Here is a 57671-nt window from a genome sequence, read left to right on the forward strand (position 1 = left end):
ATGCCTCCCGGTACAAATCGCCGAGCCGTTGGGGATGCGGCGAGAGCATTTGCACACGAGACTTTCGGCGATGGGCGGCCATACGTCTTCGCGGTACACGATGATGAAGCACATCCTCATGTACACCTAAGTATCCATATACGTGGTCCTGACGGACAGCGTCTCAATCCGCGCAAACAGGATTTGCATCAGTGGCGAGAATCCTTCGCGCGGCAATTGCGAGAAAATGGCGTCGACGCGAACGCGACACCCAGAATAGTGCGCGGCCAAACTCAACGCTTTCCGAAACAAGCCGCTATTTGGATGGCAGCACAAGGCATTCCTCTCCGCTTTTACTCGCCAGTGATCAACGAAGAGACACGTCGGGTTCTATGGGAGGCACATCTCGACACCTTAAGCACCTGGCACGAAATCGCACACGCACTAGCCCATTCCAACGTCCCCGAGGATCGAGCAATGGCAATCGACATAACAAATTTTGTGTCACGCATGCCCATCCGAGCGTTGAGTCCCGTGCACACCCCGCAACATCGCTGCCCGGCGCCACAGCGCGACCATTCAGTCAATCGGGCGCACGCGGCATACAGCCCGGGTTTGCAATCAAATGAGCATTGCCCGCCATCGTTCGACATGGACATCTAATTGAGCTCGAGCGGTGCACGCCGGATATCGCGGCGCTGGTGACGCCGTCGTCGCGCACCAAATGGTGCAAGCGAATAGTCGATCGTAGTCGCCGGTGCTCGCGTCGATCTCTATGAAGTCGATCGAGCGGCCGGCGAGCACGGCGATTTGCGCGCATGCGTCTGCGGGCAACCCGTCGTGCGCGATGATCCATTGCGCGAGTTGCGCATGCGGCATGGCCTGGCCCGACAGCACCCGCGCAAGACGCTTAAAGCTATCGCCAGTCTTCGCTCTTGCTAGGGCCTCCCGCACGAGCACGCCCCAGCTCTCCACGGATCGTGGCGGGTGCGCACCTCTCGTGCGCGGTTGCATATCGTCTGGCACCCGGAGTGTCTCCATCGTCACGCGCGGCGGCGCTGATGAAACGGAGGATGGGAAGCCAGCTGTGCTGCCGACGCTTTCAGATCGCGGCTACCGTCGTCGCGCGTGGGCTCATTCCATCACGGACGGCGCGGAATCCGCGTCGGTGAAGCGCGGCCTGGCGCTCTGCATGTCGCGCGTATTCTTCTGCACGGTCACAGCACCGAACAGCGCGAGCACGAATGACATCGCGTAGAAGCCCTTCTCGCCCAGTTGCAGCGTCGCATTGAAGAGGCCGACGACCAGCAGCGCGATCGCAAGCAACAGCGCGACCCAGCTGATCCCGTAGTAGATGTCGGTGACGGGAATGGCTTCCGCGCTATCCCGCACGCTCTGCTGCAGCGAGATCGCCGCATACAGACCGAACGCGAGCACGGTGAAGTAGCCGCTCTTCTCGTTGAGCAGCACGCCGGCGTTCACATGTCCGATCAGGAATGCCGCGAAACCGGCGATCAGTGCGGCCCACGACGACGCGACGAATGCGTACGACGGCTGCTGGATAGTGGTCCGGTTCATTGCATTTGCCCTCTCTTGCTTGTCGTGTCTTGTTCGGAATCGCGTTCGTTGGAATACGTTTCGCGCGTGGTAGCCGCTTTGCCGCACCACGCGACGATCGCACTGCTGGTCTTACGTGCCGCGCTGTGCGCGCCGCCAGCGCCCCGGCGTCGTGCCGAGCACCGCACGAAACGCCTTGCCGAATGCCGCCTCGGACTGATAGCCAACCGCCTGCCCGATCTCCGCCTGGCCGCGCTGCGTGTCCTGCAGCAGCGCGCATGCATGCATCATCCGAATCTGCGCGACGAACGCGCCGACGCTCATCCCGGCCTTCTCGCGGAAATGCCGCGCATAGGTCGCGCGCGACATCGCGGATGCCGCGCCGAGCGATTCGACCGTCCACGCTTGCGCCGGCGCCTGCAGCACTGCCTGGACCGACGGGCCGAGCCGCGCATCGGCAGCCAGCGCGAGCCAGCCGGCCGGCACGCGCGCATCGCGGCCGTACGCACGCAACGCGTAGGCGAGCAATGCCTGCCCCAGCGCATTCACGATCGCGCGCGCACCCGGCTGCGCGCTCGATGCCTCGGCACGCAGCACGCTCGTCAGCAGTTGCAGCGACGCGGGCCCCGACGCCGCGCGCAGCCCGACATGCAGCACGCGCGGTAACGTACGCATCAGCAATTCACCGGCGCCGCGCGCATAAATGAAGCGCCCGCAAAGCAGGTCGACGCTCGCATCGGCCGGATCCGCGGGATCGCGATTCGACTTGACCGGCAGCACCTCACCGCCGGCCACGCCCGGCTCGCGCAGCGACGCGACCGGCGGCCGCGCGCCGCCACCCCCGACATCGGACAAATCGTGCGCGTCGCCCGCCGGCAGCAGCACGAAGTCGCCGTCGGCCAGCCGCAGCGTGCGCCCGTCGGCCGTGCGCAGCCGGCACGTTCCGGACAGCAGCAGGTGAAACGCCGCCTCGCCGGGCGGCAACGGATCGTGCGGCATCGCGAACGGGCCGTCGAGCAGGCAGCGCACATCGAGCTCGACATGGCTGCGGCCCAGCGACAACAGTTGACTCAATGCGTCCATGAGACGTTTGCGCTAAAAATTGACACTCTAGCGTATCGAAACCCTCAGCGCGAACGCTCAGAATAAGTCCTGCATCGCCCGAGATCGCGGCATCCGCCGCCTGATCCACCTCTTCTCGAAAGGACGCATCATGCTGAACTGGAACGAATACCGGAAGGAACTCTCGACGCGCATCGGCGACATCGCGAAGCTCTCGCCCGACACGCTGGCCGGCTACAAGGCGCTGTCCGGCGCCGGCGCCAAGACAGGCCATCTCGACGCGAAGACGCGCGAACTGATCGCGCTCGCAGTGGCCGTCACGACGCGCTGCGACGGCTGTATCGCAGTGCACACGGCCGAAGCCACGAAGCATGGCGCAACCAAGGAGGAAGTGGCCGAGGCGCTCGGCGTCGCGATCGCGCTGAATGCGGGCGCGGCGCTCGTCTATTCGGCCCGCGTGATGGACGCGCTCGGCGAGTGACGCGCACCTGAAGGGTGCGGCGCCCGCCGCATCCTTCGCGGACGATCGCCGGCGCAGCCGGCCAGCCGGCGGACGCGCCGCGGTCGCATACGCCGGCGCCGCGAAGTCGGCTACCATGCGCGAGAAGATTCATCGCGAAGGAGCGCTCCATGTGCCGCTGGCTCGCCTATACGGGTAATCCGATCCATCTCGAGACCGTCCTGTTTCGCGCGAAGCATTCGCTGATCGACCAGAGCCTGCATTCGGAGCTGGGCGCCACGACCACCAACGGCGACGGGTTCGGCATCGGCTGGTACGGCCGCCCCGAGGAACTGCCGTTCCGCTATCGCTCCGTGCATCCCGCATGGAACGACCGCAACCTACGCGAAGCCGCGCGCGCGATCCGCTCGCGGATGTTCATCGCACATATCCGCGCAGCAACCGACACGCCCGTCCAGGAAACCAACTGCCATCCGTTCCGCCACGGCCGCTGGCTGTTCGCGCACAACGGGCTGATTCGCGATTTCCACAAGCTGCGCCGCGACCTGACGATGAAGGTCGACCCGGCACTGTTCCCGACGATCGAAGGGACGACCGACTCCGAGCTGATGTTCCGTCTCGCGCTGACCTTCGGCCTGGAGCAGACGCCGCTGCCGGCGCTCGAGCGGATGGTCGGCATGGTCGAGGAAACCGCCGCGCGATACCGCGTAGCCGAGCCGCTCAACATGACGATCTGCGCGACGGACGGTGAGCGGATCATCGCGGTGCGCTACTCGAGCGAACGGCAATCGCGCTCGCTGTTCCACAGCACGTCGTTCAAGCATCTGCACGAACTCTATCCGCACAATCCGCGCATCGCGGAAGCGGGCGACGACGCGTTCATGGTCGTGTCGGAGCCGCTCGTCGACTTGCGCGGCGCATGGGAGGAAGTGCCGGAAAGCATGGCGATCGTCGCGCAGGGGGCGGATGTGCAGCAGCGGCCGTTCAATCCGCGGCATAAGTAGGTTGAAGCTGCGTTTCAACTCCTGCCGCCACGGCGAAATGTGTCCGAATCAAACCGGATTTAGCGAATAAACTGACAGGCGTGCCAACGACCACGGCACCACCAGCCGTGACGGCAAAGCAAAGACACGGCAATACTAAATCACGATATAAAACGAGTGATTCGCACCGACTGAATCGAGCATGGTATAGTTACCGCCGATTTCAAGTATCGCAAAAACCATCACCGCATTCGACATCAACTCCCGCTTGCCGTTTCTTTGCTGCGGTTCGCGCAAATGTTTGCGCGAGATTGCATGTCTGATGAATTCCCCGCAAGAGCACGGGAAATCGTGATACCCCGTACGCAACCGGCACCGGCCGGGTCCCGCGTTATAGAGAATTAATAGTCTTTCAACGCAGACTGTCCGGTTGGCACATGCGTCGCCCCCGAGGAATATCCTAGAATATGCGTGCAATCCAGCCCGCCAGGTCCGCCAGGCTCGCACGATTTCTTGATATTCTTCAACGCGCGTCAACCGAGGGCAGCGCGCGAACGAGAACAAGGCAGGATTCACTGCCATTAACGTAATGAGAGAGGCTACATGATATTGGTTACAGGTGGCGCCGGCTTTATCGGTGCCAACTTTGTGCTTGACTGGCTGCGTCAATCGGACGAATCGGTTCTGAACGTCGACAAATTGACCTATGCGGGCAATCTCGGAACGCTAAAATCGCTGCACGGAAACCCGAAGCACGTGTTCGCGCACGCCGATATCTGCGACCGTGCAGCACTCGACGCGCTGTTCGCGGAATACAAGCCTCGGGCGGTCCTGCATTTCGCTGCGGAAAGCCACGTCGATCGCTCGATTCACGGGCCGGCGGATTTTGTTCAGACCAATGTCGTCGGGACATTTACGCTGCTCGAAGCCGCACGCCAGTACTGGAATACGCTGCCGGAGGCGGACAAGGCCGCATTCCGTTTTCTGCACGTTTCCACGGACGAAGTATTCGGTTCGCTGTCGCCTACCGATCCGCAATTCTCCGAAACGACTCCGTACGCACCGAACAGCCCCTATTCGGCGACCAAGGCCGGTTCCGATCATCTCGTGCGCGCGTATCAGCATACGTACGGCCTGCCGACGCTGACCACGAACTGCTCGAACAACTATGGCCAGTACCAGTTCCCCGAGAAGCTCATTCCGCTGATGATCGCCAACGCGCTCGCCGGCAAGCCGCTGCCCGTGTATGGCGATGGCCAGAACGTACGAGACTGGCTGTATGTCGGCGACCACTGCAGTGCGATCCGCGAGGTGCTCGCGCGCGGCCAGACCGGCGAAACGTACAACATCGGCGGGTGGAACGAGAAAACGAATCTCGAGGTCGTGCACACGCTGTGCGACCTGCTGGACGAACTGCGACCGAAATCGGCGGGCTCGTACCGCGACCAGATCACTTACGTGACCGACCGGCCGGGCCATGACCGACGCTACGCGATCGATGCGCGCAAGCTCGAGCGCGAACTCGGCTGGAAGCCCGCCGAAACGTTCGAAACCGGTCTCGCGAAAACGGTGCGCTGGTATCTCGACCATCAGGAATGGGTCGACGAAGTCGCTTCGGGCGAGTACCGCAAGTGGGTCGCAACGAACTACGCGCACCGCGCGTAAGGGGAACGGACATGGCGCGCAAGGGCATCATTCTCGCCGGCGGTTCCGGCACACGGCTCTATCCGATCACGCATTCGGTCTCGAAGCAGTTGCTTCCTGTCTACGACAAGCCGATGATCTATTACCCGCTGTCGACGCTGATGGTAGCGGGCATTCGCGACGTGCTGATCATCTCGACGCCGCAGGACACCCCGCGCTTCGAAGCCATGCTCGGCGACGGTAGCCAGTGGGGGATGAACATCCGGTATGCGGTGCAGCCGTCACCGGACGGTCTTGCGCAGGCGTTCGTCATCGGCCGCGAATTCGTGGGCAACGACCCGTCGGCGCTTATCCTCGGCGACAACATCTTCTATGGTCACGACCTGGCCAAGCAGCTCGAGCACGCAGACGCGCAGGACGCGGGCGCAACGGTGTTCGCCTATCACGTACACGATCCGGAGCGTTACGGCGTCGTCGAGTTCGACCAGCACTTCCGTGCCGTATCGATCGAAGAGAAGCCGGCCAAGCCGCGTTCGCACTACGCCGTGACCGGCCTCTACTTCTACGACAACCGCGTGTGCGACATCGCAGCCGACATCGAGCCGTCGCCGCGCGGCGAACTCGAAATCACCGACGTCAATTCCCGCTATCTCGCCGACGGCGCGTTGAACGTCGAGATCATGGGCCGCGGCTATGCATGGCTCGACACCGGCACCCACGATTCGCTGATCGAGGCCGCCAGCTTCATCGCGACGCTGCAGAAGCGGCAAGGTCTGGTCGTCGCCTGCCCCGAGGAGATCGCGTACCGCAGGCACTGGATCGATGCCGAACAGGTACAGAAGCTCGCGCAGCCGCTGTCGAAAAACGGCTACGGCAAATATTTGCTGAACATTCTTACGGATCAGGTTGCATGGCCATCACGGTAACTGCTACGGCGCTCCCCGAAGTCAAGATCGTCGAGCCGAAAGTATTCGGCGACGCGCGTGGCTATTTCTACGAGAGCTTCAACGGGCGCGAATTCGCGGCGCTCGTCGAGGCCGACGTCGAGTTCGTCCAGGACAACCACTCGCGTTCCGCGAAGGGTGTGCTGCGCGGGCTCCACTACCAGATCGAGCACGCGCAGGGCAAGCTCGTGCGCGTGGTCGAAGGCGAGGTGTTCGACGTCGCAGTCGACATCCGGCGCAGTTCGCCGAATTTCGGCAAATGGGTCGGTGTGACGCTGTCGGCCGACAACCATCGCCAGCTGTGGGTGCCGCCCGGCTTCGCGCACGGCTTCGTGGTGCTGTCGGAGTCCGCACAATTCCTCTACAAAACCACCGACTACTGGTTCCCGGAGCACGAGCGCAGCCTGCTGTGGAACGATCCGGAGATCGGCATCGAATGGCCGCTTGACGGCGAACCGCTGCTGGCCGCGAAAGACGCGGCGGGCAAGCGGCTCGCCGAAGCCGAGTGCTTCCAGTGAGGGCCGCCGTGCAAACGCCCGAACCGCGAACCATCCTGCTCACCGGAATCAACGGCCAGGTGGGATTCGAGCTGGCGCGCACGCTGCAAGGGCTCGGTAACGTGGTCGCGCTCGACCGCAACCGGCTCGACCTGTCGCGCCTCGACCAGGTGCGCGAGGTCGTGCGTGAAGTGAAGCCCGACCTGATCGTGAATCCGGCCGCGTACACGGCGGTGGATCAGGCGCAGACCGACGTCGCGCTTGCCACGCGCCTGAACGCCGAGGCGCCCGCGGTGCTGGCCGAAGAGGCGAAGCGCATCGGCGCGGCGCTGATTCACTACTCGACCGATTACGTCTTTGCCGGGACGAAGGACGGCCCGTACGTCGAGGACGATCCCGTCGATCCGCAAAACGTCTATGGCAAGACCAAGCTCGCGGGCGAACAGGCGATCGCGGCCGCCGGCTGCGCGCATCTGATCTTCCGCACGAGCTGGGTGTACGGCGCGCGCGGCAAGAACTTTCTGCTGACGATGCTGCGCCTGGGCGCCGAGCGCGACGAACTGAAGATCGTCGCGGACCAGATCGGTGCGCCGACTTGGTCGAACACGATCGCAACGCTGACCGCCCATGTCGTCGCACAGGCCGCCGCCGCCGGCGCGGCCGGTCGGGAAGCATGGTGGAACGCGCATTCAGGCATCTATCACCTGTGCGCGGCGGGTTCGACTTCGTGGCACGGCTTCGCCGAGGCGATTTTCCGTCTCTCGAATCTACCAAGGAAGCCTGCGGTCATGCCGATTCCCGCCAGCGCCTATCCGACACCCGCCAGCCGCCCGGCCAATTCGCGGATGTCGAACGAGAAACTGGCCGAGCACTTCGGCGTGCGCGCGCCGCATTGGGAAGCTGCGCTCGAGCTGTGCATGAACGGGATGTAACGCCAGCCGCCGCCGTGCTTCCAGAAGCGCGGCGGCAATCTTATTCCCGCCGTCATGCAACCGGCGGCCTGAAGGCGGTTAAAACATACTAGTTCTTGTCAAGCCATTACCCCTTCTTTCCTGCTGAACACCGCCTCGAAATACGCGGACCCGTGCGGTACTTTAAATCCTCATACATGATTCCGATACACCGAAAAATACTTCGGAGCAAGAGATGAAAACGCCCGTTTGCAGTATCACCGCCATCTCGGAAAAGCAAATATTACTGGCGTAACATTGCCTTCATCCCGTCGAGCACGTCTGCGCCCCACTTGCAGACAATCAGTAAGGTTGTGAGCAAAACATAACGTCCTGCGAATCAGTGTCGGCAAACGGAAACCCGGTCTGTCAAGGTCGCGCACCGGACCAGGATTCGCGGACAATAAGAGCGAATTTACGTTTCAGCCAGCTTTCGGGATAAAATCGCGGGTCGCGCCCATGTCCCAAGGCTGGCGGACACGGCAATTCCTACTCCCATACGCGTACATCCGGGCCATCTAGCAATTCCACGCATTAACAGGGAAACACACAGTCAGCCAGTCACAAAGAAAAGAAGCTCATGAGCAAACGCGTCGCTTTAGTCGGATTGGCATTTCGATTTCCGGGAACAGATAGTCGTCACTACTGGAGCGATCTGCTCAACGGCAAGGACTGCGTGACCGAAGTCGAGGCTGCCAGATGGTCAAAGGATGCGTACCTGCATCCGGCCAAGGAACATCCGGGCACCGCGTACACATTCGCTGCCGGTTCGATCGGCGATGTCTCGGGCTTCGACGCCGACTTCTTCGGGATCTCGCCGCGCGAAGCCGCGCTGATGGATCCTCAGCAACGGCTGTTGCTGGAACTCTGCTGGGAAAGCATCGAAAACGCCGGCGTCAAACCGTCGTCGCTGCGCGGCAGCGATTGCGGCGTCTTCGTCGGCATCGCCAGCGCCGACTACTCGTACCGGATGGCCGACGATCTCGCCACGGTCGACGCGTCGATGGCGACCGGCAACACCGCCAGCATCGCCGCCAACCGCCTGTCTTACGTCTTCGACCTGCGCGGCCCGAGCCTCGCCATCGATACCGCGTGCTCGTCGGCGATGGTGGCGTTTCACCTCGCGTGCCGCGCGATCGTCAACGGCGAAATCAGTCACGCGATCGCGGGCGGCGTCAGCCTGCACCTGCATCCTTATGGTTTCATCACCTTCTCGAAGGCATCGATGCTGTCGCCGAACGGGCGCTGCAAGGTCTTCGACGCGTCGGGCGACGGTTACGTGCGCTCGGAAGGCGGCGGCCTGTTCCTGCTGAAGGACTACGACCAGGCGGTGGCCGATGGCGATCGGATCCTCGCCGTCGTGGCGGGTACCGCGGTCAACACCGACGGCCGCAAGTCAGGCCTCACCGTGCCGAGCGTCGACGCGCAGACCGCGCTGATGCGCCGGGCCTACGAAGAGGCGGGCATTCCGCCTGAAGCCATCGATTACCTGGAAGCGCACGGCACCGGAACGCCGGTGGGCGATCCGATCGAAACCCGTGCGATCGGGCAGGCGCTCGGCCAGCAACGCCCCACCGACGCGCCGTTGCCGATCGGTTCGGTCAAGAGCAACCTTGGCCACCTCGAAGCAGCATCGGGCGTCGCTGGGCTGGTCAAGGCCATCTACAGCCTGCGGCATCGCGTGGTGCCGGCCACGATCGGCATCCAGGAATTCAACCCGAACATCCGCTTCGACGACTGGAACATCGCGGTCGTGACCAAGCCGCATCCGCTGCGCGAGACCGGCACGCTGACCATCGGCGTGAACTCGTTCGGTTTCGGCGGCGCGAACGCGCACGTGATCCTGCAGACGCCGACGCAAACCGGCCGTGCTGCCCATGCGCTGCCGAACCCGCCGGCCGCCGTGCCGATGATCGTGAGCGGCCGCAGCGCGGAAGCACTGCAGGCCAATGCCCGCAAGCTCGCCGACACGCTGCGCGGCCCGTGGGCGCCGGCGCTGTACGACGTCGCCTATGAAGCCGCGCTGCGCCGCGACTGGCACGACAAGCGTGCTGTCGTATTCGGCGCCGACAACGACAGCGTAGCGGAACTGCTCGACCAGATCGGCGCGGACGAAGCATCAAACCCGGCCGTACACAACGGTGTGGCCGTGCGGGACGCGCAGGGCCCGGTATTCGTCTATTCCGGCAACGGTTCGCAATGGGCCGGCATGGGCGGCAAGCTGCTCACGCATCCCGTGTTCGCCGAGTCGGTGGCCGAGATCGACCGCCTGTTCACCGGGCTCGCCGGCTGGTCACTCAAGGAGCTGTTCGAGCGCGAAGCACAGGGCGGTGTCTACGAGCGCACCGAAGTCGCGCAACCCGCCCTCTTCGCCATCCAGGTCGGCATCACACGCATGCTCGCGGCGCAAGGCGTGCAGCCTGCCGCCGTCACCGGCCACAGCGTCGGCGAAGTCGCTGCCGCCTGGACGTGCGGTGCGCTCACGCTGGCCGATGCGATCACGGTGATCTACCACCGCAGCCAGCAGCAAGGGCGCACGAAGGGCCAGGGACGCATGGCGGCAGTCGGCATGGACGGCCTCGCCGCCGCCGCGCTGCTGGACGAACTCGGCCTTCGGCACACGCTGTGCGTCGCCGGCTACAACAGCATCAAGGGCGCGACGCTCGCGGGCGCCGTGGACGCACTGGAACAGGTCGGCCACGTGCTGGCCGAGCGGCGCGTCTTCTACAAGCAGCTCGATCTCGATTACGCGTTCCACAGCAGCGCAATGGATCCGATCGAAGCCCCCCTCAAACAGGCGCTCGCGCATATCCGTCCGCAACGCGGCAACGTGCCGTTCTTCTCGACCGTGGCCGGCTCGCTGCTCGACGGCGCGGCGCTCGACGCCGATTACTGGTGGCGCAACATCCGCGTGCCGGTACGCTTCGAGCAGGCACTCGACAGCCTCGTCGCGCAAGGCAGCAACGTGCTGATCGAAGTCGGCCCCGCGCCGGTGCTGCGCAGCTACGTCAACGAGATGCTCAAGCATCACGGCAAGACCGGGCACTGCATCCCGACCGGCCGTCGCAACGACGACGCGCCAGAGCGCGTGCAAGCCGCCGTTGCCCAGACTCTCATCAGCGGCGCGCCGGTCGACTGGGCCCACTTCTTCCCGACCGGTGCGGCACGCACCGAACTGCCGTCGTACGCATGGCAGCGCGAGCGCTACTGGCACCCCGTCACGACCGAATCGCTGAACCAGCTCGGACGCCGCCGCGTGCATCGGCTGCTCGGCTACAAGATGAGCCAGCAGACGCAGCCGGCGTGGGAAAACCAGCTCGATACGCAGCTCGAGCCGTGGCTGGCCGATCACGTCGTCGGCCACGCGACCGTGTTCCCGGGCTCCGGCTTCGCGGAAATCGCGCTCGCCGCCGCGCTGCAATGGCACCCCGGCGACAACGCGGACATCGAGGAGCTCGAAATTCATGCGCCGCTGCTGCTGTCCGCCGCCCCGAGCAAGATCACGCGACTGTCGCTCGACGACAGCGACGGCCGCTTCCGGCTGCGCAGCAAGCAGGTCGGCGGCACCGACCCGTGGACCGTACACGCGAGCGGCCGCCTGCTGTCGGGCGCGAATCGGCAGCAGCTGGCCGAAACCGCGCCCGCGCTGCCCGCGCGCGAGCCCGACTTCACGGGCGCGACGCACCTCGCGCTGACGCGCGCGGCCGAACTGGACTACGGCCCGGCCTTCCAGGCGGTGTCGCACGGCTGGCTCGAATCGCCGCGCGACGTGGTGGCCGTGCTGCACGCGCCGCAAGCGCTCGCCGAGAGCCTGCCGCACAGCCTGCTGCACCCGGCGCTGCTCGACTGCACATTCCAGCTCATCATCGAGATGCTGAAGGACGATCCGTCGCTCGGCCAGGGTGTCGCGTTCGTGCCGACCCGCATCGGCCGGCTGCGCTGGCGCGCGGGTCTCGGCACGCCGCATCGGGTGCGTGCGCGCCTGTTGAAGCGCGCGCCGCATTCGCTCACCGCCGAGTTCGCGCTGTTCGACGAACAAGGACAGCAGATCGCGGCCATCAGCGAAGCGCGCTTCCGTAGCGTGCGGCTGTCGAAGGCGCAAGCCGAGCCGCTCGCGTTCCTCGACTACGCCGCGATTCCGAGCCCGCATCCGCAAAGCCCGCAACAGGCGAGCCCCGCGCTGCGACGCAATGCGCTGCAGCCTGCGCTGCGCGCGATGGTCCGCGCCATCGTGACGGACGGCCTGCTCGAACGCTATGCGCAGGAAGTCGATCCGCTGCTGGAAACGCTGTGCGACCGCTACGCCACCGAGGCACTGCTGACGTTGTCGACGAATGGCAACCTCGACGCGAGCGCGCTCACCGCCTGTCGCGATGCCGCACCGCATGCGGCACCGCTGCTCGACTGGCTGCTCGGCCGCAACGCGCGCCGACTTCCCGATTCGCAGGACTGGCAGATCGACGCGTCGCAGGATGACGGCGCAAGCACGGCCGACATCTGGAACAGCCTGCTGCGCGAATACCCCGACTACTTCACGCTGGTGCACGCGACCGGCCGCATCGGCCTGCACCTGCCGGCGTTGCTGAGCGGCGAAACCGAGTGGGCGAACATCTGCCCGCGCGACATCTCGCCCGTCGAACTGGCGCACTACGTGCTCGGCGACACGGCAACCCGGCGGCTGTCCGACACGCTGGGCGCCCATCTCGAGAAAGCACTGCTTGCCCGCGCGCCCGACCAGCGCATCGGCATTCTGGAAATCGGCGCCGGCGCATCGCGCGTCGCAGCCGACCTGTGCCGCCGCCTGGATTTCGCCGTCGCCGACTTCGGCTACGCAAGCACCGAGGACGCCGCGCTCGAACAGGCGGAACGCCTGCGCGAGCACTGCCCCGAGCTGTCGGTCCAGCGGATCGACCCAAGCGCGGCGAGCACGAGCCGCGACGCCGACCTGATCATCTTCCATTGCGACTTCGGCAGCCTGGAAGCCGCGCAGCAGGCGCTGCAATATGGCGCGAACCGCCTGAAGCCCGGCGGCACGCTGCTGCTGTGGGGCACGCAACCCGCCGCGTGGATGGACTTCATCTTCGGCGGCAACGCCGCTTGGTGGACCAAGCGCGCCGACGGCACGTCCGGCACCCCGCAACGCACCGCGGCCTACTGGCAAACCGAACTGGCCCAGTTCGGCCTCGACTGCGACGAACCGTTGGAACTCGCGCCGGAAAGCGCGTCCGGCCCCTATCTGCTCGCTGCCGGCCTGCCGGTAGAAGCGCCCGCCGTCGCGCAGCCGCAGCTGCCGCAAGGCGGCTGGCTGATTCTCGCCGACGCGCACACGGCAGGCGAATCCGGCGCCGCACGCAAGCTGGCCGACTATCTGTCGAACCGCCGCCGCTTGCCGGTGCGCGTGGAGACGGACGTCGCGCCCGAACAGCTGGATGCGCTGCTCCAGCGCGCACAAGCCGAGCTCGGCGACATCCGCGGCATTGTGCATCTTGCTGGCCTCGCCTGCGGCGCCAACCTGGACACCGGCGATCCGCAACGCCTGCTGCTGGCTCAGGTGCAGCGCTGCTCGCTGGCCGCCGGGCTCGCGTCGGCCAGCGAGCGCGCCGGCCTGAAGACCACGCTGTGGCTGCTGACCGCCGGCGCCGCGCCGTTCCTGCCTGCCGCGCATACCGACGGATATGCGACGCTGAACGACGCTTCGCTGTGGCTCTACGGCCGCACGATGATCAACGAGGCCGCCGGCTTCGACGTGCGTCTCGTCGACCTGCCGCAGGCCGCCCCGTTGCCACTGGAAGCGCTCGCACGCGAACTGCTGTGGCCGGACGGCGAACAGGAAGTGGCGCTGGGTGCGTCAGGCGAGCGTTACGCGCCACGCCTGCGCAAGAACCCACGCCCGCATCCCGAAGCGCCGGCGATGCCCGCATCCGCCACGGACACCGCGCTGCGCCTCGGCTTCGAGGTACCGGGCCAGCTGCGCAACCTGCGCTGGGAAGCCCATACGCTGCCCGACATGCGCGAGGACGAGCTGCAAATCCGCGTCGAGGCCACCGGCCTGAATTTCCGTGACGTGATGTACACGCTCGGCCTGTTGTCCGACGAAGCGATCGAAAACGGCTTTGCCGGCCCGACGCTGGGCCTCGAGTTCTCCGGCGTCGTCGAGCGCGTGGGCCGCAAGGTCACCGGATACAAGCCGGGCGACGCCGTGGTCGGCTTCGGGCCGGCCAGCTTCGGCAACGTCGTCGTGACGCAGTCGAGCGCGCTGTCGCACATTCCGCGCAGCCTGTCGTTCGAGGCCGCGGCCACCATCCCGAGCACGTTCTTCACCGTCTACTACGCGTTCCATCACCTGGCCCGGCTCGAGCCCGGCGAACGCGTGCTGATCCATGGCGCCGCCGGCGGTGTCGGCATCGCGGCCATCCAGTTCGCACAATGGATCGGCGCGGAGATTCACGCGAGCGCCGGCTCGGACGAAAAACGCGATTTCCTGCGCCTGATGGGCGTGAAGCACATCTACGATTCGCGCTCGCTCGACTTCGCCGACGAAATCCTCGCGGCCACCCATGGCGAAGGCGTCGACGTCGTGCTCAATTCGCTCGCGGGCGAAGCCATCAACCGCAACCTGCGCGCGCTGAAGCCGTTCGGCCGGTTCCTGGAACTCGGCAAACGCGACTTCTACGAGAACACGCGCATCGGGTTGCGCCCGTTCCGGAACAACATCAGCTACTTCGGCATCGACGCCGACCAGTTGATGTCGAAGCGACCCGACCTGACCCGGCGCCTGTACGGCGAGATGATGGCGCTGTTCGAGGAAGGCGTGCTGCGCCCGCTGCCGTATCACGCGTTCGACGCGAACGACATCGTCGATGCGTTCCGCCACATGCAGCAGGCGCGCCAGATCGGCAAGATCGTCATCACCTATCGTCGCGGCTTGCACGCCAGCGCCCCGGCGCAAGCGGCCGTGGCCGACGGCGAACTGCAGTTGCGCGGCGACGCCAGCTACCTCGTCACCGGCGGCCTCTCCGGGTTCGGCCTGCGCACCGCGCAATGGCTCGCCGACAAGGGCGCACGCCATCTGGTGCTCGTGAGCCGCAGCGGCCCGGCGTCGGAAGAGGCTCAGGAAGCGATCGCCGCGCTGCGCGAACGCGGCGTCGCCGTGCATGCCGCGCCGTGCGACGTGACCGACCGCGCGGCGCTCGCCGCACTGCTCGCGCACGTGGATGCGCAGATGCCGCCGCTGCGCGGGATCGTGCATGCCGCGATGGTCATCGACGACGGTCTCGTGCGTGGCGCAACCGCCGCACAGATCGAACGCGTGATGGCGCCCAAAATCATCGGCGCGCTGCACCTCGACGAGCTGACCCGCGCGCTGCCGCTGGACTTTTTCGTGTTCCATTCGTCGGGCACCACGCTGTTCGGCAACCCCGGCCAATCGAACTATGTGGCCGCAAACGGCTGGCTCGAAGCGCTCGCCCGCCACCGGCGCGCGCGCGGCCTGCCCGCCACGAGCCCGCGCTGGGGCGCGATTGCCGATGCGGGCTTCCTCGCGCGCAACCAGAAGGTCAAGGACGCGCTGCAAAACCGCATGGGCGGCAGCGCGCTTCCCGCCGCGACGGCACTCGACGCACTGGAGGACATGTTGCTCGCCAACACCGGCGACCTCGGCGTGCTCGAACTCGACTGGCGCTCGCTCGCCCGCTTCCTGCCCAGCGCGCAGACGCCCAAGTTCGCGTGGGTGGCGCGCGATGCGGCCACCTCGCACCAGGACGAAGACGGCAGCGACGACGTCGCCGAATTGCTGGCCACGCTGAACGACGAGGAACTTCACCCGGCGGTGGTCGACATGATCAAGCACGAGGTGAGCGAGATCCTGCGCGTGCCGGCCGACAAGATCGACCCCGACCGCTCCGTCTACGACATGGGGCTTGACTCGCTGATGGGCGTGGAACTGGTGGTGGCGCTCGAAAGCCGTTTCGGCGTCCGGCTGCCGGTCATGGCGCTATCCGAGAGCCCTACCCTGACCAAGCTGGCGACGCGACTGATCGAGGTGCTGCGCGGCGACGAGCCGGCCGAGCCCGACACCGTCGCCCAGCAGGTGGCCCACGTGGTGGCCCAGCACACCGAGGATGTTTCCAGCGAAGCGATTGCCGAATTCACCGACGAAATCAAGGCCGCACAAGAAGCGGGCCACAAGCCGCAACGCATGATCCGATAGGCGCGACGACATGAGCAAGACCAAGACCACTGGCCTGCCGGGCCTGACCTCGGCCCTGAAGAACAAGCTCATCCAGCAGGCACTCGAACGCAAGCTGCGCGAAGCCGGGCGCGACCAGCCCGCGGCCTCGCCCGTCGCGGGCCGGAAAAAGGCTTCGTCCGTGCCGGAAGCGTACACGCGCTTCGACCAGTATCCGGGCTACCGCCAGTTGCGCATCATGAACGACGGCGCCGTCCGGCTCGGCGTGCGCAGCCCGTTCTTCAAGCTGCACGAAGGCACTGCCGGCGCGCAGACCGACATCGCCGGCAACACGTACATCAATTACGCCAGCTACAACTACCTCGACATGTCGGGAGATCCGGTTGTCTCGCAGGCCGCCAAGGACGCGATCGACCGGTACGGCACGTCCGTGTCGGCAAGCCGCCTGGTATCGGGCGAACGCCCGATCCACCGCGAGCTCGAACGCGCGCTCGCCGATCTGTACGGCGTCGACGACGCCATCACGTTCGTGAGCGGCCATGCGGCCAACGTGACCACGATCGGCTATCTGTTCGGACCGCGCGATCTGGTGATCCACGACGAGCTGATCCACAACAGCGTGCTGCAGGGGATCCAGCTTTCCGGCGCGAAGCGCTTTTCGTTCGCGCACAACGACGCCGATGCGCTCGAACGGTTGTTGACAGAACAGCGGCACCATTTCGAGCGCGTGCTGATCGTGCTCGAAGGCATCTACAGCATGGACGGCGACTACCCCGACCTGCCGCGCTTTGTCGACATCAAACGCCGCCATCGGGCTTTCCTGATGGTGGACGAAGCACATTCGATGGGCGTGATGGGCAAGACGGGGCGCGGGATTCGCGAGCACTTCGGCCTCGCCGGCGATGCCGTCGATATCTGGATGGGCACGCTCAGCAAATCGCTGGCCGGCTGTGGCGGCTATATCGCCGGTGAAACCGCGCTCGTCGAGCACCTGAAGTTTCTGGCGCCCGGGTTCCTGTACAGCGTGGGGATGCCGCCGCCGGTGGCCGCGGCTTCGCTCGCGGCGCTGCGGCGCATGCTGGAGTTGCCGGAACGCGTGGCGACGTTGCAGGCACGCGGGCAGTATTTTCTTGCGCAGGCCAAGGCCGCGGGGATCGATACGGGAAGCAGCGCGGGGATTGCCGTGATTCCCGCGATTCTCGGGAGTTCGCTGCGGGCGACCAAATGGTCGGACGCGCTCTTCGAGCAAGGGATCAATGTGCAGCCCATTCTTTATCCAGCCGTTCCGGAGCAGTCGGCGCGGCTGCGGTTCTTCATCGCTTGTACGCATAGTGAAGCGCAGATCGACAGGACGGTTGAGGCGATGAAGGTGTTGCTCGAAAAACGGTAGTCGCAGTACGTTCGGGGTCGAGGGCCACTCTTGTTCAAATTCAATAAACGATAACTCATGAAAATCGCTATCGCCGGCACCGGCTATGTAGGGCTTTCCAACGGGATTTTGCTCGCCCAGCACCACGAAGTCGTCGCGTTGGACATCGTTCCCGAGAAAGTGGAGATGCTCAATCGCAAGCAGTCTCCGATCATCGATGCCGAGATCGAAGACTATCTCGTGAACAAGCGTCTAAACTTCCGCGCGACACTCGACAAGCACGATGCGTATGAAGGGGCGGACTACGTCATCATCGCTACGCCGACGGACTACGATCCGGAGACCAACTATTTCAACACGCGCTCGATCGAAGCTGTGATCAACGACGTCAAGGCGATCAATCCGAAGGCCGTGATGGTGATCAAGTCGACCGTGCCGGTCGGGTATACCGAGAAGGTTCGACGGGAGCTGGATTGCGATCGCGTGATCTTCTCGCCTGAATTCCTGCGCGAAGGCCGCGCGCTGCACGATAACCTGCATCCGTCGCGTATCATCGTCGGCGAACAATCTGAACGCGCCCGCGTGTTCGCCGAATTGCTGCAGGAAGGTGCGATCAAGAAGGATATCCCGGTTCTTTTCGCCGATTCGACCGAAGCCGAGGCGATTAAACTCTTCGCCAATACGTATCTCGCGATGCGTGTATCCTACTTCAACGAGCTCGATACGTACGCAGTGACGCACGGCCTGGATACACGCCAGATCATCGACGGCGTGTGTCTCGATCCACGGATCGGCGATCATTACAACAATCCGTCGTTCGGTTATGGCGGATATTGCCTGCCCAAGGATACAAAGCAGCTTCTCGCTAACTACAAGGCGGTGCCTCAGAACCTAATCCAGGCGATCGTTGCGTCCAACACCACACGCAAGGATTTCATCGCCGAAGACGTGCTGCGGCGCAAGCCCAAGGTCGTCGGGATCTATCGGCTGATCATGAAGAGCGGCTCGGACAACTTCCGGGCGTCAAGTATTCAGGGGGTGATGAAGCGGATCAAGGCGAAGGGGGTCGAGGTAATCGTGTATGAACCGGCGCTGAAGGAGTCGCGGTTCTTTCATTCGAGGGTAGTAGAGGATATCGAGGCGTTCAAGAAGGAATCGGATGTGATCATCAGCAATCGGATTGCCGACGCGTTGGAAGATGTTGCAGAAAAGGTTTATACGCGGGATCTGTTTAGCAACGATTAAACCGCCGTAGTATTCGATCAGACTAGGCCTGCGGGGTAAAGCGCGTGCTCAAATCGTCCCCCGCAGGTTGACTTAAAAAAGCGACACCTCCTTGAGTCCTGACACTCCCGATACAAAGTCTCTTCCCCTACTACTCAACCATACTCAATAGCATTAGGACGCATGCTTCGCGAGCCATAGTGCAACGCCCAGTATGGTCTCCTGGTCGTCCTCGCTCCCAACCCGATTCGCGTAAAAAGCATTCGCCTTCGGGTCGTAATTTTCGACAATCCATGCTTTCGGGAGCGCGCCATTCTTATGCAGAAATTCCACGGTACGTTTTGTATCATCCAGGAAATTATCGCCGGAGCTTGCGGGAGAAACGATAAAGGTTGAATGCAGTCCAGCCTCATTTGCCCAGCTCAACTCGTCGACAATAAATTGCCGGTAAGCGGATGGTTGCCCCCAAAAAAATTGCGGTGGCGAATCCGTAGTTATAGCTCCACCATATTTAGCTCCATCCCTCATATTATCCCAACTTGACGAAGAGAACGGCGCTGTCTTATATTGTCCGTGATTCGGAGAGAAAATAGGCGCAATTGTCTCCAGACCACATGCCTGACCTGCCTTTACGAAGCGCCGCCACAAATCCAGGTGCTGTGGATTGAAACCATTCACGTGAGAATGTCTGGCACGAACACCGGCGTCTATGAATTTCGTTCGATATGCATCACGAAACCAAGATTCCGGTGTGTTGACCATGCCAAGTTCAACATCCATCGGCTGATCTGCAAACGCTGCAAGAATGGCCTCGTTTTCCTCCGGAGGCGTTCTAGTCCATATATAGCCATGAATATAAAGACCAGTCCGACATATCTTTCTGAAATTTTTACTGTTCATCGGGTTCGCCAGGGAATCGAACCCGACCACCCCTCCAACGTAAACAGCAGATTCATGTGTCGAACAGGATTTGGACAGCGCTGGCCCTGCCCATGGAATCAATGTCGCTGACGCACTAATCTTCAAGAAATTTCGACGACTTGTTTTCATTTCACCCCCATCCACGCTTCATCACAAATATCGCCCGAAATCAACCAAATGGCTATCCAAGCATATCCATTTTCCATCTTCGAAGATATTTCAGCCAGATAGGCAACGCAACCTCATTACATGAAGGCACAGAATAGCATGCGCCAAGAGTCATTTCACATTCTTCTCTCAAATCTCTCGCGAGATTCAATAGTGCAGCCATTCCTGACCGTTGCAACTAGTCTTACAGGCCGATCACTCTCAACCCGATGGCCCCTCCAAGCGCGGAACAACCCAGCAAATTGGAACTGACCACAATTGTCAGAGCGTTGAAATTGGCTCCCGCGTATGACGGGAGCTTGGTTTCCCTTGCATTAATACGACATGAGGGACTTTTCCTCGCTAGCATTGAACATTCGACTAGTTGCCGATCACTCTACCGCTACCCAATTTCATCTTTTTGACGATATATACGTTTCGCGCGCGCACGATCGTGACCTCCACGCTCCATCTACACTCGAGTGCTAGCGACTTTCAAACACGGCTAGAACGTTACCATTCTCAGCCAATGGCGCGCCCACATCTAGTCCGATATGAATCGAAACGCCGTGTCGAGGCTTATTTGCACCAATTTCAGTCGATCTCGCGTCACCCATATCAAAAATTTGATCAAGAATTACCTCACTTCAAAATAGCAATCAAAAATCAATTAAACACAAAATCTTTCCCAATCCTCACCCATTATTCTTTTAATTCCATAGAAATCTGGAGGAGCATGCCCAATCTTCTCGTCAACGAAATTTACAAATTTAAAATTACGAAGTCGACCAGAACTCGCAACAAATTTCCGATATGGAATCATGTGATCATTCAAATGCGAAACGTCCGCATCATTCTGAATATACGTCACCATCGAATCCGATTTCATTCTTTCAAGTCCGTAGAAGAACAAATTTGTTTGATCAAGATTCTTCTTTCTTAGACTCACAAACTCCGCCACCGCATTTCTATCCTCATAGAGGAGTGCATCCGTTTGAGGATTAATCGCGATAGCCTCATCGGCAAACCCCAATTGGGCACACAGCAACGCAGCGAATCCCCCGCCGGACGATCCAAATGTAATAATTTTTGCACCAGGGCACTTCCTCCTAACAGCCTCGATCGCGGGAACAACTAACGATGAAACCATTTCACCTTCATCTTTACCCAGATACCACGCGATAGAAACGGCGCCATTCCCCACAGTCAAAGGATCAGAAATACAGATAACGGGGTGTCTGAAATACCTTGCCCAAGACCATCGCTGGAAGATACTTCTATCCATGGAAATTTTATCTTCGGTAACTCTACCATTGAAGAATATAAGCACCCGCCGCCAATCGAATCCGTTCCTGAAATAATAATTACCCAGAACGCCGAATTTAGACTCAAGTAAGTCTTCCCACCCACCAATTTCCGGAAAAGGATTCTCCCGCATCCCCTCGACTTTCAGAAATGGCACTCTCATCTCATCCACGTCGTAGCTTACATCAAATCCGGAACCAATCGGTAAATCAAACTCGAATCCGACCTTTCGATTCGTTTCGACCCCGTACTTCTTTAGAAGATGTCTCAATACATCCGGCCGATCACGATTGGGTAGGAATTCAAAAACCCCATGAGAATTCTCAATAATCACCTTCAGTGGACCATCGCTTCGGGGATACACCCATCCTTTCACACTCAAGATGCCTTCGACAGCCTCTCGACCTTCTATCGGCTTATCGAGCGAATGAATTATTCTGGCCTCGTTGATTGGATATTTTATCAACCTCATTTAAACCTCGTTCGGAATATGCAACCCACATGTGATTCAATAGACTGCAATCAACCCCCAAGCTTCCTCACATTTCGCAAACCAGCATGTCTTCATCAGGCACCTTCAAAGTGGCGACCATCGCCAAAGCGAACATGATCTGGTAGGCGACCGATTGGGGATTAATCCATAGCAAATTGAGATTCGACAAGATGGGTTGTCTTCTGATCTCAGTGTGGAACCTCAATTCCTAGCTGCGGCGAATCGAATTGGCACTCTTCAAATCGCTGCGGACGGAGCCAGTACAACGAAAATCGCGTCGGCATCCTTGCACAAATGGCTGCCATCGCGTATGCGATGGCAGCACATCTGGATGGTGCACTGTCTCGGAGCGCACCTCCGAAGAGCGGTCAGCACTCGCTAGCGCCTCCGATCTCCTGAGATGTTCACATTTCCGCAATCGAAAGCACTAAATAGTTCCGATTCAATGCCTCGAAGAACCTCAATACTCGTCCATCGGCACGCTATTTCTGGCAGGTACCTACGACTATTCCACCACCTCATACTCGTTGGATCATCGCTCCCTGCTCCCGTATAGGCACCGATTCACAGAGCTCGTGACGCCAATCAAAATCGGACACGCGCTCAGAGTCCGATCGAAAAATTCTCTCGATCCTGAGTCAGATGCTTACTATAGTAAGGATCCGCCGCCAATGCTTCGCCCCATCTTTTCTTCATATATCCGACTTCACCGTTAAATCTTTCGATTTTCTCGGGTCGATCCTCTTTCCCCCGACTAATCGACTCATGGTGAAACAACGTCGCATATGGAGACCAAATATTCCTGTATCCACGCTCCCTGATTCGAAGGCAAAAATCAACGTCGTTGAAAGCAACCGCCAGATCAGCCTCATTCAGACCACCAACTTCGTCGAATACCTCTCGTCGCAGCAATAAACAAGCGGCGGTCACTGCCGAAAAATTTTGCACGAGTGACAATCGGCCGAAGTATCCAGTGTGGTCACCCGGAAAGTACTTATGCGAGTGTCCCGCAACGCCGCCGATGCCCAATATTACTCCAGCGTGTTGAATCGAACCGTTGCTATAAAATAATTTCGCCCCGACGCAACCGATCTCCTTGCGAGCAGCATGCCGGACCATTTCAGTAAGCCAGTCCGACGAAATCACCTCGATGTCGTTATTAATGAGCCCGATAATCTGACCTGACGCATACTTTGCACCGAAGTTATTTATCGCAGAATAGTTAAAGGGATATGGATATCGAACAACCTTAACGCGCCTACTCTCTTGCTGAATTTTCTCAAAAAAATCGAGAGTTTCTGGCTCGACACTCTCATTGTCAATAACGACAACTTCATAATTTTGATAACTCGTCTTATTCAAAATGCTCCGGACAGCAACCTCCGTCACGCTCCTATAATCCCGAGTCGGAATCAGGAGACTTACAAACGGCTGCGGCTCGACGATGGGCCATTTGACATGGTATGAGTTCGGAATAATCCCAGGCTCAACTTGTACACCTTCGACCCCAATCGCATCGAAATGATCGCGCAACGCCTTTATCCCGGCAACCTCCGTATACGATTTTTCGCCCGCAGCGAGTGCCGTTGAGCCAGGCAAAACACGCCAATGGTACAAAATCTTCGGAATATGCATAATTTCGCTGCAATCGATATGCGGCAAGCATCTCAATAGCAAATCGTAGTCTTGGCTTCCTTCTACGCCACGACGAAAACCTCCGATCGACTCCAACAGAGACCGCTTGTAAACCCCGAGATGAGAGACGTAGTTTTGCGAATAAAAAAGATCGGGGTTCCATTTGCATTTGAAATGCGGATCAAACCTCATGCCAAGCGCGTTGATTTTATCTTCGTCACTATAAACTACTTGCGCAGTTTCATTTGACTGTAGGGCTTCAACGACAAACAGGAGTGCATGCTCCGCCAACGTATCATCATGATCAAGCAACGCAACATAGTCCCCGGAGGCGATCTCGAGCGCGCTGTTGGATGCCTCAGAAATATGACCGTTCCTCTGTCGATATACGACCTTGATTCTAGGATCCTTATCCTGATACTCTGCTAACACCCGGCGGACATGACTATCGGGAGATGCGTCATCTGCGAGACAAAGCTCCCAATTCGGGTAACTCTGGCAGAGAACGGATTCAATACATTCCCGCAGAAATTTTTCGTCCGTATTGTATACTGGAACAACAACAGAAATAATCGGCTTGCTCACAAAGCCAGCAAGGATATTTACGACTTCCGCGCGGCCGGGCAAACTTGGCCGTTCGATTCTTTCTATCCAATCGTCATAATCGTCGGACGATTTATCGACAAGAAAACTTTCTTCATAGATATCAAGCACATCCGAAGGTTTCAGGTGGCTAGTCTTCAGCTCCCTCGAAAAATCTTCGGATAACTTTGAAACATCCTGATCCAGGAATTTAGGATGAGCCTGTCTTATCCGCATCAGCATCTGGCTCAACGCCGCCTCATCCGTCAACTTCCTAATCCCTAGCCATTCCACGGAAAATTCGCCACCGAGCTCCATTGGATCGAAGCGCAAGCTAACGACATTAGCTCGGATGAATACGACCTTCCCCGCGCTCAAATCCGATTTGTATCGAATTGAAAAAGCGTCATTCTCCGAAAATCCTGCACCAAAATCCATATAAAATTTCGCGAGACCGGGAATACTCTCCGATTTTATTTGCAGCGAGAAATCGTACCAGCCGGGCCCTGCAATGAAACCTAACTCACTTGCGTCGAAAAGAAAGGCTGGGTCATTCCCCAAAGATTTCCACGACGATTCTCCAAGATGTTCGAGTTCCTGACGATGGGGAGCAGAAAGAAGAAGATAGTTTCGGTTGTCAATAGCCCCGCTCGAACTGTCTCGAGCCGACTTTTGCTCATCATCCACCCAGTCTTGACACGGTTTTCGATTCAGGAGTAATCCGTAGCGACGGTAGTGTTCGATCGGAGACAAGCCGCTCAACGCGACATCAGCGTACTCCTGTGCATACCAAGCCGGGTCAAGAATTTTCAATTTACTTACGAACGTTGCCATTTTCCATCACCATATCTTTAAAGAGAATTTCGGCCTTCCGCCATTCCATGCCGAATAAAATGCAAAAAGGGCGGAATTCCGGAAACGGCAACATCCGGATACTTCCCTATATATTTGTCACAGCTAAAATTCGGCCCCGGGTCATGCCACTTCGCTATACCATAGGAGATAAAGTACTGAATCGGATCGATCCCACTGTCCAAAACCTCAGGGTGATGTCCCACATACCAATTCCGATCAAAGCATCCGGAATCCATGATCAGCTTTCGGAGAAAATGTGTGCCGCTTGGCACCTCATTCTTTCTCCGGAAAAGTGCAACGAATCGCCTTAGCGGCGCCGTCGACCTCCATGAAAATGACTCCATTAGTACATTAATTTTCCCCTCAAGCGACAAGCAAGCCGAATTCGCCAGAAAAATCTGATGATTACGTGCCTCAAGTAATTTTGTCAACGCAGCCAATTCGACAAAACGAGTTTCGATATTATTCTTTTGACTATCAATCTCGGCACGCAGCGCAGCATTCTCAGCTTTTATTTTTTTATACTGTTCAACGAGAGCGTCATGCTCTCCGTATGCGCCCGATTCCAAAAAGTCGTTCACACGGCCCCCAACAATTTATAGACCAATCAAATACAATCGCAATTTACAATTCACGAATGATCGATAGTCGAATTCACTTCATTTTGCTAGCGAGAGAAATAATCGCCCCAAGATTCTGACGCCCAACCCCGACGCACAGCTCAATAAGTGGCGCCTCCTTTTCATCTGCTGCATCAACTGCGATATCGAAGGTGCATACAAAACCGTAGCGAAATTCTGGGTCCAGCTTATATGCACTGACGACGTCGGGACGGATCATTCGGTCAACGCGAGATGCACGAACCACGTCCTTGTAGTCGACCAGCATTTTAAAATCGACATTCTCACCTCCATCACCTATAACCCAGCCCTTGCATTCAACTTTCTTTGCCGAAAGATTGACTGCATCGACGCAAATTTTCAATGCAGGATTTTTCGCTGCAAAAAAAAGATCGCTATCTGAATAATTTAAATTTCCGCAAACGTACCCCGCCCTCTCTTTCAAAGCCTTGTAAATCAAAGATTTTTCTTCTCGCACCAGCTCCAGGAAATCGGACGAGAATGCGTCATCTTCATCATTCATATCATGCTGCGAAAAAAACTCCACCGGGCGAAGTGAGCCATTTGGCCGTCCGCGAGGACGTTTCTTCGTAAAAAATTCGCTTCGCGATTTGACTACGTAGTGATTTACTCTAACAACATCCCAATTTACGTCGTCAGTAAGACCGCCCAGCTCCCCTACCTCAAGGTATCGACCTGACGGATCCGCATAAACAAATTGATCGTTTATTTCGAAGACATGTGGATTGGTTCCCACATCCTTATACGCGGACGATCTGACAATCGTTTTGTAATGGCGATTTACGCCTCTCTCACGCACACCTCGCGAGAAGAATCGCTCGATCACGCCCTTCGAATTGGCCGTCACCCAATTTGACGAACCATAGACTGCCCAATTTACGGCGACCGCACCAACTTTCTCATCGCCCAATACTCCATCGAGAGAATTGATTACATTAGTGGCACGACTAGATGGACGCATGAATTCGTCCGCGTCAATAAAGCAGAACCAATCCGCCTTATCTTTGAAGGTGTCCATCAGAAGCTGATATGCTGCTAGCTGCGGCTTCACGTCCGGGACTGTTTTGTACGTAATGCACTCAACATATCCTGCGACAGATAAAGCTTGAAGCAACTGGGCGGTACCATCGTCGCTTTCGTTGTCCGCGATAAAGAATCGAGATATCCCAAGAACGCGATGGTAGGCCAACCATTCCACAATGAACGGAAGCTCATTCTTAAAAATTGCAGCCACCGCAAATTTATTTCTATCCATACACAATCTCGAGAAGATCTATATTTTCAAAAATTGATAACCCTAGCGACCAGTCGACTCTATGCTTTCTGATATGCCGCTATCCCCTCTTCCACGTCATCAAATACGTCGATTTTTCCACCATTTAGGAGCATGACAATGTCACATAACTTTCTCACCTGCGCCATTCCGTGAGTTACCAATATCATATTGGCACGGCCAACGCGCCTCTTGAATTCAGCCTCTGCCTTTTCACGAAAATGTGCATCGCCAACCGACATGGCCTCGTCGATCATGTAGTAGTCGAAATCGAACGCCAAACTCATTCCAAACTTCAACCTTGAACTCATTCCTGAAGAATATGTCTTCACTGGCTGATTGAAATAATCCCCGAGCTCTGCGAACTCTTCAACATACGCAATTATTTTCTCCATCTCGTCGTTCTCGGCCCCAAGAGATCGACAAATGAATTTTACGTTTTGCCTGCCAGTTAGAGATCCCTGATACCCCCCACCCAAGCCAACTGGCCAAGATATTCTCTTATCCGTGATAATCTTCCCGCTATCCGGTATATCTGTACCACACAGCAATCGCATCAACGTACTCTTTCCAGCTCCGTTTCTACCGATCAATGCAATATTCTTGTCTGGAGGAATAATGAACGAAAAGTCGCGAAAGACATATTTTCTGCCTTGCTTTGTCACATACGATTTCGTCAGTTTTGATAATTCAATCATTTTACGAATTCGGCGTCCGCAGAGATTGACGGAGGCGTCTATACGCCACCATCACAAAAAATGTGGATGCGACAGTAAAATACAGCGGATATGCGGAACTCATACCCTTTACGGCCGGATAGTTTTCGAAAGTTGCCGCACGGACATTGTTGATAATCTCGACGTACGGATTCCACGATATCAGAAACATCTTATCCTGCGGCAGATTCCAGATCGGGAAAAACACGCCGGCCGTTATATACAATGGAATATATAACATCTTGCAGATGCGCCCGGAGTTCGGGATAAGATGAGCTATTAACCCAAAAGTCACGCCAATTGAAAACGACAAAAATATACCGACCGTCAACGCCCAAACCCACATTAGCGGATCATTTATAGATACGTCGTGGCCGAGCCAAAATCCAAGTGCGAAGCAGATAATTAAATAGGCGCATGAATATGTACAAAGCTCAACGATCAAGCGTGCCACGAATGTGTCAAATGGCATCAATTGGCGATATGCAAAAAGCCCTTGATTCGCCTGCAGAGAATCAGTCAACCGCCATGCGATACTGCGCATCATATGGAATGGAACGATTCCGCTTACCATGTACATGACGAAATCTATGCCTTGCATCGGAGTCGCGTGTAGGAACGAATGAAACGCCAGAATAATCACGAGAATCGCCAACGGCTCTAGCACGACCCATACAAAGCCCATTCGTCGCGCACCAAATCGCGTTTGCATTTCTCTCAGAAATAATGCAAACAACACGGACCGAAAAATCTTCCACGACGATCGATTCGCCTTGAATGGAGACTCAAAATCAGACATGAAATCACCATTAATATTGACTAATGTCACGTCCCAACAACAGCACCTGCACAATCGGGGTAATTATTTTTTGCATCTCGTATACCGGAGCATTTGTTACGTAAACAGTATCGTCAGGCTGCACCGAAAATTTCTTTGCCAGGAACATCGACACAGGTTCACGCATATCTAGACGGAATACTTTTGCTTCGGGTTTGCCACTATTGGCATTTTCGCTCAGGCGGAAAACGAATACTCCGCTGGGATTTGCCATGTGTTCATTCAGTCCACCCACGGAACCCAACACTTCCAGAAGGTTCGGGGTAGCGGAAGGAAAATCATGAAGCCCGGGCTTCGTAACAGCGCCCATAGCAACGAAACGCTTTCGGGCTCGCTCCAGAACAATCTCGGAATTTGGCGGAACCGACACATTGCCACCAGACAACAGATCCTGATAATTGTAGTTCTGTACTGCTTTCCCGGTACGAAGGGTTACCGTAGTCAAATAGGGCTCCAAAACCGGCCCTCCCGCCAGATTGATCGAATCCAGGATGGTCAGCGGGCCCTGAGAAGCGGAAAACCGTCCAGGATTCTTAACGGCCCCGGCAACCAAGACCGAACGAGACAAATCACCTTGCAACTCGACGTGCACCTGCGGTTCGATGGCTCGCCCCTTCAAGCCACGTCGGATAATATTTTCGGCCTCAGCCAAGGTGGCACCACGAACGCTCTCGGGTCCAAGATAAGGAAGCGTTATTTTTCCCTTTGAGTCCACACGAACTTGACCGAATACCGTTCCGCCCTGTGCCAGGGGAGCGAACAGCGTTTTATCCGCTCCACTATCGTCTGAAATCATTACTTTGAGGACGTCCCCCGGCATAAGACGTACCTCCGGTTCATCCGGTCGGGCAACACCACTCAGCAGGGCCGTATCTGGCGGACGCGTATAGCGCTCGATGTTGACGGGTGCAAGTTCGATTAATTGATACGGATAATCCGCATTTTGAGCATTACTCGTAGACGTGACATCGGAAAGCTGGGGGCCCGCTCCTGATAATGCGGCACACCCTCCTAGGAGAAGGCTACCGAACAACACGAGACCCAAACTATAATGTGTCCGTCTTGATGGCGTAGTAACACTTGCGTTCTTCATAAACATACCTGATACGTGAATTCTTAGTCCCGGTGATCATTGATCGTTGCTATAACAAATTTGGCGATACCAAAGATCAGCAGCAACATAATGAAAATCGTCAGCAAACTATATATGCGCCGAGGAAAGAGCGCCTCGTCAGGCATATTTGGACTCACAACGATCACAAGACTACGCAATTTCTTCGTCGACTCGATTCGCGCACTCTCTAATGCCGAAACTGATGCCTTGTAGGCGTCCTGCGCAATACCCGCATTCAATTCGAGACTTTGATAATTTGACGCCACCACGTTCAGCTGATCGTTAGAATTACGCGCGATCAGTTTTTTGCTTTCAACTGAAATCTGCTGCTGAATTGCCTGAATTTGGTACTTCTGTTGGCGTACTTGTGGCGTATCTTCCCTGAGACTTGCCCGTAAGGCACGAAGCGTAGCCTCTGCCTTGGTGAGATCCGACTGGAGCCCTGCAATTACGTCGTTGCGCGCGACTGCGGATCGCTGCGCGTCCAGCACGTTATTTGCGCCTTGAAAGTTCAACATTGCCTTGCGCTTGGCTTCGTAGTTGAGACGAGAGCGCTCCAGTTCGCCCTCTGCGAAATTAACTTGCTCGCGTGCTAACCGATGAGATATTTCGTTTACGAACTGCTCACTTTCTGAAATGATCGCCGAGACGGTGTCGTCGGCAAATTTCCTGTCAAAAGCCTGCACAGATATGGTCAGCAACCCGGTCGTGGCATCGAATTGGGCCGTTACCATTTTCTGGTAGTACTTGAGCAGTTCCTCTCTAGTAGCATCGGGCGACAAGTAATACCACGGATCACGCATCTGGCCAGCGTAGTGCTTGCTCCATTGAATTCTTTTCTGCAGTGCATTAAGCATATCCTGGGAAATCACGTACTCACGGACATAAAGAGTTTCGGCTGCATTCCCGCCCGAAATTCCTCCCCCGCCCATCAATGCTGCCAACCCCGGTATCTGCATACCCTCGCCAGCCCCTTCCGACCCAACCTTATGGACAGCTACTTGGGACGAGCTTACATAGCGATCACGCGCGAGAAAAGCGTAATACACGATCGCCATAACCATCGGCACGATAACCATACCCCAAAAAAGCCGATTTTTTTTGATATTGCCGATAAGCATTTTTACAATTATATATATTAAATCGAATCGAAAATCTTTCAGCCACTCAATTTTGCGCGCCGCCTCTCCCCTAAAGTATTCTCGCCGCCCACGGGCGAAATACATTTGGCATGGCCGCCGGCAAAAAATCCGCCTGCAGGTAATTCAGATTCGGATTGTAAAAAGGATCATGGTACATAATGTGTCGCCAGCGATTACGCATGTACCGCACCTCAGAGCGGAACCGCTTTCGCTGAGGTGGCGATTCGTCTTTCCCGCGTGAAATCGACTCATGGTGGTATAGCAACGCGTGCGGGGTCCACACTATGCGCAAACCTGTGTCGCGAATGCGTAGACAGTAGTCGACATCATTAAACGCAATCTTCAGACTATGTTCGTTCAATCCACCGACACGCTGATATAGAGACTTCCCTGTCAACAAACACGCCGCCGTCACCGCCGACAAATCCTGCGCAACCAACGCCCGTCCACAATAACCAGGCTCGTTCCGCCCGATCCCGTTATGCAAATGGTTCGCGCACCCGCCCGGCCCCACCGTATCGCCCGCATGCTGGACCGTATCGTCTCCATAAAGCAGCTTGGCGCCGACCGCGCCCACGTTACCGCTCGACAACACCCCCACCATCTCCCCCAACCACTCCGGGGAAATCACCTCGGTATCGTTGTTGAGCAAACACACCAACTCGCCCCTCGCGTGGGCAATCGCCACATTGTTGATACGCGAGTAATTGAACGGCTCATCGAACGCCAACACCCGAACATTGGCCACCTGCTGCAAGCTCCGCAGGTAGTCCAGTGTTTCGGGTTCGACGCTCTGGTTGTCCACGACGAGAATCTCGTACGATCCGTAGCACGTCTTCTCCAGCACACTGGTGATGCAACGACGCAGATGACCCAACTGATCGCGCGTCGGAATGACGATGCTGACCAACGGAGCCGGCTCCGCTATCGCATAACGCACCCTGCATCTGCCCGGCCCTGTCCCTTCGACCTCCGCCGCTATCCCGACGCGGCGCAAATGCGCAGTCACCGCACCAACCGCTTCAACACCATCGACCGGCTCTTCTCTGGGCGTGATATGCCAAAGCGGGGCAGGGACGTGCACCATCGGTGAACCGAGTTCGCTCAAACGCAGCAGTAATGCATGAGCGACATTCGCGCTATTCACGTCCGCACCGAATTCAGGCAGACGATGTGCATACCGGCCGTTCCAGACGAACGCCTCTCCAATGTAATTAGTGGAGCGCAGCAGCTCGGGGGACCAATCCGGCTTGAAAACGGGATCACACAATTGACCGTCGGCACCGACGACATCGTGATCCGCATAAATAACAGCGGCATCCGGCGTTTTGACTACGGCGTCCGCGAGACAAAACAATGCTTGCTCCGAAAGCGTGACTCCCGCGCGGATAACAAGGCGCCACTCGTTCTGCTCGACTGTCGTCGACATCAAACGGGACCATTCTTCAGCCGAATCGCCCGTCACCAATTCGACGTCAAATCGCTGATAAGTCTGCGCCGCCAAACTGGTTCGCGTCGCGTCGATATCGGCCTGTGTAGTTTGCCGGTTTGCCGACAAAAAAATGTTAAATCTTGGTGAGAACTGCCAACTTGCAGCACGACGACTCATCAGGGCGCGATCCGTCGGCGTAATAGCATAGAAATCCTGATACCACCCCGAGTAGCCGCCACGAAACACATTTGCCCGAAAGCGGCAAGCCACATCGTACGCGTAATCAATATCGGAGAAAAGCGTAGCTGGCGTGAGTCCCGCTCGGATACACCTGTGCCAAGGCTGCTTGTACAACGTGCATCCCACTCTCCATAGCTGTCGCAAACGATACACTGCGAAACTCAAGCGGCGATATTGAAGGAATTCCATGCGAGCAGGTTGCTCGGCGCCGTCCACGATCAAATGGATCGCCCGCACAGCCGCGTCAGTCTTGACTAGCTCCTGTATGCGTCCCTTGCTGCTTATCAAGACTTTTAAATATTGTGTCCGAGCGCCATCTAGGGTAAGCACTGCGGTAGCAACGCGCGCCTTGCCCTTGTCCATCGCCAGCCCTTCTATCAGCCACGCCATGGTCGCGCGGCCATTCCTCTCAGATTTTTTAACCAGCACTTCGTCACTACCTGTCTTGACCATGACGCCACTTTGGATCCGCGATTATAATTCACGACCAGAGGATGACCAGATAAACCTAGAAGTATCGAACATGCGCCGATCTATACTATTTCTCCAGGGCCCGCCCTCGCTTTTTTGGCGTCAACTATGCGATCGGTTCGATTCGGCGGGCGCACGCACGCATCGGATCAATTTTTCGCTGGGAGACTGGGCCTACTGGCGCAAATCCGGCGCAGTCAACTACCGTGGGCGCTTTAGCCGCTGGGCTGGTTTTCTGCGCGATTATCTGGTACAGCACCAGATTACCGACATCCTCTACTTTGCTGATCGCCTGCCCTATCATGCGGTCGCGCGCGAAGTGGCCGAATCGCTCGGCATTCGTACGTACGCGGTCGAATTCGGCTATCTGCGCCCCGATTGGCTAACGCTGGAGCGCGGCGGAATGGGCACGCTGTCCCACTTCCCCACCGATCCGCAAACGATTCGCGCGATCGCCCGCCGTGTCGGCCCATTTAAACAGGACGACGCACATTATTCACATTCTTTCGGGCAGGAGGCGTTCAACGAGGTCCTTTATAACCTCCTGACCTCGTTGGTGCCATACTTCTTCCCACTCTATCGTACGGACAAATATTACTTACCGTTACTGGATTATCTGCGCTGGTTGCCGCGCATGATTGGCCAGCGACTGTATGAACCGGCACGGGTAGCGGCTGCCGACGTATTGCGCCATTCCGACGACCGCTACTGGATGCTCGCGCTGCAAATGCAGGCCGATTACCAGCTACGCGCCAATTCCGCGTACAGCGATCAGCGGCACGTGATCGAGGAAGTCATTTCGTCATTCGCTCAGCATGCGCCGCAGGACGGCTCGCTGATCATCAAGCTACATCCGCTCGACAACGGGATGGAACGCTGGGAGCGATTTGTCGCACGCACGAGTGAACGTCACGGCGTGACATCGCGTGTCATCGCTGTGACGGATTGCGATCTCAAACGCACGATTAAACACAGTCAAGGTGTAATTACGGTCAATTCGACCGTCGGTCTGCACGCGCTACGTGCCAATTGCCCGGTAAAAGTCTTGGGCATGGCGATGTACGACATCGAAGGACTCACGCACCAGGGGCCGCTGGAAACGTTCTGGACTCAACCGCAGCGCGTCAACAAGCCGCTGCTCAAGGATTTCGTGGCGGCGATCGCCGCCACCGTTCAAGTACACGGCTCGTTCTACAACCGCGCGGGCCGCGATGCGGCATGCGCCGAAATCGTGCGTCGCGTGCTGAACGACGAGGTCAATGGCCAGGGCGCGTTTGTCGACCCGCCCCCGCGGCTCGAGCGCGCACTGCAGTCGAATGTCCCGATCTTCGGCTCGCTGCGCGGTAGCGGTATCGAACCGGCAACGGGCGTGGCCCCGGTCATCACGCCTCCCGAAACAGACGTGCAACCCAGTGGCGCCAACGTGGCACCTGCGGCGTAGCACGCCATTCGACGAGTTCCTGCAGTGCCCGCTCCGGCGTGGTGAAGCGCTTCGTCGTTCGGCTCACATAGGTGGGATACAGAATCAGCGCCGCCGCCACGAGCTCGTCGAGCTTCAGCACACGAGCGCGCCGCTGACGCACCGCTTCCGTCAAGCCGGCATCGCGTGTCATGCCCCAGCCCGCGTAGAAAGGCTGCCCGTAAGTCACGACCTTCACGCCACGCATCAGCGCCTCAAACCCGGCCAGCGACGTCAGCACATGCACTTCGTCCACGCTGCCGAGCAGTTCGTGAAACGAAACTGAGCCAAGCGTCTCGTCGCACCACTGCGCCGCGTCGCCCTCGCCGCGCCCCACATTGCGCAGGCCGGCCACGACGTCCGGGTGCGGCTTGTACAGCAGGTACGCATCGGGATTGGCGACCCGAACCGCACGCAACAGATCCATATTGCTGCGAATATCCGACGCACCGAAGCGGATCGACGCATCCGTCTCGACCTGTCCGGGCACCAGAATCACGCGCCGCCCCTGCGGACGGCTCCAGTTCGCGCGGCCGGCGAGGTTGTACTTGGTAATGCCCGCATCGCAGATGGCCCGGCGCAGACTGGCTGCACGTTCAACCAGTTCGGGGGAAAACGTCGCGTGTGCAAGCAGCATTTCCAGTCTGGAAGGCCGGGTGGCATCGTAATAGATGCCGATGTCGTCCTGCACCCACGACAACGGGCGAGTCAGGTCGGCGCCGAGGCCGACGGAGCGCACGAAGCCGTCCTCGACGCGGATGACCGGGTGCATCGCGGACAATGCGGGGGCAAGCCGGTCGTCAAGCTTGCGTCCCCACGTGGCAACGGCGGCATCGCTCGCCCGCGGCACCCGCCAGCGAAATCGAACGGCGCTGCCGCCGAAAAACTGACGCACATAGTCCTTCTTCCAGCCTGAAAACCCGAGCGCATCGATCTCGACGGGAAATCGTTGCCGCATCCGGCGCTGCAACGCCAGCCACGCGATCACGGCTTCAACCTCGCAGCGCTTGCCGGTTTCCGGATCCACATAGCGGCAATAATCGATCAGCGCAGCATGAACGAGTTGCTCCAACGTGGCCATACCGCGTCGCCTGGGTGCCGGCAACTCGTCCCGAGTCAGCCCCCACCCCGCGTAGAACGGCATGCCGAATACACGCACCGGCAGCCCCCATATCAATGCCTCGAAACCGAGTTGCGAAGTCACCGTATAAACCTCGTGAACCAGCGGCAGCACACTGGCCGGATGCGCGCTGTCGGCCAGCACGCGCACGCGCGGCATCGCGCGCACCGCGTCGAGATCGAAATGGCCTTGCTTGCGGCCGGACACGACGTCGGGATGAACCTTGAGCAGAATCGTGCGATCGGGATGATCGCGCAGCGCGGCTTCCAGCATGCGGTGGAAGCTGGACGCGTCGGCAAGACCGCAGGAAATCGAGGCATCGCCACGCGTCTGGTCCACGACCAATATGCATCCATCGGGCAATGCCCTGTCCAGGTCGCGGCTGTGGTTGTATTTGGACACGCGGCCGTCCCGCCATGCCGCAGCCAGTGCGCGAGCCCGCGTGATCTGGTCGTCGCGCAGCGGCTGCGCAATCAGGGATTCCAGCCTCGATGGCTGGCTGCCGTCGAGATAAAGCCCGACATCGTCGAAAATGACCGAAAGCGGAGGGTCGTCCTTGCCGAGTCCGACTGAACGCACGAAGCCGTCTTCGATGTGATAGACCGCGAGGCCATGTTTCTTCGCGTAGCGCTCGGCGGCCATTGCGCTCGGACGGCGCCCCCATGCAAGGACACCCGCACCCGCGACCGGCTGGCCCACCGGCCGGTAGTGCAGTTGAAAATCATCCAGCAACGCGGCGAGTGTCGGGATGCGGTTCACGCCCGGCGCCATCGTATAGGCGCGCGGCAGCGAACCTATCGACGCTTTGCGAAGCGGCTGCCCGGCGACTTCGCCCCGGCCAACAGAAAAATCAGTCAAAAACTTGAGCCTCGACAAATGCGGCCACACGCGCTCACGCGATCCGGTAATTGCCGAAAGCGGAGGTATATCCTGCGAAGCCGGAGTAATGGAATATCGATGCGCCCACCGGGATGGTCATGTCGAGCGGACTTCGGATATCGATCCGCGCAACCGGACGACAACGGCAGAAATGCTGCGCGCACGATGCAATTCATGCGCTCACCACCTGCCCTCATCCTCGCGCGGGAGCAATCGCATTATACTTCTCGACCCGCCACCACTGCCGTATCCGGGGGATGTCGACATTTTAACGGGCAATCCCCTTCAAAGAGGCCAGCAAGCCGATTAATGCATACTGGAGCGAGTCGCTCCGCCCCATGACCTGCCGTCGGTTGCGGATGCAACATCAACCCGTACCGACATCACAAATGTAAATAATTTACAATATTAAAAATTATTACGAGGGTGGAGCCATATAAATTTGTCATTGCCAGTTGCGCACACACGATCAAACATCTTTAGAATCACCCAATCAACAAAAAGTCCAGAACGCCCGCTCATGCCGGGATGATTTTGCACGAGTCGCGCATACGCGCGCCGACCAACCACACGCATTTGATGTTCTGATGTTGCGCAGGCTCCTATACCGAAAATCGGCACACGGCCCGTCTCACCTCCGTGGCAACACGGCGGTGCTACGTTGGCTCGTTCTGCATGAAGGTGAAAATCCGTCCACGGATTATTACGTGCTGCCGCGCCTGCGGGAGTCGGGGCTGCCTGTCGTCTATAAAAACCTGGACAGTGCATTGCCGGAATCCGGTGACCTGGCACCCGGGACGGCCGTCGTGATCATCCGCTACCTGAACACGCGATGGGCGCGCGCATTGCACATTCATCGCGCGCAATTGGCGCGAATCGTGTATTTCATGGACGATGACCTGCTGCAGCCACGGTCATGGAACGGGCTGCCTCGCCCGTATGTGAAAAAACTCCGCAAATACTGCCATGCGCATACCGCGGACATCCGCGACCTTGCCACGGAATACTGGTTTTCGACGCAGGCACTGCGCGATCGCTATCCGGAGCGGGCGGCTAAACTCGTGACGCCGCGTGCATTGCCGGAGGATGCCCGCCCGCTGCAGGTACGCAACGCTGTAGTCGACGCACCGGAATCGCCGATCCTAGTGTTCTATCACGGCAGCGCTGCTCATGAAGCCGAGATCACATGGCTGCAACCGATCATCGCGCAAGTGCTCGCACGCTGTCCGAACGTCCATTTCGAGCTGATTGGCGCGCATGCGGTGAATGTGCTCTTTCGCAGCCTGCCACGCACACGGGTCGTACATCCGATGGACTGGGCCAACTATCGCGGCCACTGCCGCCTTCTCGACGGCCATATCGGCCTCGCCCCGCTGCTACCCTCCGCGTTCAACACTACGCGCGCGCACGTGAAGGCGTACGATATCGCCCGCTGCCGCGCGGTGGGGCTGTATGCCGCCGCGGGTCCTTATCAAGAGGTCATCCGGCACGCCGAGAACGGCCTCTTGCTCGCCAATGATCCGCAGATCTGGGTGGATGCACTATGCGCGCTGGCCGGCGATCCGGCCCGCCTACACGCACTGCGCGTGGCCGCACAGAAGCTCCTTCAACTTCCCCCTGCCGAACAGCCAGCCCCGATCGGGATGATTCGCACCGCGCCCGAGCAAGTCGCGCTTACTCGTAACCCAGCCGACTCAGGAACCAGCCGGATACGGCCGGATGTAATCCGGCCAGCAGGAAACATCCGAGGTTCAGTGGGAATGGAAAGCTGATTCGCGCACGATTGGTGCTCAGGCCCACGCGTATCACGCGCGCCGCCTTCGGCGCTTTCCAGAGGAATGGCTTCGGACCGGGCATATCGAAGCACATCTGCGACTCGACGTAGCCAGGCATGATCACGTTGACCTTGACACCCTCCGCAGCCAGCCCGTCGCGCATCGCTTCCCCGTAGGCCTTCACCGCAGCCTTGCTCGCACTGTAGCTGGGCGTCTCGGGCAATCCTCGCCATGCGGCAAGAGAGCTGACCAGTGCGATCTGCCCTCCGCGGCGCGCGCGCATCGCGGGCATCGCCGCATGCGCGGTGGCGATGCTTGCCTTCACGTTCACGTCCAGCAGACGGTGCATGTCCTCCCAGTCTTCGCCTTGATGCCCGGGGCCGGTATTGATATTGACGCCGGCATTTGCGATCACGAGATCGGGCGCTTCGGCCGCGCTCATTTCGCTGACCCAATTCCGCAACGTCTCGTGATCGCGAACATCGAATGCCGCCGTGATGACACGCGCACCGAGCGAGGTACAGGCGTCACTCACCTGTTGCAGCAGCGCGGTATTGCGGCCGTGCAAAATGAGTACCGCCGAGCCGGCACGCGCATATTCCTGCGCCAGCGCGGAACCGATGCCGCCCGTTGCACCCGTAATCAGCACGCAACGCGGAACCCCGTTTTTTCGTGTAGGCATGGTCGAGAGATATGGATTTGGATCGTGATATTTTCGGCAGCATTATCCGACATGCCCCACAAAAAACGCGCATCATTCATAGAATATTTTCCCCAAACAGTCCGCACGGCAATCCGGCGACTCGGGCATTTCCGCGCTTCGGCATAAGCGTCGGGAAAACATCTCCCCTGCTGCATCGTTCGGGGTTTTAACACTCTTTCATCCTCGATCGACTTCTCTTCGGTTATAACCTTCCGTCGAAAAGCCGCCTGCCGGCCCCTTTTTCATTTATGGAGCCCCCATGCCGAACCTGGAATCCACCCAGCAATTCCTGATGACCCGCGGCCTCGACTTCGGCCTCAACCTCCTCGCCGCGATCGTCCTGTGGTTCATCGGCCGCTGGGCGATCCGCCTCGGCACGCGCCTGCTGGGCAAGGTGGTACGCCGCAGCGGCAAGGTCGACCCGACGCTCACCGACTACCTGACCTCCGTAGTCAGCGTGCTGCTGACGATCCTGCTGATCCTCGCGATCCTGCAGATCTTCGGTGTTCAGACCACGTCGTTCGCCGCCCTGCTCGCCGGCCTCGGCCTCGCGATCGGCACGGCGTGGGGCGGCCTGCTCGCGCACTTCGCCGCCGGCGTGTTCATGCAGGTACTGCGTCCGTTCAAGATCGGCGACGTGATCAGCGCGGGCGGCGTCACGGGCACGGTGAAGGAACTCGGCCTGTTCGGCACGACTATCATCACCGCCGACAACGTCGTGACGATCGTCGGCAACAACAAGATCTTCTCGGACAACATCGCGAACTACAGCGCGACGCCGCATCGCCGCGTGGACCTGACCGCGAAGATCGCGAACGGCGTCGACGCGGCCGATGCGATCAACCGCCTGAAGACGCAGATCCAGTTGATCCCGAACGTGATGAAGGTGCCTGCGCCGGACGTCGGCGTGCTGCAGTTCACGCCGGAAGGCCCGCTGCTGTTCGTGCGTCCGTCGACGCAGCCGGAGAACTACTGGCAGGTGTACTGCGACACCAACCGCGTGATCCTCGAGACGTTCCGCGACGCGCAATACCCGACGCCCGAAACGCCGATCTTCCATCGCACGACCTGAGGAACGGTGTCGCCAAGCGGTTCGCAGGATTCTGACTGAAGCAGCCGGCGTCAAGCAGCCGGATCGGCCGATACCGCACATCGGCAATCGATCGGACCGCACGAACCGCACGGACGAAAAAAAAGCGTGGCAACTGCCACGCTTTTCACTGCGCCGAAGCGGAAAACGCGCAGGCTCAGCGGCCGCGCGTGTTCTGCGTACCGCCCGAATGCCGCCCGCGCACCAGCTTCCACAGCGCGCCGAGCGCGACCGGCACGATCGCCGCGCCGATCCCCGCCAGCACGATCACGTTCAGATACTGGCGGATGAACGGGATATTGCCGAAGAAGTAGCCGAGCAGCACCAGCAGCAGCACCCAGAGCAACGCGCCGACCACGTTGAACAGTTGGAAGCGCGCGACGCTCATCGACGACGCGCCGGCGACGAACGGTGCGAACGTGCGCACGACCGGGATGAAGCGCGCCAGCACGATCGTCTTGCCGCCGTGCTTGTCGTAGAACGAGTGGGTCTTCTGCAGCGCCGCGCGATCGAGGAAGCGCTCGAGCACCGGGATATGCGTATTGAACACCTTCGGCCCGACCCAACGGCCGATCAGGTAGTTCACGGTATTGCCGGCAATCGCCGCGACCAGCAGCAGCACGATCAGCCCGCCGACGTTCATGTCGCCCGTCGCCGCGAACGCGCCGCCGATGAACAGCAGCGAATCGCCCGGCAGGAACGGCAACACGACGAGCCCCGTCTCGCAGAACACGATCAGGAACAGCACCAGATACACCCACGCACCGTACTGCCGGATGAAGTCGCCGAGGAACGCGTCGATATGCAGGACCAGGTTGACGAAATGAAGCAGCGTATCCAAATGCGATTCCTCGAAGGCGAAAGGGCCGGAGCGGCCGAAAAGCGGAAGTGCCCGCCGCACAAGGCGGTGCGCGGAACGCAGTCATCATACCGAAACTACCTTAAGGCTCCGTGAAAAAAACGTAAGCGGCCCCGGCCACGGCATCCGCCGCCGCCTCGCTATAATTCGGCCATGTCCGAAATCACCGAAACGGCCGCAGGCGCCGTGCCCACGCCCGCCGCGCGCCCGCTGCGCGCGATCCAGCCCCTGCCCGACCAGCTGATCAGCCAGATCGCCGCCGGCGAGGTGGTCGAACGCCCGGCGTCGGTCGTCAAGGAGTTGCTCGAGAACGCGATGGACGCCGGCGCGAGCACGCTGCGCATCGTGCTCGAGGAAGGCGGCGTCAAGCGCATCTCGATCACCGACGACGGCTGCGGGATTCCGCCCGACGAACTGCCGCTCGCGCTGATGCGCCACGCGACGAGCAAGATCCGCTCGCTCGAGGAGCTCGAGGCGGTCGCGACGCTGGGTTTTCGCGGCGAAGCGCTCGCGTCGATCGCGTCGGTCGCCGAGATGTCGATCACGAGCCGCACGGCCGAGGTCGCGCATGCGACGAAGATCGACGCGACCACGGGCGCGCTGTCGCCGGCCGCCGGCGCGGTCGGCACGACGATCGAGGTGCGCGAGCTGTACTTCAACACGCCCGCGCGCCGCAAATTCCTGAAAAGCGAGCAGACCGAGTTCGGCCACTGCCTCGAAATGATCCGCCGCGCGGCGCTCGCGCGGCCGGACGTCGCGATCTCGGTGCTGCACAACGGCAAGGCCGTCGAGCACTGGAACGCGACCGAACCCGCACAGCGCGTCGCGAAGATCCTCGGCGACGGCTTCGCGACCGCACACCTGCCGCTCGACGAGCAGGCCGGGCCGCTCGCCGTCTACGGCTGCGCGGGCCTGCCGACCGCGAGCCGCGGCCGCGCCGACCAGCAATACTTCTTCGTCAACGGCCGCTTCGTGCGCGACAAGCTGCTCACGCACGCGGTGCGCGCGGCGTACGAGGATGTCCTCCACGGCGACCGTTACCCGTCGTACGTGCTGTTCCTCGATCTGCCGCCCGAAGCCGTCGACGTGAACGTGCACCCGTCGAAGATCGAGGTGCGATTCCGCGATTCGCGCTCGATCCACCAGTACGTCTTCCACGCGGTGCAGCGCGCGCTCGCGCGCCATGCGGGCGCGTCACCGGAAACTACCGCGGGCGGCCATGCCGCACAACTCTCACCGGCGCCGAGCGGCCCCGCGTCATTCCTGAATACGCCGCTCGGCCAGGGCGCTGCCACCGGCGCGGGCGGCAGCGGCTTCTCGTCGCCGTCGCCCTCTTCGTCGACGTCGTCGGGCAACACGTGGATGCGCCAGGCGCGCATGACACAGGGCACGCTGCCGGTCGCGCAGCCGCTCGCGCTCTACGACGCGCTGTTCGGCCGCAAGGACACGGGCGCGGGCACGCCGGACGGCACGACGATCGTCGCGCGCGACGCGGCCGATGCAGCGGCTGCGCCGGCCGCGCCGCTGTCGGGCTTCGTCGCGTCGCCGCTCGCCGCCGCCGCGCACGACGAGCAGCCGCTCGGCTTCGCGCTCGGCCAGATCCACGGGATCTACGTGCTCGCGCAGAACGCGCACGGCCTCGTGATCGTCGACATGCACGCGGCGCACGAACGGATCCTGTACGAACAGTTCAAGAACGCGCTCGCCGACCGCACGGTCGCCGTGCAGTCGCTGCTGCTGCCGATCTCGATGACGGCGACGCCGGTCGAGATCGGCACGGTCGAGGAGGAACGCGACACGCTCGAATCGCTCGGCTTCGACCTCGCGGTGCTGTCGCCGACGTCGCTCGCGATCCGCGCGGTGCCCGCGCTGCTGAAGGACGCGGACCTGCAGTCGCTCGCGCGCGCGGTGCTCGCCGACCTGCACGCGTTCGGCGGTTCGCGCGTGCTCACCGAACGCCAGCACGAGCTGCTCGGCACGCTTGCGTGTCACCACGCGGTGCGCGCGAACCGGCGCCTGACGCTCGACGAGATGAACGCGCTGCTGCGCCAGATGGAAGCGACCGAGCGCGCGGACCAGTGCAATCACGGCCGGCCGACGTGGTATCAGCTCACGCTGAACGATCTCGACCGTCTCTTCATGCGCGGGCAATGAACGCTTCACCGCAGTCCGCCCCGACGACGATCGCCTGCCTGCTCGGCCCCACCGCCTCCGGCAAGACGGCCGCGGCGCTGGCGCTCGCCGCGCGCCGTCCGATCGAGATCGTCAGCGTCGATTCAGCGCTCGTCTACCGCGACATGGATATCGGCACCGCGAAACCGACGCGCGACGAGCGCGCGAGCGTGCCGCACCATTTGATCGATATCATCGACCCGGCCGATGCGTATTCGGCGGCCGAATTCCGCGCGGACGCGCTGCGCCTGATCGGCGAGATCGCCGCGCGCGGCCGCACGCCGCTGCTCGCGGGCGGCACGATGCTGTACTACAAGGCGCTCACGCAGGGCCTCAACGACCTGCCGACCGCCGATCCGGCCGTGCGCGCCGAGCTCGACGCCGAGGCCGCGCGCGACGGCTGGCCGGCACTCCACGCGCGGCTCGCGCAGGTCGACCCCGCGACGGCCGCGCGGCTCGCACCGAACGATTCGCAGCGGATCCAGCGCGCGCTCGAAGTGTTCCTGCTGAGCGGGCAGCCGATGTCGGTGCTGCTCGCCGCGCCGCGGCGCGCGGACGACGCGGCCGCGGCCTATCGCTTCGTGCCGGTCGCGCTCGAACCGTCGGACCGCGCGGTGCTGCACGCGCGCATCGCGCAACGCTTCGACGCGATGCTCGACGCGGGCTTCATCGACGAAGTCGAACGGCTGCGCCGCCGCAAGGATCTGCATCTCGGCCTGCCGTCGATGCGCTGCGTCGGCTACCGGCAGGCATGGGAATTCCTCGACGGCGACACCGACTACCGGACCATGCGCGACAAAGGCATCTTCGCGACGCGCCAGCTGTGCAAACGGCAGATCACGTGGCTGCGCGCGATGCCGGAGCGGATCGTCGTCGACTGCGTCGCGCCGGATTCGACGGCGCAGGCGCTCGACACGCTCGAACGCGTGCTCGACGGCCGTATCGACAATTAATAACGGGGCAGGATCGCCGCGCATCGATCCTGCTTGCGCGCGACACCGTCGTCTTCGGTCATCGTCGTTCCTCTTTCGGGCCGCCCGCCGATACGCCAACGGCCACGCCAGAAAAAAAGCCGCCCGGATCGACTCCGGGCGGCTTTCCTTGCTGCATCCTGCGTGCGCTGCGTCAGACCACGACCGTCTGCGCCTCGCCTTCGCGGCTCGCACGCACGGTGCCGATCTTCCACACCTGTTCGCCGGCGGCCGTCAGGTCGGCGATCGCCGCGTCGGCATCGGCTGCCGAGACGATCACGGCCATCCCGATCCCGCAGTTGAACACGCGGTGCATTTCCGCGTCGGCGACGCCGCCGTGCTCCTGCAGCCACTTGAACAGCGGCGGCAGCGGCCACGCGTTCTGGTCGAGCTCGGCCGTGAGGCCTTCGCGCAGCACGCGCGGAATGTTCTCGACGAGGCCGCCGCCGGTGATGTGGGCCATGCCCTTCACCGAGAGCTTCTGCATCAGCGCGAGCAGCGGCTTCACGTAGATGCGCGTCGGCGCCATCAGCGTGTCGGCCAGCGAGCGGCCGTGGAAATCGGCCGACAGGTCGGGGTTCGCGCGCTCGATGATCTTGCGCACGAGCGAGAAGCCGTTCGAGTGGATGCCGCTCGACGCGAGGCCGAGCACCACGTCGCCTTCGGCGATCGTGCTGCCGTCGATGATCTTGCTCTTCTCGACCGCGCCGACCGCGAAACCGGCCAGGTCGTATTCGCCGTCCGGGTACATGCCCGGCATTTCGGCCGTTTCACCGCCGATCAGCGCGCAGCCCGACAGTTCGCAACCATGCGCGATGCCCTTGACGACGGTCGCGGCCGTGTCGACGTCGAGCTTGCCGCACGCGAAGTAATCGAGGAAGAACAGCGGCTCGGCGCCCTGCACGAGGATGTCGTTCACGCTCATCGCCACCAGATCCTGGCCGACGGTGTCGTGTTTGTTCAGATGAAACGCCAGCTTGAGCTTGGTGCCGACGCCGTCGGTGCCCGACACGAGCACGGGCTCCTGGTACTTCTTCGGCACTTCGAACAGCGCGCCGAACCCGCCGATGCCGCCGAGCACGCCGTCGCGCAGGGTTTTCTTCGCAAAAGGCTTGATCTTGTCGATGAGCGCGTCGCCCGCGTCGATGTCGACGCCTGCGTCGCGGTAGGACAGACCTTGGGCGTCGGGAGCGGATTTCGGAGGATTCATGGGGGAATGCGAGAAGGTCGGTAAAATGCGATTTTACCCGAAGCCGGCCCGTTGGCCGGAATTCCCAGCACCGAATCGTCAGGGATTGCATCTTGGTCGACACGTCCCCGTTTTCATCGCCCCGCGAGCCGCGCCGGAAACCGCGCGCCGCCGTGCGTGCGGCCGCGTGTTCAGGCACCGGAGCAGCCCCCCGCGCGTGCCCGGCGTACGGCGCGCGTTTCATCAACCGACCTGCATTGTGACTGTTGTGTCCCGTCAACTGACGCTCGATCTCGGCACGCCGCCGCCCGCCACGTTCGACAACTTCATCATGAATGAGGAGAACGACGAGCTCATCTCGCGGCTCCAGAAGCTCGACCTCGCGCTCGCGGCGGGGCCCGTGCCGGACCGGTCGTTCTACATCTGGGGCGAGCCCGGCAGCGGCCGCACCCACCTGCTGCAGGCGCTCGTGAGCGACGCGTCGTACGGCTACGCGCGCTACCTGACGCCGCAAAGCCCGCTCGGCGCGTTCACGTTCGACCCGCGCATCGGCATCTACGCGATCGACGACTGCGACAAGATGAGCGACACGCAGCAGGTCGCGCTGTTCAACCTGTTCAACGAGGTCCGCGCGCACCCGTCGAGCGCGTTCGTCGCGGCGGGCCCCGCGGCGCCGCTCGCGCTCGACGTGCGCGAGGATCTGCGCACGCGCCTCGGCTGGGGGCTCGTGTTCCACCTGTCGCCGCCGTCCGACGCCGGCAAGATCGCCGTACTGAAGCTCGCGGCGAAGGAGCGCGGGATCGCGCTCACCGACGACATCGCCGCTTACCTGCTCACCCATTTCCGCCGCGACATGCCGAGCCTGATGGCGCTGCTCGACGCGCTCGACCGCTTCTCGCTCGAGCAGAAACGCGCCGTCACGCTGCCGCTGCTGCGCCGGATGCTGGCCCGCCCCGGCGACGACATCGCACCACCGGGCACAGGCCCGAACCGCTTCGAGTAAAATGCGCTTCCATGACTAATCTGGCACTCTTTGACCTCGATCACACGCTGATCCCGACCGATAGCGACCACGAATGGGGCCGCTTCATGGTGAAGCTCGGCATCGTCGACGCGGAAAGCTTCTCGCGTCAGAACGATCAGTTCTTCGCCGACTACAAGGCCGGCAAGCTCGACATCCATGCTTACCTGTGCGCGATGCTCACGCCGCTCGCGAAGTATTCGCGCGCGCAGCTGGCCGAATGGCACGAGCAGTACATGCACGAGGTGATCCGCCCCGCGATGACGCCCGCCGCGCTCGAACTCGTGCGCAAGCACCTCGATGCCGGCGACCTGTGCTGCGTCGTGACCGCGACCAACGAATTCATCACGCGTCCGATCGCGACCGCGTTCGGCGTCGACACGCTGATCGCGTGCGAGGTCGAAACGACCGACGGCCATCCCGACTCGCCGTACACGGGCCGGCCGACCGGCACGCCGAGCTATCGCGAAGGCAAGATCGTGCGCACCGAAGCGTGGCTCGCGTCGCTCGGCAAGCACTGGGACGACTTCGAACACAGCTACTTCTACAGCGACTCGCACAACGACATCCCGTTGCTCGAGAAAGTCACCGACCCGATCGCGACCAACCCCGACGACACGCTGCGTGCGCATGCAAGCGACCGCGGCTGGCGCATCCTCGATCTCTTCTGAACGTCGTGATCAAAAAATTCATTCGCAAGCTGCTCGGCCAGGACGGCGCCGAACACACGTCGCCCGTCGAGGCGCCCGCCGTCGAAACGGCCCCTGCCCCGCGCCCCGCGAAGGGGAGCCGCGGCGGCGGCGCCAAAAAGGCGCGCAGCAACCACGAGCCGACCGTCGTGCCGGCCAGCGTGCACCAGATCGATCCGTCGCTGATCTCGCGGAACGCCGTGCGCGTGACCGACACGCTGCAGCAGGCGGGCTTTCGCGCGTTCATCGTCGGCGGCGCCGTACGCGACCTGCTGCTCGGCATCGCACCGAAGGACTTCGACGTCGCGACCGACGCGACGCCGACCGAGGTGCAGCGCCTGTTCCGCCGCGCGCGGCTGATCGGCCGCCGCTTCCAGATCGTCCACGTGCAGTTCGGCCAGGAACTGATCGAGGTGTCGACGTTCCGCGCGCTGGTCGACGCGCCGCCCGAAGCCGCCGCGGCCGAGCCGCCGAGGCGCCTGAAGCGCGACGAGCTCGACCGCCGCACGCATGCGGTGGACGCGAGCGGCCGCGTGCTGCGCGACAACGTGTGGGGCGAACAGCACGAAGATGCCGCGCGCCGCGACTTCACGATCAACGCGATGTACTACGACCCGTCGACGCAGACGGTGCTCGACTACCACGACGGGATGGCCGACATGCGCGCCCGCCTGTTGCGGATGATCGGCGACCCGGCCACGCGCTTCCGCGAGGATCCGGTGCGGATGCTGCGCGTCGTGCGTTTCGCGGCGAAGCTCGGCTTCGAGATCGAGCCGCACACGCGCGAGCCGATCAACGCGCTCGCCGACCTGATCAACAACGTGCCGGCCGCGCGCCTGTTCGACGAAATGCTGAAGCTGCTGCTGTCGGGCCACGCGCTCGCGTGCCTGCAGCAGCTGCGCAAGGAAGGCCTGCACCACGGGCTCCTGCCGCTGCTCGACGTCGTGCTCGAGCAGCCGCAGGGCGAGAAGTTCATCACGCTCGCGCTGAACAACACCGACGCGCGCGTGCGCGCCGGCAAGCCGGTGTCGCCGGGCTTCCTGTTCGCGACGCTGCTGTGGCACGACATGCGCCAGCGCTTCGAGCAATACACGGCGGAGGGCGAAATCCCGGTGCCGGCGCTCCATCGCGCGATGGACGACGTGCTCGACATGCAGACCGAGAAGCTCGCGATCCACAAGCGCTACTCGGCCGACATGCGCGAGATCTGGGGCCTGCAACTGCGCCTCGAAAAACGCTCGGGCCGCAGCGCGATGCGGCTGCTGGAACACCAAAGGTTTAGAGCGGGGTATGATTTCCTCCTGTTACGCTGCGAATCCGGCGAGCTCGATGCGGAAGTCGGACAGTGGTGGACGGATTTCATCGAAGGCGACGCGGCCGCCCGTGAGGCACTCCTCACGCAGGGCGGCTCGAAGGAAAAATCGCCCCGCAAGCGGCGCCGCCGCGGCGGTGCGCGAAACCGCAAGCCGGGCGAAGGCACCGCCGAGCAGGCGCCGGACACCGCGGGCGGTTCCGACGACTGACGCGCTCGCCGGCGAACGACGTAGGAAGTGATGCCATGACGGTTGCATATATCGGACTGGGGGCGAATCTCGGCGATGCGCGCCAGACCCTGAAGGACGCGGTGGTGTGCCTCGCGCAGCAGCGCACCATCTCGATCCTCGGCAAATCGAGCCTGTATCGCACGGCGCCCTTCGAAGCGGGCGGCGACGATTACTACAACTGCGTCGTCAAGCTCGACACGACGCTGTCGGCCCGGGAGCTGCTCGCGCTCTGCCAGAAGATCGAACATCACTTCGGGCGCGAGCGCCCGTATCGCAACGCGCCGCGCACGCTCGACCTCGACATCCTGCTGTTCGGCTCCGATTCGATCGACGAACCCGACCTGATCGTCCCGCATCCGCGCCTCACCGATCGCGCATTCGCGCTCGTGCCGCTCGTCGAAATCGAACCGGCGCTCGACATCCCCGCGCGCGGCCGCGCCGATGCGTTCCTCGCCGCCGTCGCCGATCAGCGTGTCGAGAAGGTGCAGACCTGCCAATGCCTGATGCAGAAGGCCCTTGCCGCCGGCGCTGACGCCGACAAGAACCCCTGCCGATGAACACCACTCCGCTGACCGTCACCGCGCCCGACCTGCGCGCCCCGCATCGCTATCTCGTGATCGAAGGCCCGATCGGCGTCGGCAAGACGACGCTCGCGCGCCTCTTCGCCGAGCGCTGGTCGATGCAGGCGCTGCTCGAACGACCGCAGGACAACCCGTTCCTCGAACGCTTCTATCGCGACACCGCGCGCTATGCGCTGCCCGCGCAGCTGTCGTTCGCGCTGCAGCGCGCGCAGCAGGCGCGCGAACTGATCGGCGCGCTCGATACAGGCCGGCCCGTCGTCGCCGATTTCATGCCGCAGAAGAACGACATCTTCGCGCGGCTGAACCTGCCGGAAGACGAATGGCAACTGTACCGGTCGATCGCGACGCACCTCGACGTGCCGCAGGCACCCGCGCCCGATCTCGTCGTCTACCTGCAGGCGAGCCCCGAGGTGCTGTTCTCGCGCATCCAGAAGCGCGGGCTGCCGATGGAGCTGCAGATCAGCGACGCGTACCTGCGCTCGCTCGTCGATGCATACAACGAATTCTTCTATCACTACGACCGCACGCCGGTGCTGACGGTCGCAGCCGAACACCTGAACCCGCTGGATTCCCCCGAAGACCTCGCGCTGCTGGTCGAGCGCATCGACACGATGCGCGGCCGCAAGGAATTCTTCGTCAAGGGCGAGACGACGCGCTGACGCGTCCTCGCCTGTCGCTCCTCCCCATCGAACCGGATTTCCCATGACCTATCTCCAGGAATCGAGCCGGCCTGCCGTCACGGTGCCCAAGCTGCAGGCAATGCGCGAAGCCGACGAGAAGATCGCGATGCTCACCTGCTACGACGCGAGCTTTTCCGCGCTGCTCGATCGCGCCGGCACCGACGTGCTGCTGATCGGCGATTCGCTCGGCAATGTGCTGCAGGGCCACACGACCACGCTCCCGGTGTCGCTCGACGACATCGCGTACCACACCGCATGCGTCGCGCGCGTGCAGCCGCGCGCGCTCGTCGTCGCCGATCTGCCGTTCGGCACGTACGGCACGCCGGCCGAGGCGTTCGCGAACGCGGTCACGCTGATGCGCGCCGGCGCGCAGATGGTGAAGCTCGAAGGCGGCGAATGGCTCGCCGACACGATCCGCTTCCTCGTCGAACGCTCGGTGCCGGTGTGCGCGCACCTCGGCCTCACGCCGCAGTCGGTGCATGCGTTCGGCGGCTTCAAGGTGCAGGGCCGCACGGAGGCCGGCGCCGCGCAGTTGCTGCGCGATGCGCGGGCGATCGAAGATGCGGGCGCGCAGCTCGTGGTGCTCGAGGCGGTGCCGACGCTCGTCGCGTCCGAAGTCACGCACATGCTGAAGATCCCGACGATCGGCATCGGTGCGGGCCTCGATTGCTCGGGTCAGGTGCTGGTGCTGCACGACATGCTCGGCATCTTCCCCGGCAAGCGGCCGCGTTTCGTGAAGGATTTCATGCAGGGCCAGCCGAACATCCAGGCGGCCGTCGAGGCGTATGTGAGCGCGGTGAAGGACCGCACGTTCCCGGGCCCGGAACACTCGTTCTGACGCGGGACGGGCGTGCCGTGGCGCGCGGTCGGTGCTTGCTGCGGCACACTCGCTGACGTGGCCGCGATGCGGTGCGCCGTTTCTCGTAGTGCATTGCGGACAATACGTACTTTCTAACTCGTCCTATTCCTGCACACCTTCGTCGCTGCGACCATCAAACCTTCGTCAAGCGAACGAGTGGAAAAGATGGCGCATGTGTATGAAAAGGCGGCTGAACATCGGCTGCTCGCCATCGCCGCGCTCGCATGCAGTCCGCTCGTCGCATTACCCGCGTCCGCTGCGACCGCAAACTGCCCCGCACGCGTTGCCGTTACCCAGCAGCTCGACGGTCAACCACCCGATGGCTGGAAAAGCTTCGACACGCAAAGCACCTACCCGCTTGCCAGCGTCACCTTCTGGTCAGGGCCGCCGGACCGGATGATGTCCTTGCTGCCGAACCGCTCGCGCTCCGAACGCAAAAGCGACGTCTATACCTGGTCGCTCGCTGAAAACCGTGAGGATTACTGGGTCTCATGCGACTACGGGAATACGAGCGTCGTGATCGCACGACCGCTCGGCAGACAGGCGCAGACTTGCGTCGCGCGTTACAGGCGTGGGCACGCCATCGTACAAAGCTGGCAATGCACGCCGGGGAAGTAATCCGCGTTCAGGCCGGTGCGCTGCCTTGAATCAGCCGCGCCGCGACCGACCCGCGCAACGCATTGCAGATCATCAACTCGTCCGCGTTCAGCACATCGTCGAGCGTCAGCACACGCTCTTTTGCGCCTAGCGCCGGATCGTCGAGCAGCACACCGCGCATCACGCCCGGCAGCACGCCGCTCGCCAGCGGCGGCGTCACCCACTGGCCGTCGAGCTTCACGAACACATTCGACCGCCCGCCTTCCGTCACCTCGCCGCGCTCGTTGACGAACAGCATGTCGAAGCCGCCGAGCGCTTCCGCCGCCTGCCACGCACGGTCGTACTCGGCGCGGCGCGTCGTCTTGTGCAGCAGCAGCGCGTCGTCCGTGCGGGTCGGCGCGAAGCCGTGCGCGGACGCGAGCATCACGCCGACCGGCCCCGCGGGCAGCGGCTTCAGTGCCGCGGCCGTGATGTCGACCGTGCCGTCCTTCGCGAGTGCGAGCTTCATCCGGTACGGGCCGTCGCCGTCGAGCGCCGCGCAACGCGCGTCGATCTCGCGGCGCAACGCGTCGGCGTCGAGGCGGAAGCCGAACGCATCCGCGCTGCGCTGCAGCCGCGCGAGATGGCGCTCGAGATGCCGGATGCCGTCCGCACGTGTCGCGGCCGTGGTTTCGAACAACTGGAAGCCGGGATCGGCATCGGTCAGGAATCGCGCTTTCAATTCGCACTCCGCATATTCGTCGGCGGCGACGCTGTCGAGCACGATGCCCGCGCCGACACCCATCCTGCCGCGCCGCCGGCCGCTAGCGGCCGTTGCCGCGTCGGGCGAGCCGATCGTTGCGGCAGCATTCATACCGACCGCATCGAGCGTCAGCGTCCGGATCGCGACCGACAGGCAGAAATCGCCGCAGCCGGCCACGCCGTCGGGCACCGCAGCGCCTGCCGAAAGGCCTTCCTTCGGTGCATCGAGCCAGCCGATCGCGCCCGTATAGAGCCCGCGCGGCGTCGACTCGATTGCGTCGATCAGTTCCATCGTCTTGTGCTTCGGCGCACCGGTGATCGATCCGCACGGAAACAGCGCACGCAGCATCTGCGCGAACGTGGTGCCGTCGCGCCAGCCGGCCTCGACCGTCGACGTCATCTGCCACACCGACGCGTACGGCTCGACCGAGAACAGCGCCGGCACCTTGACCGTGCCCGTGCGCGCGATCCGCGACACGTCGTTGCGCAGCAGGTCGACGATCATCACGTTTTCCGCGCGGTTCTTCGGATCGTTCGCGAGGAACGCGGCAGCCGCCGCATCGTCGCGCGGATCGGCCGAGCGCGGCGCGGTGCCCTTCATCGGCCGCGCGCGCAGCACGTCGCCGTGCTTCTCGACGAACAGCTCCGGCGAGCACGACACGACCCACGCGCCGTCGGGCAGCGCGATCAGCGCGCCGTAACGCACGGGCTGACGCGCGCGCAGCCGCCGGTACAGCGCGAGCGGCGTGCCGAACATGTCGAAATTCAGCCGGTACGTGTAGTTGATCTGATACGAATCGCCCGCCCGCAGCGCGTCGTGCACCGCGGCGATCGCTGCGTCGAACGCGTCGCGCGACACGCTCTTCGCGACATGCGCGACGCCCGCGATCGACGGCGGGCCACCGCCGTCCTGCTGCGCGAGCCACGCATCGACTTCGTCGCGCGACAGGCGCTCGCAGCGCGCATACAGCAAAAAGCGCAGCGGGGCATGGCCCGGCTGCGCTCTGTCCAGATTGCGTCCGAATTCGTAGTCGCCGACGACGATCGCATGCAGCCCGTCGCGCAGATCCTGCGCCACCGCCGCATCGACTTCGTCGAGCCGTGCCGGAACCGTGCACACGCGTTCGCGCACGAAACCGGAATACAAACGACTCGACCGCGCGGACGCGGTCGAGTCGCAATCGTCCAAGAGCGCGAACGACGCGCTCTCGTTGCCTTCAGTCATGCCGTTACTCGAAGAAGCTCTTCACCCGGTCGAACCAGCTCTTGCTCTGCGGGCTGTGACGCGCACCGCCCTCGGCCAGCGACTTCTCGAACTGCTTGAGCAGGTCGCGCTGCTGGTCGGTCAGCTTCACGGGCGTCTCGACCTGCACGTGTACGTACAGATCGCCCGCGATGCTCGAACGCAGACCCTTGATCCCCTTGCCGCGCAGGCGGAACGTCTTGCCCGACTGCGTGCCTTCCGGCACCGGGAACGACGCACGGCCGGCCAGTGTCGGCACCTCGATCTCGCCGCCCAGTGCGGCGGTCGTGAACGGGATCGGCATCTGGCAGTGGAGATCGTCGCCGTCGCGCTCGAACACCGAGTGCGGCTTGATGTGGATCTCGACGTACAGGTCGCCCGGCGGCCCGCCGTTGATGCCCGGCTCGCCGTTGCCGGCGGAGCGGATCCGCATCCCGTCGTCGATGCCGGCCGGGATCTTCACTTCGAGCGTCTTGGTTTCCTTCACCTTGCCCGAGCCGTGGCAGTGCACGCACGGTTCCGGGATGTAGGTGCCGGTGCCGTGGCACTTCGGGCAGGTCTGCTGGATGCTGAAGAAGCCCTGCGACATGCGCACCGTGCCCTGGCCGTGACAGGTCGGGCAGGTTTCCGGCTTCGTGCCGGGCTTCGCGCCCGACCCGTGACAGACTTCGCACGACACCCAGCTCGGCACGCGGATCTGCGTGTCGTAGCCGTGCGCGGCCTGCTCGAGCGTGATTTCCATGCTGTAGCGCAGGTCGGCGCCGCGATACACCTGCGGACCGCCGCGGCCGCCGCGCGCGGCACCGCCCGCGGCCTGGCCGAAGATGTCGCCGAAGATGTCGCCGAACGCATCCGCGAAGCCGCCGAAACCCTGTGCGCCCGCACCGCCCATGTTCGGATCGACGCCCGCGTGGCCGTACTGGTCGTATGCCGCGCGCTTCTGGTCGTCCGACAGCATTTCATAGGCTTCCTTCGCCTCCTTGAAATGCTCTTCCGCATCCTTGTTGTCCGGATTGCGGTCAGGGTGATACTTCATCGCAAGCTTGCGATACGCCTTCTTGATTTCGTCGTCGCTCGCGTTCTTCGCGACGCCCAGAACCTCGTAGTAATCCCGTTTCGCCATATCGATTCACTGTGCCGTCGCGCGTCACGCACGCGGCGGCTCCTTTCGCCCGCAGTAAAGTCTCTCGACTCGTCTGGCGCTGCGCCGTCCGCGGACGGCTCGCGCAGCACCCGCCAAAAAACAAATGTGCCCGGAGGGCCGCGAAGCCCGCCAGGCGTGGAGTCGATCCGGCCATCCGGAAGGAAAGACAGACCGCTTTCAGTCGTTGGTCAACCGCGCCGCGCGCGTTTCCACGCGCGGCGTACGGTGCCATTGCAACCCGGCTTAGTCCTTCTTCACTTCCTTGAACTCGGCGTCGACGACGTCGTCGGCAGCCTGCTGCGCACCGCCCGCCTGGGCCGCGCCTTCCGCTGCACCCGCCGCGCCGGCTTGCTGCGCCTGCATGTCGGCGTACATCTTTTCGCCGAGCTTCTGCGAAGCCTGACCGAGTTCCTCGACCTTCGCGTCGATCGCCGCCTTGTCGGCCGACGTATCCTTCAGCACGTCCTCGAGCGACTTCAGCGCCGCTTCGATCTTTTCCTTCTCGCCCGCGTCCAGCTTGTCGCCGTACTCGGTGAGCGCCTTCTTCGTGCTGTGGACCAGCGCGTCGCCCTGGTTGCGCGAATCAGCCAGCTCGCGCAGCTTGTGGTCTTCCGCTGCGTTCGCTTCCGCGTCCTTGATCATCTGGTCGATTTCAGCGTCGGACAGGCCCGAGTTCGCCTTGATCGTGATCTTGTTTTCCTTGCCGGTCGCCTTGTCCTTCGCGCCGACGTGCAGGATGCCGTTCGCGTCGATGTCGAAGGTCACTTCGATCTGCGGCACGCCGCGCGGCGACGGCGGGATGCCTTCGAGGTTGAACTCGCCCAGCAGCTTGTTGCCTGCCGCCATCTCGCGTTCGCCCTGGAACACCTTGATCGTCACGGCCGACTGGTTGTCGTCCGCCGTCGAATACACCTGAGCGTGCTTCGTCGGGATCGTCGTGTTCTTGTTGATCATCTTCGTCATCACGCCGCCGAGCGTCTCGATGCCGAGCGACAGCGGGGTCACGTCGAGCAGCAGCACGTCCTTGCGGTCGCCCGACAGGACCTGGCCCTGGATCGCCGCGCCGACTGCGACGGCTTCGTCCGGGTTCACGTCACGGCGCGGATCCTTGCCGAAGAACTCCTTCACCTTCTCCTGCACCTTCGGCATGCGGGTCTGGCCGCCGACCAGGATCACGTCGTCGATGTCCGACACCTTGACGCCGGCGTCCTTGATCGCGATGCGGCACGGTTCGATCGTGCGCTCGACCAGATCCTCGACCAGCGCTTCCAGCTTCGCGCGGGTGATCTTCAGGTTCAAGTGCTTCGGACCCGATGCGTCGGCCGTGATGTACGGCAGGTTGATTTCGGTCTGCTGGCTCGACGACAGCTCGATCTTCGCCTTTTCAGCGGCTTCCTTCAGGCGCTGCAGCGCGAGCACGTCCTTCGACAGGTCAACGCCCTGCTCCTTCTTGAACTCGCCGATGATGTAATCGATGATGCGCTGGTCGAAGTCCTCGCCGCCGAGGAACGTGTCGCCGTTGGTCGACAGCACTTCGAACTGCATTTCGCCGTCGACGTCCGCGATCTCGATGATCGACACGTCGAACGTGCCGCCGCCGAGGTCATACACGGCGATCTTGCGGTCGCCCTTCTCGGCCTTGTCGAGGCCGAACGCGAGCGCGGCTGCCGTCGGCTCGTTGATGATCCGCTTGACTTCCAGGCCCGCGATGCGGCCGGCGTCCTTGGTTGCCTGGCGCTGGCTGTCGTTGAAGTACGCCGGCACCGTGATCACGGCTTCCGTGACCGGCTCGCCGAGGTAGTCTTCGGCCGTCTTCTTCATCTTGCGCAGCACTTCAGCCGACACCTGCGGCGGCGCGAGCTTCTCGCCGTGCGCTTCGACCCATGCGTCGCCGTTGTCGGCCTTGATGATCGCGTACGGCATCAGGCCGATGTCCTTCTGGACTTCCTTCTCTTCGAAGCGGCGGCCGATCAGGCGCTTCACGGCGAACAGCGTGTTCTTCGGGTTGGTCACGGACTGACGCTTGGCCGGCGCGCCGACGAGCACTTCGTTGTCGTCCATGTAGGCGATGATCGACGGCGTCGTGCGCGTGCCTTCCGAGTTCTCGATGACCTTGACCTGGTTGCCTTCCATGATGGCGACGCACGAGTTCGTGGTGCCGAGGTCAATACCGATGATCTTTCCCATTTTTCCTAATCTCCAGAAATGCTTGTTTGCTGCGCGAAACCCCGCGTTTTTGGGCAGTTTCGCGCGCCAGAATTCAACTCTGTTCCCGAAATGCGTCCGGCCGATCCGTTTTCAAGACCCGCCAAGCGATGCGGATATTAAATTTTTTCAATCGCCGCCGGTAGCCGGATCGTACGGACCGGCGTCGCGGTCCGACGGCGCGCCGGCCGCCGCGGCGATCTTCGCGCGCGCCGCCGACACCGCCGCCTGGAACTGCGCGAGGCCATGCCAGCCGGTCGCGCGGCCGAGCCGCTTGCCGCGGTGGAAGAAGAACCACGTCGGCACGCCGTGCAGGCCGAAGCGGCGCCCCAGCTCATGATGTTCGTACACGTTGCAATGGAACCACTTCAGATCCAGCGCGCGGATCGCGTCCGGCTGGGCGAGCATCGCCTTCTTGGCGATCTCGCAGTTGAAGCAGTCGACGCCCCAGAAGAACACCACGGCGAGCGCATCCCCGGCGCCGGCGATCGCGGCGTCGAACGTGTCGGCCGCCAGCGCCTGCATGTCGAACGCGTCGAACGCGGCCGGATCGACGCCGGCGGGAACCATCGCGTCGGCCTTACTTCGGCTGGGCGACCGTGACGAGCGCCGGGCGCAGCACGCGGTCGGCGATCATGTAACCCTTTTGCAGGACGGTCACGACGGTGTTCGGCTCCTGCTCGGCCGGCACCATCGAAATCGCCTGGTGCTGGTGCGGATCGAACTTCTCGCCGACCGGGTTGATCGCGACGACGCGGCCCTTCTCGAGCGCGCTCGTCAGCTGGCGCAGCGTCAGTTCGACGCCTTCGCGCACCTTCGTGATGTCGCCGGACGTATCGCCGACGGCAGCCTCGAGGCTGTCCAGCACGGGCAGCAGGTGCTCCGCGAAGCCCTCGATCGCGAACTTGTGCGCCTTCGAGACATCTTCCTGCGCGCGGCGGCGGACGTTCTCGGTCTCGGCCTTCGCCCGCAGGAAGCTCTCCTGCAGCTCGGCGACCTTGGCTTGAGCCTCCGCGAGCGCCGCGTCGGCTGCTTCGGCGGCGGGCGCCGCGCCTTGCGCCGCCTGCTTCTCGCTGCCGATGTCTTCGGCCGATTGGGTAGCCGGGTTCTCTTGCGTGTTTTCCATGTCGCTGAAAGTCGATTAGAGGTTGAAGCCAAATCGGCAACCGCCGGACCGTATGTCGGCGGCACCGCACATTGTTGGTGCAAATAAGGGCGAAAACTGCGATTTCAAGGGGGTTATTCACCGGCATTCGCCAATGCCGTGAAACAACCGCGCTGCGCGCCGCCGATTACGTGCATTTGTCGCCGGATCGGACGAAACGACCGGTAACAACGCTTACCAGGCAAGTACTAGCTCGGCACAGGGGGGTGCACTACACTCCATTCAAGCGTCGAAAAAGCGCGTTTACCCTAGCTTACCGGCGCCTGACATCCACCTGGCGCTGCATTCACAGTCCCATCGAGGCGCGTACCGTGAAACTGACC

Annotated in this window: 45 protein-coding genes (1 of these 45 running past the window's edge); 23 read left to right on the plus strand and 22 right to left on the minus strand. The window is 61.3% G+C overall.

Going from position 1 to position 57671, the window contains the following annotated elements:
- Positions 1 to 642, plus strand: a complete 642-nt coding sequence (locus U4Z31_RS37200) for a relaxase/mobilization nuclease domain-containing protein (protein WP_415750294.1) — start codon at positions 1 to 3, stop codon at positions 640 to 642.
- Here the strand turns inward: U4Z31_RS37200 and U4Z31_RS20450 are convergent.
- The 3 genes from U4Z31_RS20450 to U4Z31_RS20460 form a co-directional block, all read right to left on the minus strand.
- Positions 601 to 954, minus strand: coding sequence for a hypothetical protein (locus tag U4Z31_RS20450; protein ID WP_321811244.1), 354 nt, complete (start codon positions 952 to 954; stop codon positions 601 to 603). The genes U4Z31_RS37200 and U4Z31_RS20450 overlap by 42 nt on opposite strands.
- A 159-nt stretch (positions 955 to 1113) precedes the next feature.
- Positions 1114 to 1557 carry an inner membrane protein YiaA gene (yiaA, locus tag U4Z31_RS20455; protein ID WP_321811245.1) on the minus strand — a complete coding sequence of 148 codons (444 nt, stop codon included), beginning with the start codon at positions 1555 to 1557 and terminating at the stop codon, positions 1114 to 1116.
- Between the two features lie 111 nt (positions 1558 to 1668).
- Entirely contained in the window at positions 1669 to 2619 is a 951-nt protein-coding gene (locus tag U4Z31_RS20460) for an AraC family transcriptional regulator (RefSeq protein WP_321811246.1), read from the minus strand.
- A gap of 130 nt (positions 2620 to 2749) precedes the next feature.
- Between U4Z31_RS20460 and U4Z31_RS20465 the strand changes: the two genes are divergently transcribed.
- The 9 genes from U4Z31_RS20465 (at position 2750) to U4Z31_RS20505 (ending at position 18878) form a co-directional block, all read left to right on the plus strand.
- Complete coding sequence (locus U4Z31_RS20465; RefSeq protein ID WP_124551367.1) at positions 2750 to 3079, plus strand: carboxymuconolactone decarboxylase family protein; 330 nt, start codon at positions 2750 to 2752, stop codon at positions 3077 to 3079.
- A 149-nt stretch (positions 3080 to 3228) separates the two neighbouring features.
- Positions 3229 to 4062, plus strand: a complete 834-nt coding sequence (locus tag U4Z31_RS20470; RefSeq protein WP_044844085.1) for a class II glutamine amidotransferase — start codon at positions 3229 to 3231, stop codon at positions 4060 to 4062.
- Between the two features lie 582 nt (positions 4063 to 4644).
- The gene (rfbB, locus tag U4Z31_RS20475) at positions 4645 to 5706 is read left to right on the plus strand and encodes a dTDP-glucose 4,6-dehydratase (protein WP_321811247.1); all 1062 of its coding nucleotides are present in this window, start codon (positions 4645 to 4647) and stop codon (positions 5704 to 5706) included.
- 11 nt (positions 5707 to 5717) lie between these two features.
- Positions 5718 to 6611 (plus strand): glucose-1-phosphate thymidylyltransferase RfbA, encoded by an 894-nt coding sequence (gene rfbA, locus U4Z31_RS20480; protein ID WP_044844083.1) that lies wholly within the window; start codon positions 5718 to 5720, stop codon positions 6609 to 6611.
- Positions 6596 to 7147, plus strand: a complete 552-nt coding sequence (gene rfbC, locus U4Z31_RS20485; protein WP_044844082.1) for a dTDP-4-dehydrorhamnose 3,5-epimerase — start codon at positions 6596 to 6598, stop codon at positions 7145 to 7147. Before rfbA ends, rfbC begins: the two co-directional genes overlap by 16 nt.
- An 8-nt stretch (positions 7148 to 7155) precedes the next feature.
- Positions 7156 to 8058 (plus strand): dTDP-4-dehydrorhamnose reductase, encoded by a 903-nt coding sequence (rfbD, locus tag U4Z31_RS20490; protein ID WP_321811248.1) that lies wholly within the window; start codon positions 7156 to 7158, stop codon positions 8056 to 8058.
- Positions 8059 to 8656: 598 nt separating this feature from the next.
- Positions 8657 to 16285: a type I polyketide synthase gene (locus U4Z31_RS20495; protein ID WP_321811249.1), complete on the plus strand. Its 7629-nt coding sequence runs from the start codon at positions 8657 to 8659 to the stop codon at positions 16283 to 16285.
- Positions 16286 to 16295: 10 nt separating this feature from the next.
- The gene (locus U4Z31_RS20500; protein WP_321811250.1) at positions 16296 to 17654 is read left to right on the plus strand and encodes an aminotransferase class I/II-fold pyridoxal phosphate-dependent enzyme; all 1359 of its coding nucleotides are present in this window, start codon (positions 16296 to 16298) and stop codon (positions 17652 to 17654) included.
- A 57-nt stretch (positions 17655 to 17711) separates the two neighbouring features.
- Entirely contained in the window at positions 17712 to 18878 is a 1167-nt protein-coding gene (locus U4Z31_RS20505) for a nucleotide sugar dehydrogenase (protein ID WP_321811251.1), read from the plus strand.
- 153 nt (positions 18879 to 19031) lie between these two features.
- Here the strand turns inward: U4Z31_RS20505 and U4Z31_RS20510 are convergent, their stop codons facing one another.
- The 10 genes from U4Z31_RS20510 to U4Z31_RS20555 all read right to left on the minus strand — a co-directional run bounded on the left by U4Z31_RS20510 (position 19032) and on the right by U4Z31_RS20555 (position 32644).
- Positions 19032 to 19757, minus strand: a complete 726-nt coding sequence (locus U4Z31_RS20510; protein ID WP_321811252.1) for a hypothetical protein — start codon at positions 19755 to 19757, stop codon at positions 19032 to 19034.
- An 838-nt stretch (positions 19758 to 20595) separates the two neighbouring features.
- Positions 20596 to 21702: a hypothetical protein gene (locus U4Z31_RS20515; protein WP_321811253.1), complete on the minus strand. Its 1107-nt coding sequence runs from the start codon at positions 21700 to 21702 to the stop codon at positions 20596 to 20598.
- Between the two features lie 624 nt (positions 21703 to 22326).
- On the minus strand, positions 22327 to 24774 hold the full coding sequence (locus U4Z31_RS20520; RefSeq protein WP_321811254.1) for a glycosyltransferase family 2 protein: 2448 nt from the start codon (positions 24772 to 24774) through the stop codon (positions 22327 to 22329).
- Between the two features lie 17 nt (positions 24775 to 24791).
- Complete coding sequence (locus tag U4Z31_RS20525) at positions 24792 to 25376, minus strand: hypothetical protein (protein ID WP_321811255.1); 585 nt, start codon at positions 25374 to 25376, stop codon at positions 24792 to 24794.
- A gap of 73 nt (positions 25377 to 25449) precedes the next feature.
- A complete protein-coding gene (locus tag U4Z31_RS20530; RefSeq protein WP_321811256.1) occupies positions 25450 to 26691 on the minus strand; it encodes a glycosyltransferase family 2 protein in 1242 nt (413 codons plus the stop codon).
- Positions 26692 to 26750: 59 nt separating this feature from the next.
- A complete protein-coding gene (locus U4Z31_RS20535; protein ID WP_321811257.1) occupies positions 26751 to 27374 on the minus strand; it encodes an ABC transporter ATP-binding protein in 624 nt (207 codons plus the stop codon).
- Positions 27375 to 27408: 34 nt separating this feature from the next.
- Entirely contained in the window at positions 27409 to 28224 is an 816-nt protein-coding gene (locus U4Z31_RS20540; protein ID WP_321811258.1) for an ABC transporter permease, read from the minus strand.
- A 10-nt stretch (positions 28225 to 28234) separates the two neighbouring features.
- On the minus strand, positions 28235 to 29362 hold the full coding sequence (locus tag U4Z31_RS20545) for a polysaccharide biosynthesis/export family protein (RefSeq protein WP_260427310.1): 1128 nt from the start codon (positions 29360 to 29362) through the stop codon (positions 28235 to 28237).
- Positions 29363 to 29379: 17 nt separating this feature from the next.
- Entirely contained in the window at positions 29380 to 30603 is a 1224-nt protein-coding gene (locus U4Z31_RS20550) for an ABC transporter permease (RefSeq protein ID WP_321811259.1), read from the minus strand.
- Positions 30569 to 32644 (minus strand): glycosyltransferase family 2 protein, encoded by a 2076-nt coding sequence (locus U4Z31_RS20555; RefSeq protein ID WP_321811260.1) that lies wholly within the window; start codon positions 32642 to 32644, stop codon positions 30569 to 30571. Before U4Z31_RS20555 ends, U4Z31_RS20550 begins: the two co-directional genes overlap by 35 nt.
- Here U4Z31_RS20555 and U4Z31_RS20560 point away from each other — a divergent pair.
- Positions 32643 to 34103 (plus strand): capsular biosynthesis protein, encoded by a 1461-nt coding sequence (locus U4Z31_RS20560; protein ID WP_321811261.1) that lies wholly within the window; start codon positions 32643 to 32645, stop codon positions 34101 to 34103. The two genes, U4Z31_RS20555 and U4Z31_RS20560, sit on opposite strands and share 2 nt — an antisense overlap.
- On the opposite strand, the gene U4Z31_RS20565 is transcribed toward U4Z31_RS20560, so the two are convergent.
- The gene (locus tag U4Z31_RS20565) at positions 34045 to 36099 is read right to left on the minus strand and encodes a capsular polysaccharide biosynthesis protein (protein WP_321811262.1); all 2055 of its coding nucleotides are present in this window, start codon (positions 36097 to 36099) and stop codon (positions 34045 to 34047) included. The two genes, U4Z31_RS20560 and U4Z31_RS20565, sit on opposite strands and share 59 nt — an antisense overlap.
- 674 nt (positions 36100 to 36773) lie before the next feature.
- Here U4Z31_RS20565 and U4Z31_RS20570 point away from each other — a divergent pair.
- Positions 36774 to 37892 carry a hypothetical protein gene (locus U4Z31_RS20570; protein ID WP_321811263.1) on the plus strand — a complete coding sequence of 373 codons (1119 nt, stop codon included), beginning with the start codon at positions 36774 to 36776 and terminating at the stop codon, positions 37890 to 37892.
- On the opposite strand, the gene U4Z31_RS20575 is transcribed toward U4Z31_RS20570, so the two are convergent.
- Complete coding sequence (locus tag U4Z31_RS20575) at positions 37795 to 38577, minus strand: SDR family NAD(P)-dependent oxidoreductase (RefSeq protein ID WP_124571177.1); 783 nt, start codon at positions 38575 to 38577, stop codon at positions 37795 to 37797. The genes U4Z31_RS20570 and U4Z31_RS20575 overlap by 98 nt on opposite strands.
- Positions 38578 to 38857: 280 nt before the next feature.
- Here U4Z31_RS20575 and U4Z31_RS20580 point away from each other — a divergent pair, with 280 nt between their 5' ends.
- Positions 38858 to 39670, plus strand: a complete 813-nt coding sequence (locus U4Z31_RS20580) for a mechanosensitive ion channel family protein (RefSeq protein WP_124487949.1) — start codon at positions 38858 to 38860, stop codon at positions 39668 to 39670.
- Positions 39671 to 39845: 175 nt separating this feature from the next.
- On the opposite strand, the gene U4Z31_RS20585 is transcribed toward U4Z31_RS20580, so the two are convergent.
- A complete protein-coding gene (locus U4Z31_RS20585) occupies positions 39846 to 40529 on the minus strand; it encodes a DedA family protein (protein WP_185735515.1) in 684 nt (227 codons plus the stop codon).
- 171 nt (positions 40530 to 40700) lie between these two features.
- Between U4Z31_RS20585 and mutL the strand changes: the two genes are divergently transcribed.
- Entirely contained in the window at positions 40701 to 42701 is a 2001-nt protein-coding gene (gene mutL / locus U4Z31_RS20590; RefSeq protein ID WP_321811264.1) for a DNA mismatch repair endonuclease MutL, read from the plus strand.
- Positions 42698 to 43672: a tRNA (adenosine(37)-N6)-dimethylallyltransferase MiaA gene (gene miaA / locus U4Z31_RS20595; RefSeq protein ID WP_321811265.1), complete on the plus strand. Its 975-nt coding sequence runs from the start codon at positions 42698 to 42700 to the stop codon at positions 43670 to 43672. Before mutL ends, miaA begins: the two co-directional genes overlap by 4 nt.
- A 172-nt stretch (positions 43673 to 43844) precedes the next feature.
- Here the strand turns inward: miaA and purM are convergent, their stop codons facing one another.
- A complete protein-coding gene (gene purM, locus U4Z31_RS20600) occupies positions 43845 to 44900 on the minus strand; it encodes a phosphoribosylformylglycinamidine cyclo-ligase (RefSeq protein WP_014897998.1) in 1056 nt (351 codons plus the stop codon).
- A 247-nt stretch (positions 44901 to 45147) separates the two neighbouring features.
- Here purM and hda point away from each other — a divergent pair, with 247 nt between their 5' ends.
- From hda to U4Z31_RS20635, 7 genes are all read left to right on the plus strand, one after another.
- Positions 45148 to 45882 carry a DnaA regulatory inactivator Hda gene (hda, locus tag U4Z31_RS20605; protein WP_044844057.1) on the plus strand — a complete coding sequence of 245 codons (735 nt, stop codon included), beginning with the start codon at positions 45148 to 45150 and terminating at the stop codon, positions 45880 to 45882.
- A gap of 11 nt (positions 45883 to 45893) precedes the next feature.
- Entirely contained in the window at positions 45894 to 46571 is a 678-nt protein-coding gene (locus U4Z31_RS20610; protein WP_044844056.1) for an HAD family hydrolase, read from the plus strand.
- Positions 46572 to 46576: 5 nt separating this feature from the next.
- Positions 46577 to 48112 (plus strand): polynucleotide adenylyltransferase PcnB, encoded by a 1536-nt coding sequence (pcnB, locus tag U4Z31_RS20615; protein WP_321811266.1) that lies wholly within the window; start codon positions 46577 to 46579, stop codon positions 48110 to 48112.
- A gap of 35 nt (positions 48113 to 48147) precedes the next feature.
- The gene (gene folK / locus U4Z31_RS20620) at positions 48148 to 48690 is read left to right on the plus strand and encodes a 2-amino-4-hydroxy-6-hydroxymethyldihydropteridine diphosphokinase (RefSeq protein ID WP_044844054.1); all 543 of its coding nucleotides are present in this window, start codon (positions 48148 to 48150) and stop codon (positions 48688 to 48690) included.
- Entirely contained in the window at positions 48687 to 49373 is a 687-nt protein-coding gene (locus U4Z31_RS20625; RefSeq protein ID WP_044844053.1) for a deoxynucleoside kinase, read from the plus strand. The genes folK and U4Z31_RS20625 overlap by 4 nt, the downstream gene beginning before the upstream one ends.
- 43 nt (positions 49374 to 49416) lie before the next feature.
- Positions 49417 to 50232, plus strand: coding sequence for a 3-methyl-2-oxobutanoate hydroxymethyltransferase (panB, locus tag U4Z31_RS20630; protein WP_044844052.1), 816 nt, complete (start codon positions 49417 to 49419; stop codon positions 50230 to 50232).
- A gap of 186 nt (positions 50233 to 50418) precedes the next feature.
- The gene (locus tag U4Z31_RS20635; protein WP_321811267.1) at positions 50419 to 50871 is read left to right on the plus strand and encodes an STY0301 family protein; all 453 of its coding nucleotides are present in this window, start codon (positions 50419 to 50421) and stop codon (positions 50869 to 50871) included.
- Positions 50872 to 50878: 7 nt separating this feature from the next.
- Here U4Z31_RS20635 and U4Z31_RS20640 read toward each other — a convergent pair whose 3' ends face one another.
- The 5 genes from U4Z31_RS20640 to grpE all read right to left on the minus strand — a co-directional run bounded on the left by U4Z31_RS20640 (position 50879) and on the right by grpE (position 57309).
- A complete protein-coding gene (locus U4Z31_RS20640; RefSeq protein WP_321811268.1) occupies positions 50879 to 52816 on the minus strand; it encodes a bifunctional anthranilate synthase component I family protein/class IV aminotransferase in 1938 nt (645 codons plus the stop codon).
- Between the two features lie 4 nt (positions 52817 to 52820).
- Positions 52821 to 53957: a molecular chaperone DnaJ gene (gene dnaJ, locus U4Z31_RS20645; protein ID WP_044844050.1), complete on the minus strand. Its 1137-nt coding sequence runs from the start codon at positions 53955 to 53957 to the stop codon at positions 52821 to 52823.
- A gap of 264 nt (positions 53958 to 54221) precedes the next feature.
- Positions 54222 to 56165: a molecular chaperone DnaK gene (gene dnaK / locus U4Z31_RS20650; protein ID WP_044844049.1), complete on the minus strand. Its 1944-nt coding sequence runs from the start codon at positions 56163 to 56165 to the stop codon at positions 54222 to 54224.
- 147 nt (positions 56166 to 56312) lie between these two features.
- Complete coding sequence (locus U4Z31_RS20655; protein ID WP_321811269.1) at positions 56313 to 56753, minus strand: thioredoxin family protein; 441 nt, start codon at positions 56751 to 56753, stop codon at positions 56313 to 56315.
- Between the two features lie 10 nt (positions 56754 to 56763).
- A complete protein-coding gene (gene grpE, locus U4Z31_RS20660) occupies positions 56764 to 57309 on the minus strand; it encodes a nucleotide exchange factor GrpE (protein ID WP_044844047.1) in 546 nt (181 codons plus the stop codon).
- A 350-nt stretch (positions 57310 to 57659) separates the two neighbouring features.
- Between grpE and U4Z31_RS20665 the strand changes: the two genes are divergently transcribed.
- A protein-coding gene (locus tag U4Z31_RS20665) for a hypothetical protein (protein ID WP_006476841.1) crosses the window boundary here: on the plus strand, positions 57660 to 57671 show its beginning. 150 nt of this gene lie beyond the right edge of the window; the window shows 12 of its 162 coding nt (coding positions 1-12); it begins with the start codon at positions 57660 to 57662; its stop codon lies beyond the right edge, outside the window.

The sequence above is a fragment of the Burkholderia sp. BCC1985 genome (assembly GCF_905339915.1).
Taxonomy (GTDB): domain Bacteria; phylum Pseudomonadota; class Gammaproteobacteria; order Burkholderiales; family Burkholderiaceae; genus Burkholderia.

What these genes read in the sequence shown, in the direction of transcription:
- folK (WP_044844054.1), top strand. Translation starts at nt 48,148, where the DNA reads ATGACGGTTGCATATATCGGACTGGGGGCGAATCTCGGCGATGCGCGC.
- U4Z31_RS20655 (WP_321811269.1), bottom strand. Translation starts at nt 56,753, where the DNA reads ATGGTTCCCGCCGGCGTCGATCCGGCCGCGTTCGACGCGTTCGACATG.
- U4Z31_RS20540 (WP_321811258.1), bottom strand. Translation starts at nt 28,224, where the DNA reads ATGTCTGATTTTGAGTCTCCATTCAAGGCGAATCGATCGTCGTGGAAG.
- miaA (WP_321811265.1), top strand. Translation starts at nt 42,698, where the DNA reads ATGAACGCTTCACCGCAGTCCGCCCCGACGACGATCGCCTGCCTGCTC.
- U4Z31_RS20550 (WP_321811259.1), bottom strand. Translation starts at nt 30,603, where the DNA reads ATGTATTTCGCCCGTGGGCGGCGAGAATACTTTAGGGGAGAGGCGGCG.
- dnaJ (WP_044844050.1), bottom strand. Translation starts at nt 53,957, where the DNA reads ATGGCGAAACGGGATTACTACGAGGTTCTGGGCGTCGCGAAGAACGCG.
- purM (WP_014897998.1), bottom strand. Translation starts at nt 44,900, where the DNA reads ATGAATCCTCCGAAATCCGCTCCCGACGCCCAAGGTCTGTCCTACCGC.
- U4Z31_RS20510 (WP_321811252.1), bottom strand. Translation starts at nt 19,757, where the DNA reads ATGAACAGTAAAAATTTCAGAAAGATATGTCGGACTGGTCTTTATATT.
- U4Z31_RS20470 (WP_044844085.1), top strand. Translation starts at nt 3,229, where the DNA reads ATGTGCCGCTGGCTCGCCTATACGGGTAATCCGATCCATCTCGAGACC.
- yiaA (WP_321811245.1), bottom strand. Translation starts at nt 1,557, where the DNA reads ATGAACCGGACCACTATCCAGCAGCCGTCGTACGCATTCGTCGCGTCG.
- U4Z31_RS20560 (WP_321811261.1), top strand. Translation starts at nt 32,643, where the DNA reads ATGACGCCACTTTGGATCCGCGATTATAATTCACGACCAGAGGATGAC.
- U4Z31_RS20515 (WP_321811253.1), bottom strand. Translation starts at nt 21,702, where the DNA reads ATGAGGTTGATAAAATATCCAATCAACGAGGCCAGAATAATTCATTCG.
- rfbC (WP_044844082.1), top strand. Translation starts at nt 6,596, where the DNA reads ATGGCCATCACGGTAACTGCTACGGCGCTCCCCGAAGTCAAGATCGTC.
- rfbA (WP_044844083.1), top strand. Translation starts at nt 5,718, where the DNA reads ATGGCGCGCAAGGGCATCATTCTCGCCGGCGGTTCCGGCACACGGCTC.
- mutL (WP_321811264.1), top strand. Translation starts at nt 40,701, where the DNA reads ATGTCCGAAATCACCGAAACGGCCGCAGGCGCCGTGCCCACGCCCGCC.
- grpE (WP_044844047.1), bottom strand. Translation starts at nt 57,309, where the DNA reads ATGGAAAACACGCAAGAGAACCCGGCTACCCAATCGGCCGAAGACATC.
- U4Z31_RS20500 (WP_321811250.1), top strand. Translation starts at nt 16,296, where the DNA reads ATGAGCAAGACCAAGACCACTGGCCTGCCGGGCCTGACCTCGGCCCTG.
- panB (WP_044844052.1), top strand. Translation starts at nt 49,417, where the DNA reads ATGACCTATCTCCAGGAATCGAGCCGGCCTGCCGTCACGGTGCCCAAG.
- U4Z31_RS20610 (WP_044844056.1), top strand. Translation starts at nt 45,894, where the DNA reads ATGACTAATCTGGCACTCTTTGACCTCGATCACACGCTGATCCCGACC.
- U4Z31_RS20555 (WP_321811260.1), bottom strand. Translation starts at nt 32,644, where the DNA reads ATGGTCAAGACAGGTAGTGACGAAGTGCTGGTTAAAAAATCTGAGAGG.
- rfbB (WP_321811247.1), top strand. Translation starts at nt 4,645, where the DNA reads ATGATATTGGTTACAGGTGGCGCCGGCTTTATCGGTGCCAACTTTGTG.
- U4Z31_RS20545 (WP_260427310.1), bottom strand. Translation starts at nt 29,362, where the DNA reads ATGTTTATGAAGAACGCAAGTGTTACTACGCCATCAAGACGGACACAT.
- U4Z31_RS37200 (WP_415750294.1), top strand. Translation starts at nt 1, where the DNA reads ATGCCTCCCGGTACAAATCGCCGAGCCGTTGGGGATGCGGCGAGAGCA.
- U4Z31_RS20580 (WP_124487949.1), top strand. Translation starts at nt 38,858, where the DNA reads ATGCCGAACCTGGAATCCACCCAGCAATTCCTGATGACCCGCGGCCTC.
- U4Z31_RS20465 (WP_124551367.1), top strand. Translation starts at nt 2,750, where the DNA reads ATGCTGAACTGGAACGAATACCGGAAGGAACTCTCGACGCGCATCGGC.
- U4Z31_RS20575 (WP_124571177.1), bottom strand. Translation starts at nt 38,577, where the DNA reads ATGCCTACACGAAAAAACGGGGTTCCGCGTTGCGTGCTGATTACGGGT.
- U4Z31_RS20505 (WP_321811251.1), top strand. Translation starts at nt 17,712, where the DNA reads ATGAAAATCGCTATCGCCGGCACCGGCTATGTAGGGCTTTCCAACGGG.
- U4Z31_RS20495 (WP_321811249.1), top strand. Translation starts at nt 8,657, where the DNA reads ATGAGCAAACGCGTCGCTTTAGTCGGATTGGCATTTCGATTTCCGGGA.
- U4Z31_RS20530 (WP_321811256.1), bottom strand. Translation starts at nt 26,691, where the DNA reads ATGGATAGAAATAAATTTGCGGTGGCTGCAATTTTTAAGAATGAGCTT.
- U4Z31_RS20625 (WP_044844053.1), top strand. Translation starts at nt 48,687, where the DNA reads ATGAACACCACTCCGCTGACCGTCACCGCGCCCGACCTGCGCGCCCCG.
- dnaK (WP_044844049.1), bottom strand. Translation starts at nt 56,165, where the DNA reads ATGGGAAAGATCATCGGTATTGACCTCGGCACCACGAACTCGTGCGTC.
- U4Z31_RS20460 (WP_321811246.1), bottom strand. Translation starts at nt 2,619, where the DNA reads ATGGACGCATTGAGTCAACTGTTGTCGCTGGGCCGCAGCCATGTCGAG.
- U4Z31_RS20640 (WP_321811268.1), bottom strand. Translation starts at nt 52,816, where the DNA reads ATGACTGAAGGCAACGAGAGCGCGTCGTTCGCGCTCTTGGACGATTGC.
- U4Z31_RS20635 (WP_321811267.1), top strand. Translation starts at nt 50,419, where the DNA reads ATGGCGCATGTGTATGAAAAGGCGGCTGAACATCGGCTGCTCGCCATC.
- U4Z31_RS20520 (WP_321811254.1), bottom strand. Translation starts at nt 24,774, where the DNA reads ATGGCAACGTTCGTAAGTAAATTGAAAATTCTTGACCCGGCTTGGTAT.